This window comes from Xylanibacter muris (genome assembly GCF_013166605.1).
Classification (GTDB): domain Bacteria; phylum Bacteroidota; class Bacteroidia; order Bacteroidales; family Bacteroidaceae; genus Prevotella; species Prevotella muris.
Genome location: NZ_JABKKF010000015.1, coordinates 1 through 57,671 on the forward strand (window position 1 = coordinate 1; position 57,671 = coordinate 57,671).

41 protein-coding genes, 2 tRNA genes, 1 pseudogene and 1 riboswitch (1 of these 45 running past the window's edge) are annotated in these 57,671 nt (G+C 44.5%); of the genes and pseudogenes, 16 read left to right on the plus strand and 28 right to left on the minus strand.

The window, feature by feature from the left end; genetic code table 11:
• From HPS56_RS11930 to HPS56_RS11945, 4 genes are all read left to right on the plus strand, one after another.
• On the plus strand, positions 1-238 hold a 238-nt coding region (locus HPS56_RS11930; protein WP_172276944.1), incomplete at its 5' end, for a T9SS type A sorting domain-containing protein.
• Between the two features lie 13 nt (positions 239-251).
• Complete coding sequence (locus HPS56_RS11935) at positions 252-2,225, plus strand: leucine-rich repeat protein (protein WP_172276947.1); 1,974 nt, start codon at positions 252-254, stop codon at positions 2,223-2,225.
• A gap of 4 nt (positions 2,226-2,229) precedes the next feature.
• Positions 2,230-3,069 carry a hypothetical protein gene (locus HPS56_RS11940; protein WP_172276950.1) on the plus strand — a complete coding sequence of 280 codons (840 nt, stop codon included), beginning with the start codon at positions 2,230-2,232 and terminating at the stop codon, positions 3,067-3,069.
• On the plus strand, positions 2,981-7,009 hold the full coding sequence (locus HPS56_RS11945; RefSeq protein WP_172276953.1) for a C25 family cysteine peptidase: 4,029 nt from the start codon (positions 2,981-2,983) through the stop codon (positions 7,007-7,009). Before HPS56_RS11940 ends, HPS56_RS11945 begins: the two co-directional genes overlap by 89 nt.
• Positions 7,010-7,072: 63 nt before the next feature.
• On the opposite strand, the gene HPS56_RS11950 is transcribed toward HPS56_RS11945, so the two are convergent.
• The 4 genes from HPS56_RS11950 to HPS56_RS11965 form a co-directional block, all read right to left on the minus strand.
• The gene (locus HPS56_RS11950; protein ID WP_172276956.1) at positions 7,073-8,494 is read right to left on the minus strand and encodes a hypothetical protein; all 1,422 of its coding nucleotides are present in this window, start codon (positions 8,492-8,494) and stop codon (positions 7,073-7,075) included.
• 271 nt (positions 8,495-8,765) lie between these two features.
• Positions 8,766-9,527 (minus strand): hypothetical protein, encoded by a 762-nt coding sequence (locus tag HPS56_RS11955; protein ID WP_172276959.1) that lies wholly within the window; start codon positions 9,525-9,527, stop codon positions 8,766-8,768.
• Between the two features lie 12 nt (positions 9,528-9,539).
• Positions 9,540-10,220, minus strand: coding sequence for a hypothetical protein (locus HPS56_RS11960; protein WP_172276962.1), 681 nt, complete (start codon positions 10,218-10,220; stop codon positions 9,540-9,542).
• Between the two features lie 121 nt (positions 10,221-10,341).
• Positions 10,342-10,560 carry a hypothetical protein gene (locus tag HPS56_RS11965; protein ID WP_172276965.1) on the minus strand — a complete coding sequence of 73 codons (219 nt, stop codon included), beginning with the start codon at positions 10,558-10,560 and terminating at the stop codon, positions 10,342-10,344.
• Positions 10,561-10,944: 384 nt separating this feature from the next.
• Between HPS56_RS11965 and HPS56_RS11970 the strand changes: the two genes are divergently transcribed.
• On the plus strand, positions 10,945-11,901 hold the full coding sequence (locus HPS56_RS11970; protein WP_172276968.1) for a transporter: 957 nt from the start codon (positions 10,945-10,947) through the stop codon (positions 11,899-11,901).
• Positions 11,902-12,375: 474 nt separating this feature from the next.
• Here the strand turns inward: HPS56_RS11970 and HPS56_RS11975 are convergent, their stop codons facing one another.
• The gene (locus tag HPS56_RS11975; RefSeq protein WP_172276971.1) at positions 12,376-14,211 is read right to left on the minus strand and encodes a fibronectin type III domain-containing protein; all 1,836 of its coding nucleotides are present in this window, start codon (positions 14,209-14,211) and stop codon (positions 12,376-12,378) included.
• 586 nt (positions 14,212-14,797) lie between these two features.
• A riboswitch (TPP riboswitch) is annotated at positions 14,798-14,897 on the plus strand.
• 93 nt (positions 14,898-14,990) lie between these two features.
• On the opposite strand from HPS56_RS11975, the gene HPS56_RS11980 reads away from it, so the two are divergent.
• From HPS56_RS11980 to HPS56_RS12015, 8 genes are all read left to right on the plus strand, one after another.
• A complete protein-coding gene (locus HPS56_RS11980; RefSeq protein ID WP_172276974.1) occupies positions 14,991-15,197 on the plus strand; it encodes a hypothetical protein in 207 nt (68 codons plus the stop codon).
• An 11-nt stretch (positions 15,198-15,208) separates the two neighbouring features.
• Positions 15,209-15,985, plus strand: coding sequence for a thiazole synthase (locus HPS56_RS11985; RefSeq protein WP_172276977.1), 777 nt, complete (start codon positions 15,209-15,211; stop codon positions 15,983-15,985).
• A 31-nt stretch (positions 15,986-16,016) separates the two neighbouring features.
• A complete protein-coding gene (gene thiS / locus HPS56_RS11990) occupies positions 16,017-16,217 on the plus strand; it encodes a sulfur carrier protein ThiS (protein WP_172276980.1) in 201 nt (66 codons plus the stop codon).
• Between the two features lie 80 nt (positions 16,218-16,297).
• On the plus strand, positions 16,298-17,422 hold the full coding sequence (thiH, locus tag HPS56_RS11995) for a 2-iminoacetate synthase ThiH (protein WP_172276983.1): 1,125 nt from the start codon (positions 16,298-16,300) through the stop codon (positions 17,420-17,422).
• Between the two features lie 40 nt (positions 17,423-17,462).
• The gene (thiD, locus tag HPS56_RS12000; protein ID WP_172276986.1) at positions 17,463-18,299 is read left to right on the plus strand and encodes a bifunctional hydroxymethylpyrimidine kinase/phosphomethylpyrimidine kinase; all 837 of its coding nucleotides are present in this window, start codon (positions 17,463-17,465) and stop codon (positions 18,297-18,299) included.
• Positions 18,300-18,314: 15 nt separating this feature from the next.
• Positions 18,315-18,929, plus strand: coding sequence for a thiamine phosphate synthase (locus tag HPS56_RS12005; RefSeq protein WP_172276989.1), 615 nt, complete (start codon positions 18,315-18,317; stop codon positions 18,927-18,929).
• Between the two features lie 64 nt (positions 18,930-18,993).
• Positions 18,994-20,571 carry a phosphomethylpyrimidine synthase ThiC gene (gene thiC, locus HPS56_RS12010; protein WP_172276992.1) on the plus strand — a complete coding sequence of 526 codons (1,578 nt, stop codon included), beginning with the start codon at positions 18,994-18,996 and terminating at the stop codon, positions 20,569-20,571.
• A 31-nt stretch (positions 20,572-20,602) separates the two neighbouring features.
• Positions 20,603-21,205, plus strand: a complete 603-nt coding sequence (locus HPS56_RS12015; protein ID WP_172276995.1) for a thiamine phosphate synthase — start codon at positions 20,603-20,605, stop codon at positions 21,203-21,205.
• A 100-nt stretch (positions 21,206-21,305) separates the two neighbouring features.
• Here HPS56_RS12015 and HPS56_RS12020 read toward each other — a convergent pair whose 3' ends face one another.
• The 5 genes and pseudogenes from HPS56_RS12020 to ald all read right to left on the minus strand — a co-directional run bounded on the left by HPS56_RS12020 (position 21,306) and on the right by ald (position 25,906).
• Positions 21,306-22,058 carry a HesA/MoeB/ThiF family protein gene (locus HPS56_RS12020; RefSeq protein ID WP_172276997.1) on the minus strand — a complete coding sequence of 251 codons (753 nt, stop codon included), beginning with the start codon at positions 22,056-22,058 and terminating at the stop codon, positions 21,306-21,308.
• 10 nt (positions 22,059-22,068) lie between these two features.
• Positions 22,069-22,701 (minus strand): cytidylate kinase-like family protein, encoded by a 633-nt coding sequence (locus HPS56_RS12025; RefSeq protein ID WP_172277000.1) that lies wholly within the window; start codon positions 22,699-22,701, stop codon positions 22,069-22,071.
• Positions 22,676-24,064, minus strand: a pseudogene (locus tag HPS56_RS12030) (MATE family efflux transporter). The gene HPS56_RS12025 and the pseudogene HPS56_RS12030 overlap by 26 nt, the downstream one beginning before the upstream one ends.
• 45 nt (positions 24,065-24,109) lie before the next feature.
• Positions 24,110-24,571 carry a hypothetical protein gene (locus HPS56_RS12035; protein ID WP_172277003.1) on the minus strand — a complete coding sequence of 154 codons (462 nt, stop codon included), beginning with the start codon at positions 24,569-24,571 and terminating at the stop codon, positions 24,110-24,112.
• A 228-nt stretch (positions 24,572-24,799) separates the two neighbouring features.
• Positions 24,800-25,906, minus strand: coding sequence for an alanine dehydrogenase (gene ald, locus HPS56_RS12040; protein ID WP_172277006.1), 1,107 nt, complete (start codon positions 25,904-25,906; stop codon positions 24,800-24,802).
• A 257-nt stretch (positions 25,907-26,163) separates the two neighbouring features.
• On the opposite strand from ald, the gene bcp reads away from it, so the two are divergent.
• A complete protein-coding gene (bcp, locus tag HPS56_RS12045) occupies positions 26,164-26,616 on the plus strand; it encodes a thioredoxin-dependent thiol peroxidase (protein WP_172277092.1) in 453 nt (150 codons plus the stop codon).
• A 133-nt stretch (positions 26,617-26,749) separates the two neighbouring features.
• Here bcp and asnS read toward each other — a convergent pair whose 3' ends face one another.
• The 18 genes from asnS to tig form a co-directional block, all read right to left on the minus strand.
• Positions 26,750-28,153, minus strand: coding sequence for an asparagine--tRNA ligase (asnS, locus tag HPS56_RS12050; protein WP_172277008.1), 1,404 nt, complete (start codon positions 28,151-28,153; stop codon positions 26,750-26,752).
• 84 nt (positions 28,154-28,237) lie between these two features.
• Positions 28,238-29,710, minus strand: coding sequence for a pseudouridine synthase (locus HPS56_RS12055; RefSeq protein WP_172277011.1), 1,473 nt, complete (start codon positions 29,708-29,710; stop codon positions 28,238-28,240).
• Positions 29,711-29,795: 85 nt separating this feature from the next.
• Positions 29,796-31,142, minus strand: a complete 1,347-nt coding sequence (gene purB, locus HPS56_RS12060; protein WP_172277014.1) for an adenylosuccinate lyase — start codon at positions 31,140-31,142, stop codon at positions 29,796-29,798.
• 133 nt (positions 31,143-31,275) lie between these two features.
• A tRNA-Val gene (locus HPS56_RS12065) sits at positions 31,276-31,350 on the minus strand.
• 47 nt (positions 31,351-31,397) lie between these two features.
• Positions 31,398-31,472 (minus strand) — tRNA-Val (locus HPS56_RS12070).
• Between the two features lie 825 nt (positions 31,473-32,297).
• Positions 32,298-33,416 (minus strand): PEGA domain-containing protein, encoded by a 1,119-nt coding sequence (locus HPS56_RS12075; protein WP_172277017.1) that lies wholly within the window; start codon positions 33,414-33,416, stop codon positions 32,298-32,300.
• A 49-nt stretch (positions 33,417-33,465) separates the two neighbouring features.
• Positions 33,466-34,677: a YjbH domain-containing protein gene (locus HPS56_RS12080; RefSeq protein WP_172277020.1), complete on the minus strand. Its 1,212-nt coding sequence runs from the start codon at positions 34,675-34,677 to the stop codon at positions 33,466-33,468.
• 4 nt (positions 34,678-34,681) lie between these two features.
• Complete coding sequence (locus tag HPS56_RS12085; RefSeq protein WP_172277023.1) at positions 34,682-35,380, minus strand: YjbH domain-containing protein; 699 nt, start codon at positions 35,378-35,380, stop codon at positions 34,682-34,684.
• Between the two features lie 270 nt (positions 35,381-35,650).
• Entirely contained in the window at positions 35,651-36,811 is a 1,161-nt protein-coding gene (locus tag HPS56_RS12090; RefSeq protein ID WP_172277026.1) for an OmpA family protein, read from the minus strand.
• 171 nt (positions 36,812-36,982) lie between these two features.
• The gene (gene mutL / locus HPS56_RS12095; RefSeq protein ID WP_172277029.1) at positions 36,983-38,854 is read right to left on the minus strand and encodes a DNA mismatch repair endonuclease MutL; all 1,872 of its coding nucleotides are present in this window, start codon (positions 38,852-38,854) and stop codon (positions 36,983-36,985) included.
• A 312-nt stretch (positions 38,855-39,166) separates the two neighbouring features.
• Positions 39,167-40,927, minus strand: a complete 1,761-nt coding sequence (locus tag HPS56_RS12100; RefSeq protein WP_172277032.1) for an OstA-like protein — start codon at positions 40,925-40,927, stop codon at positions 39,167-39,169.
• On the minus strand, positions 40,924-42,327 hold the full coding sequence (locus HPS56_RS12105) for a peptidylprolyl isomerase (protein WP_172277035.1): 1,404 nt from the start codon (positions 42,325-42,327) through the stop codon (positions 40,924-40,926). Before HPS56_RS12105 ends, HPS56_RS12100 begins: the two co-directional genes overlap by 4 nt.
• Before the next feature lie 5 nt (positions 42,328-42,332).
• Entirely contained in the window at positions 42,333-43,760 is a 1,428-nt protein-coding gene (locus HPS56_RS12110) for a peptidylprolyl isomerase (RefSeq protein WP_172277095.1), read from the minus strand.
• Positions 43,761-43,852: 92 nt separating this feature from the next.
• Positions 43,853-45,340 carry an IMP dehydrogenase gene (gene guaB, locus HPS56_RS12115; RefSeq protein ID WP_172277038.1) on the minus strand — a complete coding sequence of 496 codons (1,488 nt, stop codon included), beginning with the start codon at positions 45,338-45,340 and terminating at the stop codon, positions 43,853-43,855.
• A gap of 174 nt (positions 45,341-45,514) precedes the next feature.
• Entirely contained in the window at positions 45,515-47,698 is a 2,184-nt protein-coding gene (gene recQ / locus HPS56_RS12120) for a DNA helicase RecQ (RefSeq protein WP_172277041.1), read from the minus strand.
• 32 nt (positions 47,699-47,730) lie between these two features.
• A complete protein-coding gene (gene clpX, locus HPS56_RS12125; RefSeq protein ID WP_172277044.1) occupies positions 47,731-48,957 on the minus strand; it encodes an ATP-dependent Clp protease ATP-binding subunit ClpX in 1,227 nt (408 codons plus the stop codon).
• On the minus strand, positions 48,941-49,666 hold the full coding sequence (gene clpP, locus HPS56_RS12130) for an ATP-dependent Clp endopeptidase proteolytic subunit ClpP (RefSeq protein WP_172277047.1): 726 nt from the start codon (positions 49,664-49,666) through the stop codon (positions 48,941-48,943). Before clpP ends, clpX begins: the two co-directional genes overlap by 17 nt.
• Positions 49,667-49,799: 133 nt before the next feature.
• Complete coding sequence (tig, locus tag HPS56_RS12135) at positions 49,800-51,164, minus strand: trigger factor (protein WP_172277050.1); 1,365 nt, start codon at positions 51,162-51,164, stop codon at positions 49,800-49,802.
• 640 nt (positions 51,165-51,804) lie between these two features.
• Between tig and HPS56_RS12140 the strand changes: the two genes are divergently transcribed.
• Positions 51,805-55,302 carry a GLUG motif-containing protein gene (locus HPS56_RS12140; RefSeq protein ID WP_172277053.1) on the plus strand — a complete coding sequence of 1,166 codons (3,498 nt, stop codon included), beginning with the start codon at positions 51,805-51,807 and terminating at the stop codon, positions 55,300-55,302.
• 24 nt (positions 55,303-55,326) lie between these two features.
• Positions 55,327-57,671: the 5' portion of a M6 family metalloprotease domain-containing protein gene (locus tag HPS56_RS12145; RefSeq protein WP_172277056.1), read on the plus strand. The gene runs 427 nt beyond the window's last position; the window shows 2,345 of its 2,772 coding nt (coding positions 1-2,345); its start codon is at positions 55,327-55,329; its stop codon lies beyond the right edge, outside the window.

Sequence of the window (57,671 nt, forward strand, 5' to 3'; positions counted from 1 at the left end):
ACCTAACCCGTTTGTCACGTCAACGGACATAAAGGTAAACATCCCGACATCTGCAAACACTGCCATGCTGAACATCTACGACCTTAGCGGGAAGCAGATAAAAAGCATCCAGGTAAACGAACGCGGGGAGCATTCCATCTATGTAACTTCAGAAAGTCTCGCACCGGGAATGTATATCTACAGCCTCATCATAGACGGAAAGCTTATTGACACTAAAAGAATGGTTGTAACACAGTAAATCCCGTAAAGCCATGAAACAATACATTACTATTATTACCCTCCTGATCATCTGCTGTTTCAGAAGCCAGGCACAGACCAATGTCAGTATACACGCAGGCGAAAAGCCGCTCGAGACTCTGCTCACAGAAGAGCAGAAGAAAAGCGTCACGCATCTTACAATAACGGGAACACTACTCGATGAGGACTATGCGTTCATACGAAGCACGCTGCTTAATAGGCTCAAAGAGCTGAATCTGAGGGATGCAGATATAGATACTATTCCGGAACATGCGTTTGATTATGATTGCGATTTATATGCCGATGGATATGCATACCATAAGACAATCCTCCTGCCAGCAAAAGTGAAGTATCTTAGCGACAATTCTCTATCTATGTGCAATACACGCCCCACATATATCATATCCGGTGAATACCCCAACTTGGGAAGAGACATTTATTTTCATAATGATCATAATTATTGGGATTCAAATATACGAATACTCCCATCTGCCGACAATCAATTCCTGAAAATGGAAGATAATTGTGTGTGCTCAGCAGACGGCAAGACATTATATTTTATAAACAATAAAGAAGAAACCCTTTATTCTAAACTCAACGTTGATAGAATACCTTCAGGAATCAAGACGATATATAAAAATGCTTTTGAAAACAGATATCTTTATTTCTATTATCTTGAAATACCGGAAACGGTTGACTCTATAGGAGACAGAGCTTTCAGTAATATATATTATGACCCAGAAGCGATGGATGCGTCGCCATCGAAATACGACATGGGATATATTATCTGGAAATCAAAAACACCTCCACGCTTAGGAAATAGAGTATGGAGAGACAATGACTTTTTAGATAAATTAGCCGTATATGTACCTGACGAAAGTATCAACATATACAAAAACACAGAAGAATGGAATCTGATTCCGCATTACTTCAAGTCAAGCAGTTTTGATGTAACAAATATAAAGGCCAACATAAAGGCAGGCGACAAGCCACTTGAAACGTTGCTTACTGACACGCAGAAGAAAAATGTCACCCACCTCACCATCACGGGAACGCTGCTCAATGAAGACTATGCCTTCATAAGAAGCACGCTGCTCGACAGGCTCAAAGAGCTGAACATGAAGGATGCGGACATAGACACAATTCCGAAACATGCGTTTGAATTTAAACAGAAAGATTTAGACTTCCACGACATTCAAATTGTTTTACCAAAAACATTAAAGTCCATATCTGATTATGCGTTCCATTCGGAAAACAGTAAGTGTTTCAAAGTAGTACTTACCGGGGCATTCCCGTCCTTAGGACAAAAATGGAATTCAGGTGTCGACAGTTTCAAACCATCTGAAGATAACACACACTGCTTTTACTGCGCGGACTGCGAAGGAATTTATTCTTCAGATAAGAAGATTCTATTCTACTACCGAGTGGGAAATGTTCATGAAGGAACTAAAATCATAGGCGGCCGAGCTTTTCATAATACAGTAGTACAAAGCTTTATGATACCGGAAAGTGTGGATTCTATAGGGGATTACGCTTTTCAAAATGCAATCATGGCTTATATAGTAGGAGTCAATTACTCACAGCCTATCGCTTATTGCGAAGCAAAAATACCGCCAAGACTCGGGAATGACGTGTTCTTGGATAACGAGATTTTCGTGTTCCATGTCCCCGACGAAAGCGTAGAGTTGTATAAAAACACAGAAGGATGGAATGTCCTATATATCGCGCCTATCAGTTCTGACATCCAAACAATGAGCCAGAGCAAGACCATATCTGTAACGTTTGAAGACAGGCACTGCATGTTAAAGCATGAATCCAAGACCATTTCAAACATCACCGTTTACAATACGGGAGGACAACGCATTTGGACAAAAGACGCAAATGCAAACAAGGCAAGCATCCCCAAACAGGTTTTGGTTTCCCCATACTCTCTATTAAACATACATTACACCGACGGCACGGTCGAAACAATAAAACTTAAACCGTAAAGACATGAAACGATTATTGTCAACAATACTATTACTTACCACTGTAATTTGCAGCCTCACGGCACAAATCACAGGCTCGGTGAGCATCAGCAAAGAAGACCTTGTGTTTTCCGAGCGGAATGATTATGACGTGATACGACTGAAGGATAGCTATTACACAACAACACAAACAGGAGCACCGGAACTGCCTGTCATAATAAAGACATTTGTAATTCCACAAAACACAAAGGTAACAGCACTTGACATAAACTTGTACGGAAGCACTAAGCTGAAAGGCAAATACATGCCGTTTCCTGTCCAGCCGCCAATAACGGTCGGAGGAAACGAAGAGACAGAATTTACAGCCCTGGATCCTTCCATTTATAACAACACATCTCCATATCCTGGAAAACATGGAGGGATAGTAGCAGACTACAACGAAATGGGATATCACTTGGTAAGGATTATGCTCTGCCCCGTATCATTCGACCCCGTATCACGAGAACTGACACTGAACAATATCAGTTTCTCCCTGAAATACGAAAGTTGCGAGCCATCGGGCATACAGCCTGAAGCGCAAAGCGGCCGAAGGGCTTCGATGATCAAGAAGTATATAAAGTCTATCGTTGACAATCCGCAGGACGTGGACAGAAGCGTGAAAGCAATAGCGATAAATTCGGACTTGACTTTAGACAAGTATCCCAACGGGATGACAATCGATGCAATAAGCGAACAGATTCCAGACTATATAATAATAACAAACAACAAGCTGAAAAGTGAATTCAAGCGTCTTGCGCAATGGAAGACACAAAAAGGAGTGCCTGCCAATCATAAAGGATACGGAATCCATCGGCAAGGAATATGAAGGCGCTGACCTTCCCGAGAAAATACACAACTATCTGAAAGAGTGCTATAAGCGATGGGGCTCAGGACTCTTCGTATTGTTGGGAGGCGATACGAACATTGTTCCGGTAAGACAATACCATGGTTCCACAGAAGAGAGAAAATCTTTTGACCATAATCCGTCCGATTTCTATTATGCAGACTTAGAATCAGATTGGAACACAAATAGAAATCATATTTATGCAGAACGTGGAGTTGATTATGTTAGGGGAACTATACTTTGTTTTGTTGGCCGGGCTCCAGTGGAAAATAAGACTGAGACAACTATATTCATAAATAAAGTGTTAGCATACGAAAAAATGAATTCAACATCTATCGATAAAAGCTATCTGATGAATCATTTGGCTGTATATGGATACACAGTAAAAGACTCATCGTCCCCTCCCTTGCATGGAAGCGGAAAAGAAGCTATAGATCATTATTTAGCTACATATACAAAACTAAATAAATGGTATCTTTTTGATCATTATAACTGTAAATGCAATCAACACGATGACAAAACACAATATTCAACAGGAGAAGAACTAAATCGAAATAGTTTTATTTCCGCACTGAATAATGGAGGTAATTCGGGACTGAATCATTTCCATATTGTATATCACATGGACCACAGCCATCCCGAATACATGGGAGCCTCGAAAAAAGACAAATCTGAACAAATTTTCATCTCAGATGTTGACGAGCTTGCAAACGGAAAACATCTACATATTATTATTTCTGGAGGATGTAACCCCGCAAATTTTGAGTACGATTGCATAGCTAAACATTTTATAAATAACTCCAATGGCGGTGCTGTTGCTTTTATTGGTAATGCAAATAATGGATATGCTTATGAACATGCACAATACAAATGTTTCCTTAATTCCATATACAAAGAAAATATTATAAACTTAGGAATGATACTTAACAAGCTTGCTACAGACACAAACTATCCATCTGATTCAGAAAGTTCAACACCAGACAACCTCCGTCTCCACCTTTTAGGTGACCCGGAAATGCCCGTATGGTCTGCCGTACCTCAAGAACTGGATGTTAGTGTAACACCACCCGACATCACTACCGGGAAGAACAAGATAAAGGTTAGAATTGAAAATCTCCCTGAAGGCGAGGAGGCGACAGTGTGCCTTATGAAGGATGCTGAGGCATACACATCTGTAGTGGTTTCTGACACGAAGGAGCACAGTTTCTCGTTTACACCGAAGACCGGAGGGAAAATGAAAATAACCGTTACAGCAAGGAACTTCATACCCAAAGTATTCAACATTCCAATAAAATTCAACCATGCCAACCAAATGTCGATAAGCAGAATCAAGAACTTTAAAGGCAGAATAGGCACGGGAAATACTGTAGACCTTAACATTGTGCTGAAGAATACCGGAAGACAGACGGCAAACAATGTCATTGCAAGGCTAACAACCCAATCACCATACATAAACATCCAAAACGACCGTTTGGCTTATAATACCATAGATATGGGGAGTGAAAAGGAAATAAACGAACGGTTCAAGGTTTCAGTGGCACCTGATGCGCCAGAAATCATGCGCAACGATTGGAATTCCGTGTGCTTCTATCTTGATATAATCAATGAAGAAACAGGAACGGTTGACATCGATACATTCAGAGTGGACATTGTGTCGCACAAGGCAAGAATAGATAAAATTTCAAGACGCATTATTGATAGCAAATATGCCATTCCACTAGCAGGAGATAAAATAGAGCTGGATTTATCATACGTATTGTTAGGTAAAGATATAGAAGGAAACAAAACAATATCAAACAGAATCACATGGAAGGCCGTGTCAGAAAATCCAAATATTCAGAACCTAATGATTTTAAATTCTGTATGCAGTTTCAACATATCCGAAAACTATCAACAGGGAAATAGACTTCCTGTACGAATAAGACTATTGTATGACAATATAATACATGATAGCATAAATTTCGATGCCTCAGTTTTAACTCCAATAGCAGACATATCTAAAGTCAAAGGAAAAAGTACAGACCATTCAATATCATTCTATTGGAGTACAATGTCACACGCGCCGAAATACAACATCTATCGCAGCGACTCGGAGAATGGGACATACACCAAACTGAACAAACTGCCGCTTAAAACGAGATATTATGAAGACAATGGGCTATCAGAATACTCAACATTCTATTATAAATTCTCGGCACTGACATCATCAAACATGGAAAGCGAATTGTCGCAACCAATAAAGGCTTGGACATTGTATCCAATGACAATGAAAAAGCGAACATTTACAAAAGGCTTATATGCCTACGACAGCGAAGTAAGCGTGGCCGACATAGACCTTGACGGGAAAAAAGAGATTGTGCTTAACTCGTACAACACATCCCACAACTCTATGACAGACATTATCGTATTGAAACCTGATGGAAGCGAGCCGTACGGGACAAAGGACGCCACGGAACCGTGCACGGGATTCGCGCACAACGACGTATGCCACACCGCACTGCCGACCGTGGCCGACCTCCACGGCAACGGAGAGTTTTCCGTAGTCTCGTTCTCGCTGGGTACTGACGATACAGGAAAATACAATGCCGTATGCTATTCGGCACAAGACAAGGACGGAGACGGAAGACCCGATAGGAAGTGGCTGCAACAGACAGGTGTGCCGGCATACCGCGCGGCGGTGGTTACGGACATTGACAGGCCCGCAGACACGAAAGGACGGAAAGAGATAATCCTGCTGAGCAACGACAGGTCGATAATGATATTCAACGCTGACGGAACGCTGCTCAGACAGTTCGGGGAGAACATAGCGGGACACTACGGATGCCCGGCAGTGGCCGACCTCGACGGAGACGGATATAAGGAGATTATATGCGGAGACGGAAGCGGAAACATACACGTATGGAGGCATGACGGAAGCACATATCTGCGCTCGCCGTTCTTCACACGCAACGGACACAACCTCATGTCGTCACCGGTTGTATGCGACCTCGACGGAGACGGACAGAAGGATATAGTCATCGCATCAAGAGACCACACCAGCTATATCTACGCCATACGGCAGGACGGGACTTGCATCGGGGCTTTCGACAGCAACGCTGCGTCTCCGGCCGCGATAGAGTATGCGGGATATGCCAGCGGAGAGGGGCTCGACCATGCAGTGACGGTGGGCGACATCAACGGTGACGGAAAGCTCGAGGTAACAGCGCTCGGAGCACATAAAGTGCGCGCATGGGACAACAACGGCAAAATGATCTTCGACACACCGGTGCCGGGACTCTTCAAAAGCAAGGAATGGGCCACACACCTACAGCCACCGCTGCTGGCTGACGTGGACGGAGACTCGAAGACGGACATCGTATTCAACAACGGACAGAGGATATACGCAATACATGCCGACGGTACGGAAATGAAGGGATTCCCGCTAACAACAACGGGCGACATGATAGGAAGCGTATGCGTGGCTGACATAGACGCCGACGGACGGAACGAAATAATATCGGCAGACCGGGCAGGATACATCACCACGTGGAAGACACAAGGGACGACTGTGGTATGGGGACGCACACGCTTCGACACCGGATTCACGGGAGAATACCGCCCAGGAGCGGCAGACCCGACGGTCATCACAGGGAATACGGAATGGCAGGGCGGAGACTCTCCGTGCGACATCTATGTAGGAAAGGGGCGGCTGCTCGTCAGCAAAGGAAGGATACTCGACCTTGACAACTTCAGCAGGATCATTGTCACGGAAGGAGCGACCCTCGAAATAGACGGGGGAGAGATAAAAGACGCGGACATACTCATAAAGGCCGGAGGCACGCTGAGAATAAAGAACAATGGAACGGTCAGGATAGCAAAATACGGAAGGCTTGACTCGGAACCGGGAGCGATAATGGAGATATACGGAGGAGAAGTGAAATAGAAACATGTGGCACCAACAGGCAAATTTACCCGGCCGGTGCCACATGTTTTATTCTCTGCCCTATCAAGGAATGACATGCAGTTCACGCATGTTATCTGTCAATACTGCGGCAACCCTGTGATACGGATAGTTCGTATGGCCTTTCTCCCATTCCGGATAAGGCCGTGTCCTTACATCATTAGGCCGCACATTCTTCAATGAGTCATAATTGCACGGATGCATGGCATCCGGAAACCATTCGCGCATAATCAATGTAAATTCTTTCTGGTTGCCACAAGTCAGGTCATTGTATTCCAACACCTTTTGTACGGCAATCCAATGCGCCTGTGCACGTAACACATATTTCCCGGTATTGTCCTTTTTGTTGATCGTATTGTATATAGCCTCCCGTATCTGGTCAAGCGGAGCACTGTCCTTAAAATATCCGTTATTGGGCCAATGTGCCTCCGGCCCCTTCTTCAGGCGTTCAATCTCTTCCTCAAGCACCTGTATCTTTGCCTCCATGACGAAATAGCGGCACAGCTGGTTGGTCGACATGCGGAACGCATCCCCCGCAGCTTCATCATCGGCATCCCGGATTATATTAAGGTGTTCATAAAGCTCTTTCCCAAGTTGCCCGAGATTATCCGTCTGGGATATCCCGCAGTACGTTATTCCGAATGCATTCAAATAGCCACGTGTCTTCGTGCGTAGCTCCTTCCACTGCTTTTTCAAGAAAGCGATATGCTCCTTTACCGTCCCGTTTGTCTCCGTCCTTAAAGCCTCGTCAATCCCCGATAAGAATTCTTTCCTGAGGCTTTGCCAATACCCGCTGTCACAAAACTCCTTAAGACTGTTATTGTATAAAACGACAAAGTCTTCAGCACTACGATTGTAATGTGCGGGAACACCGAGAATGGTCAGACAGCAGAGCACAGTATAGAACTGTTGCCTGAAACCTTCAACCGGAGTATTCAATATATCCGGTGTGCAGCGTATGTTCAGTTCACGGCATAGCTCCTCTGTATGGTCTATCAGGCACTTATTCTTTAAAAGAGCCTCAGTCCACTTTGCAAAATCCTTAAAATTGGCAATAAGGCGCAACTTTCCGTTATCCAGCATCTGCGCCTTGTTGCACAAGATATACTGAAACAATTCTTCTGCCTCAATAATAAAATATTCCGCCTTGTCTATCCGGACATGCGTGTCTTTTATGAGTTGCCGGAAACTGTCGCAATGCTCATCACAAATAATCTGCATGCGCGTTTCATGTATTTTCCCGACAAGCCGGAACAGCGCAAACAACTTGTAGCCGCAAAAATGCAGGGTACACATCTTTTCCTCACAATCAGTGGTTCCATGCCAGTCCAATAGCTCCAACACCATATTGACAGCTTTAAACACCCCGTTGCAGCTCTCGTCGAAGAAACCCATCTTCTGTGTGAATTTCGAAACAGGAACGTATGGAGACATGCCACCATTCCCATAAAGGTAGTTTTTTTCCATAGTAAAAAAATAAAAACAAAAACATTCAGTTAGTAACACACATCACCCTTACCAAACCTCCGGCAACACCGGTTAGGATTGTTTCTATTTACATTTGCATCTATTTGGCATACATACAAAATGCAGACTTCGAGACGGAGGGTTAATCCATGGGAAATATCGTAAGAAAATCACGAATAAGTGTCTCAGATACAAATTTAGAAAAATTAAAATAAATTTAGCGGGATTCAGGGACTAAAAGCATAAAAAACATACGTCTTATTGATATAAATCAAGGTTTCTCAAGCCGGATTGTACTATCTTTACCTTGCAAGCGAATTCTGAAGTAATCAGGGACAGTTATTTCTTTCGGTAAACTTCCGTCAGTCATATCATATCCGCAACTTTTCATATAGCCATCTGTCTTAAAGGAACGCATTACGCCAACACTTGTATTTTTGATATCCTTTCCGTATAAAGCCACGATCTCTTTTATGCCTCCGAACATCCGGCTTTCATTATACCGCCTTTCGAGCAGTTCTTTTTCTTCTTCCCATTTTTTACTCCAGCCACCATCATCTTCCATATAGCGAAGGCTATCCTCATATTCTTTGCTTATCTTTATAGTCTCATCACTATAACCTGCCGCATAAACCAATATCTCATTCATCCGGCTTAAATCATACTCATCATTCATGTCGTCCAATACATATTTCAAACCATTCATCATATCGTCAAACGACAGACTGCCTTTCCTGTTTCCGGAATCCATTTTTAATGATACAGGAAATCCTTCATGGTCTATATAGACTCTGATAAAATATCCTGTTCTCATCCCGTCTCTATAGTAGTTATATTCGTTCGCCGTCATCTTCGACCAGATATCCAGTTTTTTGTCATACTTACTTCCCTTTTCATAATCCTTGAAAGGACGGAAAACCGAGTCCATCTTTATTGATACTCCCTGCACGCTGTCGCTGACAGCACAACCGTTCATCCCTGCCATTAAAGAGCAAGAGAAGAACACTATAATCAAATACTTTAATAGCTGCATAATCATATAACTTTAATTTTCTTCATCCTTATCATGAAAACTTAATCTGATGTACTCTGGATATAGGATTTTCTTCGGTAAGTCTTTTTCATCAGACGTAAAATAAAAGACCTTTTCAAATACAAAATTATCAAACACCTTTCCATATAAAGCCAAAATATCTTTAATGCCTTTGAGCATCCGGCTTTCCCCATACAGTTCTCCCAACAAACCACCATCATATTTGTCACCACGAACCCTATCCTCATATTTTTTACTTATTTCAATTGACTCGTCCCCGTAACATGGCGGATATATCCACACATCATAAAATCTCCTTAAACCATATTTACTCTTAATATCTGACAAGACAAAATTTAACCCGCTCATAATATCTTCAAGCGACAAATTGCCTTTCCATCCTTCATTATTGTAGTCTATTTCTAAAGTATATGGGGAAAAACCAAGTTCCATTTCGACTACGATAAAATATCCCGTCCTTTCCCCACCTTTATAGTATCCATATCTAATTATTACAATATTTGCAAATTTGTCCTTAAGGGATGGCACTTTTTCAAAATCCTCAAAAGGACGGTAAACAGAATCTATCCTCATGGATATTGCCTGCACACTGTCACCTGCCGTATGGCTTTTCATCTCTGATATAAAAAAGAAAGAGAAGAATGCTATCATTAAAACTTTTAATCGTTGCATAATCATATAACTTTTTAGTAAAACACCTCGTTTTTACCTATTCAAAAATTATTTTGTCTTGGCATCAGACTTGTCGATTATTTTGCACATATTGATATCTAATGCCGTATCCAAAATCGTATCAGGTATTTCTACGGTATTCTATGGAAATCAGAGTTGTATCCAACCTTAATTCCTCATCATCCTTGACATAAATACTCTCTGATTTCCTTGATACCACATTACCATTGTCATCATATTCATACGCATAATATTCCGAAGGTAGACGGTTTAACGATGTCTGCGACCGGGATACAGACGATATAAAAAAGAACCCGACTAAAAAGAAAATTTTCTTCATTGCTATATGCAAATTAAATCAGCAGACTTATAACTTTATAAAAAGCAAGGGAAATTGCAACAATAGGTTATCAAAGACTTGCGCGTATGTCAAGGAATTAATCTATTCAAGTGCTGCATAAAACTCAGATAAATAATCTATGGCATAATGAAAGATAATGCAAACCAGACGCAATAAAGCTCGCTTCAGATTGCAAATGGCCATTTATCCGGAGCAAAGATAAAGATAAAATCTGAAAATAGAATGACAAAATCCGGAAATATTAATTGCAACCTAAAGATTTAACGGCCGGGATTTTGTCGGATAAAAAAAGTATGATACATTTGCAGCTGCGGAACAGCGGTTTCGGAAAACAGCGGTTTCGCAACAAAAACGAAAAAAGACATGAAACTTCTTAAGTTCATCAAAGACTGGATTCTTATTTTTGCCATTATTTCAGGAGTGGCCGGCTACTTTGCGTATGTGAACATCCCTTGTCTTGACTCCACCCGCAAGACGGCTCTTGCCACTGTGGAACTGATACAGCCAATGCTTATTTTCTCCATGCTTTTCCTTACATTCTGCAAGATTAACCCGAAGAAGCTGAAGCTTTGCGAATGGCACTGGTGGCTGCTGGCCTTCCAGTCAGGAATATTCCTGGTTCTGGGCGCCATTGTGATGACGATGCCCCGCAACGGCATGCGTATAATACTCGAAGGAGCGATGATATGCTTTATATGCCCTGTGGCAACGGCCGGTGCGGTGGTTACAAAAAAGTTAGGCGGTAATGCCGCGCACATCACCACCTACACAATTCTTATCAACCTCGTGGCCGCAACAATAATTCCTGCGGTCATTCCATTTGTGCATCCGCAGCCTGCGATGTCGGCATTGGGCGCATCGGCACTGATACTCGGAAAGGTGTTTCCTCTGCTGCTCTTCCCGTTGCTGCTTGCCTTACTAATAAGGAAAGCCCTGCCGCGACTTCATTTTACACTCTCACACTATCAAGGTCTTGCTTTCTATCTATGGGTGGTGGCACTGACACTTGCCACGGCCGTCACCACAAGATTCATCGTTCACAGCCACGTGCCGCTCTCAGTAGAATTAGGCCTCGTGGGCGTAGCTCTCGTAAGCTGCATCCTGCAGTTTATGACAGGATGGAAAATAGGCCGGATATATGGCGACAAGGTCACGGCCGGACAGTCGTTGGGCCAGAAGAACACGGTGCTTGCCATCTGGATCGGCTATACGTTCTTCACCCCTATAACATCTGTAGCAGGAGGATTCTACAGCATCTTCCACAATGTGATAAACTCATACCAACTATATATGCATGCCAACAGGAACAAGCATGCATAAAGACATATACAACAGATACATATATGCATCAGACATATACATTAGACATATATATGCATCAGACACATCGCAAAGCGATGTCCCTACATGTGTCAGGGTTCTGCATAAGCACCTGATACCTCTATGTTCCATCCCTTTTCCTCCCCTTCGGGGAGGGCAGGAGGGGCTTCTTTCCCAACGAGGACGTTAGGAGGGTTTTCATACCACAAGTAGGGACGTGCCTTTGGCACGTGTCAAACGGCAACATCCCTCCAATGAACAAACTCGGCATAGTATACATCGTACACATCGCAAAGCGATGTCCATACTCGTTTAACATCTTCATTGTGTGATTTTCAATAACAAAATAAAATGCCATTTCAAAATCTGGTTTTGAAATGGCATTTTATTATTTGAAAGCTTCAAACCGTAAGCTCTTCACGAAGGCCTTTTAATGTTTATAAACCCTCATAAGGCATTATATACGGTCCTCCGTCACTTAGCCGTCAGCTTAACAGCCTTACCTCCTACTTTCACAATCACAAACCTGTCGCCAACATTAATGTCGGTAGTACCGGCAGCGGCATTCACCTTTGCAATCATCTGTCCGCCCATGCCGTAAACTTCAATCTCGCTGTCGGTATCCAGCGTGACGGAAACGACTCCTCCGGCAGCGGAAACCGTGGCATTGCAATCCACAGAACTTATGCATGTCGATATGAGTTTCACATCAACCGTATTGGAGTTTGCAGACAGTATAGGCACAATATTAAAATTCTGCACGGTTCTTCCCACAGCCTGCACATTGTACGAATAATCGAAATCCGAATTAGGATTATCAAGCTCAACACCGCACGATGTATCGTCGATGTCTTCCTTCTTTAGGATAAGACTGGTCAGTTTCTCGCCTGCCTTCAGTTTCTGCATGATGCTGATCTCATCGATAAACAGCTTGTTGTCTCCTCCATACTCAACGCTTATGGACGAGTTGGTTGTTCCCTTGGTAAACTCAACGTCATAGCCGGCAAAGCCCTCTTCAAGAGTAACCTGCTTTTTTTCCACCTCTTCTTCACCGGAATACAGTATGATGTCTATCTTTGCACCGGCATAATAACGTCCGAAAGAACCTTCCGCCATTCTGACCTTATATGTGAACACGCCTCCGTTCTTCGACAAGTCAAGCTCGGGAGTGACTACACTGCCCTTGTCTCCATAAGGTGATATGCCTATATGTCCGGCCGCATAGCAGTCGTTGACAGCAAACCATCCGGGCTGCCTGGTATAGCTGTCGAGATACTCCTGAGTACGTCCGAATTCAACGCTTTCAAGCGTTCCTGCGGTAACTCCGGAAAAATCTTCAGATATTACGGCAACCTCCCTGTCATCGGCAAGCGTCTCTGTCTGATATACATTAAGGATATATGTCATGGCATCTTCCACAGGCTCCCAGTTTGCGACAAATCCGGTCTGCGACACCTTTGTGGCCTCCTTGGCCACAGGAGCACCGATAGCATCGATAACCTTCACGACCTCGATTTCGTTAGAATAGTCAGACACACCTCCGTTTTCCTTTCTCGCGCGTACAGTATAATAATATGTCTTGCCTTTCACCAGACCGGTTACAGTCATGAAAGTATTCTTGACAGTCTCGTCCTTAAGGAGATAATCCTTGTCTCCGGTCACGGTCTTTGTATATACGTCAAGCAGGTAGTCTGTGGCTCCGGTCACTTTCGACCATGATGCAGAGAACGACTCATCATCAGCCCTTGAAGGCTGGTTTGCCGTAGGTGCGGAAATAAGGTTCGGACTTGTCTCAACCTTTATCTCATCAAGCAATATACCCTCCGTCATGGGCTTCAGCTCAATATAAGAGCTCGAAGAGCCTCTATCAAGCACAAACGACAGCGTATGCCACTCGCCATCCTCAAGAAAGATCTGCTTTGACGACATATAGCCCAATGCCAAAGTGACCAAATCGCCATAGCTTGCCACACTCTTTATTCTCAGTGTGACCTTCACCGTTCCGCCGTTGGCAGACATATTGTAGTTGGCTGTGCGGATATAGCTTCCCGCCGCGCCCAGGGTACCGATCCTGAGCATGCCTCCTGCCTCAAACACATTAGCCCCTCTCCATCCCTTGAGAGTATTGCCCAACTTGCAGTTATAACTTGGTGTAGAGATGTCTGTCGTACCAGGCTCTGTCTCGGAACCTTCCGTAAAGGCATCGAAGTTCTCACTCATTATCACTTCCAACCCATCATCTGCCTGGGCATGCCCGGACAGGAAACAAACGCAAAGCAACAATGCAGTGAAAAGTAGCTTTCTTGTCATATTCATTTCTTTTTGTTAATAAATAAATTACATAAAATTTTTATACTTACGGCAAAGTTAATGTTTTTTGTCTAATCCCAATCATTTTACGCAGTAACGCGGCCGCATTTTTTGCTTTTTTTCGATTTACAGGAAAAACGACCGGCAGGAAAGTTATAATTTAGAGACACGCGTCCATATATAATATATAAATGTAAAACGTCAGAAAAAGCCATTTAACAATGCCCATAAAAAAACATATCTGTAGTATTTTTGAAATAGTTTTACGTTTTATCGGTAATGTAAAATTCTCTGTTGATGAATGGCCTATTCATGCTCAATGAACATGCTATTCATCAACAGAGAACAGGCTATTCATCAAGCATGAATGGCATGTTCATTTCCGGCATCTTTTTGTTTATTGTTAACGTATTGTATATCAATGAGTTATATAATCATCAAAATCAAGCAGGAATGAGCGCAAGAAGCACTGCGAATTTTTATTACATATTTATTGTTCCGTCAATCGGAACAGGCAAAAAAAGTCATTAAAAGTTTCCCTGATAATAATAAAAACGTTAACTTTGCAGCCATCGAGAATCAGTCGGACGACTGTAAGGGGTGCTCGGACGTTTGTCCGGGCTGAGATTATACCCATGAAACCTGATCCGGATAATGCCGGCGTAGGAATATTTTCCATCCGCATCTTTATATCCTAATGTGCAGAGAGCATAGTATGATGACCCTCAAACTCTCCTAAGGGAAAGAAAGTGTCCCTCAAACTCCCCGAAATGGAGAGAATGGAAGAGTATATTGGAATATTCCGAATCCGCGACGTGAAGCCCCTCCTGACCTCCCCAAAGGGGAGGAAAAGGGATAGAATGTGGAGGTATCAGGTGCGTATGCAGAATCAGCAACGCCCGGCTTGCTCAAATATTGTCATGTCGAGAAAAGGCACCGACAACGGCAACCAAAACAGGAAAAGAGACATCAAAAAAACTATCTAAATATATAAAGAATGGAAAAACTGATTATTTCCGGAAAGGAATTTAACTCACGCCTGTTTCTCGGAACAGGCAAGTTCAGCTCAAACGCAATCATGGCCGAAGCCATAAAGGCCTCGGAAACACAAATGGTGACAATGGCCATGAAACGCATAGACCTCAACGATGACAACGACGACATGCTCGCACACATTGCCGTCCCGGGCATACAGCTGCTGCCCAACACATCGGGCACGAGAAATGCCGAAGAGGCGGTGTTTGCCGCAAAGATGTCACGTGAGGCATTCGGCACAAACTGGCTGAAACTGGAAATTCACCCTGACCCGCGATACCTGCTGCCCGACCCTGTAGAAACACTGAAAGCCACAGAAATGCTCGTAAAGGAAGGATTCGTTGTGCTGCCGTACTGCCAGGCCGATCCCGTGCTGTGCAAAAGACTGGCTGAGGCCGGTGCGGCAACGGTCATGCCGCTTGCAGCACCAATAGGCACAAACAAAGGTCTCCGCACACGCGACTTCCTGAACATAATCATCGAGGAGGCCACCGTTCCGGTCATTGTCGACGCAGGAATAGGAGTGCCAAGCGATGCCGCAGCGGCAATGGAAATCGGAGCGGATGCCGTGCTTGTAAACACGGCGATATCCGTGGCCGGTGACCCTGTGGCCATGGCAAGCGCATTCAAAAAGGCCGTGGAGGCCGGACGGGAGGCATACGAGGCCGGACCGGCCATACAGCCCGCAACCTTTCAAGCTGAGGCCAGCTCACCGCTGACCGCATTCCTCAACAACTGATAAAAAACAACATAAGAAATGCCCTTATACTATGAATGTAAAAATAAACAACGAGACTGCAAACCTCAATGAAGGCACAACGGTGGCTACCCTTGCCGGGAGCCGCAATCTTCCGGAACGCGGCATTGCCATAGCCATAAACAACGAAATGGTGCCGCGCGGAGAATGGGCCGTACGGAAAATCTGCGACGGCGACGACATCGTGATACTTAAGGCCTTCTGCGGAGGGTAGGACAAAATTGCCGGTATACGGCATGCACCGGCAATTCATCTACAGTTATCAGACAAAAACAGCAAAAAAGAAACGAAAAAATGTTTTATGACGAAATAAAGAAAATAAGCTGGGAAGAGACCACAGAGAAGATAATGGCAAAAACAGATGCCGACGTGCGCCGCGCATTGGCAAAGCCACATCCTTCCGTGGACGACTTCATGGCCATGGTGTCACCGGCAGCAGACAGATACCTGGAGCCGATGGCACGCCTGAGCCGCATGTATACAAGAGAGCGGTTCGGCAATACAATAAATATGTTCATACCTGTATATATCACAAACTCATGCGCCAACTCATGTGTATACTGCGGCTTTCATGTACAGAACAAGATGCCACGCACCATACTGACCGAAGAAGAGATAGTGAGGGAGTATGAGGCAATAAAGAAACTCGGCCCGTTCGACAATCTGCTCGTGCTCACGGGCGAGAATCCGGCCAAGGCCGGTGTAGACTACATAGCACGTGCACTGGACCTGGCGAAGCCTTATTTCAACAATCTGCAGATAGAGGTGATGCCGCTGAGCCGCGAGGATTATGCCGGATTGCGCAGGCATGGCCTCAACGGAGTAATATGCTTTCAGGAAACCTACAACGAGGCACGCTACAAGACGTATCATCCGCGCGGCCCGAAATCAAACTACCAATGGCGGATAAACGGATACGACCGTATGGGAATGGCAGGAGTACACAAAATCGGAATGGGGGCGCTAATAGGACTGGAGGACTGGCGCACGGAGGTGACCATGCTTGCATACCACCTGCGCTATCTCGAAAAGACATACTGGCGCACGCAATACAGTGTGAACTTCCCACGGATGAGGAAGGCCGACAACGGAGGCTTCCAGCCAAACGTGGAAATGACCGACCGCGAACTGGCACAGGTCACGTTTGCAATGAGGATATTCGACCGCGACGTGGACATATCGTACTCGACACGCGAGACAAAAGAGGTGCGCAACAATATGGCCACACTCGGAGTGACGACCATGAGCGCGGAAAGCCACACCGATCCGGGAGGCTACAGCTGTCGCCCCGACTCTCTCGCACAGTTTGACGTGAGCGACGAACGCACGGCAAGGGAGGTGGAAAGAGATCTGAAGACACTCGGAATGGAACCGGTATGGAAAAACTGGGACGCCGCCTTTGACAGGGCCGGACACTGACAACAGCCGGGCACGGCCGCTAAACAAAAAGCATACAGACATGACAAAGAAATATATACCTATCCTCACTATAGCAGGAAGCGACAGCAGTGGAGGCGCAGGCATACAGGCCGACATAAAAACGATGTCGGCACTGGGATGCTATGCCGCATCGGCCATTACATCAATAACGGTACAGAACACAACGGGAGTGACGGCCGTGGAGGCCCTGCGTCCGGAAATAGTGGCCGGACAAATAAAGGCCGTCATGGACGACATACATCCGAAAAGCGTGAAAATAGGCATGGTGAACGATACCGCCACAATAACGGCAATAGCCGAAGAACTACGCAGACACAATGAACCGGACTATCTCGTGATTGACCCTGTGATGGTATCCACAAGCGGCTCACGCCTGATGCAGGAAGACGCACTCGAAACATTCCGGAGGGAGCTTATGCCACTCGCTACGCTTCTCACTCCAAACATTCCTGAAGCCGAGGTGCTTTCAGGAGTAAGAATCAGCGATGACACGTCATGCGACGCGGCGGCAAGGGTCATTGCCAAAGCCATGAAAACAGGAGGATATATGCTGATAAAAGGCGGGCACACCGGTGGAAACGAGAAGCAGGACAGGCTGTACGACAGCAGCGGACTGTTTGTTACGGCATTTACACAGCATGCCATAGACACATGCAACACCCATGGCACCGGATGCACCCTTTCATCCGCAGTCACATGCTATCTGGCAATGGGCATGCACATGGAAGAAGCCATCGGAAAGGCAAAGGAATATGTGAGCATGGCCATAGCCGCCGGAGCAGACGTCAGCATAGGAGGGGGACACGGTCCCGTGAACCATTTCTTCTGTCCTGAACCGATGCGGAAAACAAGATAAAAAAACAATCATGATATGAAACAGATACAATTCATAACCCATGCCAACGCACGATTCGGATATGTGGAGGGCGCACTGATGGCAATAGAAGGAGGATGCCGGTGGATACAGCTCCGTATGAAGAACGCCACAGACGACGAGGTGAGACAGGCCGCAGGAAAAATAATGCCCGCATGCAAGGCGAATGATGCAGTATTCCTGCTTGACGACCGCGTGGAACTCGCTATGGAACTGAAGACCGACGGCGTGCATCTGGGAAAAAACGACATGCCCGTGGACGAGGCGCGGAGAATCATGGGAGAACAGTTCATCATAGGCGGCACGGCAAACACGTTCGAGGATATAGAACGGCTATGCTCACAAGGCACCGACTATATAGGATGCGGACCGTTCAAATTTACCACGACAAAGGAAAAGCTGGCTCCGGTGCTCGGCACGGACGGCTACAGGACCATCATGGCAAAGATGAAAGAAAAAGGGATTAACATACCTGTAGTGGCGATAGGAGGAATAACCTTTGACGATATAGCAGACATAATGCAGACAGGAATAGACGGAATAGCGCTGAGCGGAGCCGTGCTGAACGCAGGAAATCCTGTGGAGGAAATGAAGAAAATCATAAGTCTGTGACATCCCACGGACAAATGAATAAAAAACAATAGAACAAAACATTAACAACCACAACATTAATAAAATGAACAAGGATATAAGAATAACATACCCCGGTTCGGAAAAGGTATACATGCAGGGAAGCATATACCCGGACCTGAAGGTAGGAATGCGCCGTGTGCGCCTTACCCCCACGGTAGAGATAAAGGACGGAAAGAAAACAATGACGGAGAACGCCCCGGTATATGTTTATGACACCAGCGGCCCGTACAGCGACCCCGACATCGAGACCGATCTGGAAAAAGGTCTCCCCCGCCTGCGCCAGTCATGGATAGACGCACGCAAGGAAGGGGATACACAGATGGCACTGGCAAAACGGGGAATAATCACCCAAGAGATGGAATACGTGGCCATAAGGGAGAACATGAACTGCGCCGAACTCGGGATAAAGTCACACGTCACACCGGAATTCGTACGCTCGGAAGTGGCGGCGGGAAGAGCCGTCATACCGGCAAACATCAATCATCCGGAAACAGAACCGATGATCATAGGCACCAACTTCCTTGTGAAGATAAACACCAACATAGGAAACTCCGCCACGACATCGGATATGGACGAAGAGGTGGAAAAGGCGGTATGGAGCTGCAAATGGGGCGGTGACACGCTGATGGACCTGTCGACAGGCAAAAACATACATGAGACGCGCGAACGGATTCTGCGCAACTGTCCGGTGCCGGTAGGAACAGTGCCGATGTACCAGGCCTTTGAAAAGGTAAAGGGAAAAGCCGAGGACCTCACATGGGAGATTTTCCGTGACACACTCATAGAACAGTGCGAACAGGGCGTAGACTATTTCACCATACACTGCGGAATACGCTTGAAAAACGTACCGCTGTCGCAGGGACGCCTTACAGGCATGGTGAGCCGCGGCGGAAGCATCATATCAAAGTGGTGTATGGTGCATAACGAAGAAAGCTTCCTCTATGCACATTTCGACGATATCTGCGACATCTGTGCAAAATACGACGTCGCGATATCGCTTGGCGACGGCCTTCGTCCGGGAAGCACATACGACGCCAACGACGCAGCGCAGTTTGCCGAGCTCGACACCATGGGAGAGCTTGTGGAGCGCGCATGGGCAAAAAACGTGCAGGCGTTTATCGAGGGGCCGGGCCATGTGCCGATGAACAAGATAAAGGCAAACATGGAAAGACAGATAGAGAAATGCCACGGGGCACCTTTCTATACGCTCGGCCCGCTGGTTACGGACATTGCACCGGGCTATGACCATATAACAAGCTCCATCGGAGCCTCAATGATAGGATGGTACGGCACTGCCATGCTCTGCTATGTCACACCCAAAGAGCATCTCGCACTGCCAGAAAAGGATGACGTGCGCACGGGAGTGGTGACATACAAGATCGCAGCACATGCCGCAGACCTCGCAAAAGGATTTCCCGGTGCGGACATACGCGACAACGCGCTGAGCAAGGCGCGCTATGAGTTCAGGTGGAAAGACCAGTTCAACCTCTCACTCGACCCGGAGCGTTCGCTGGAATACTACAGGACATCAAACAAGACCGAGGGTGAGTTCTGCACCATGTGCGGACCTAACTTCTGCGCCGCGCGAATAAGCCACTCACTGAAAGACTGCGACAGGTAATGACACCACATCGGCAGAAGAAATCCGAAATATGAAATTCATAGTGATAAGCCCTCCCGGATTTATTCCGGGAGAGGCTGTTTTGATAAAGCAGCTGTTTGATGCGGGCATGGACACCCTGCACCTCCGTAAACCGGAAGCAACAATTGACGACTGCGCCCGGCTGCTTGACGAGATACCACAGGAACTGCACCGGAATATAGTGATTCACGACAATTTCCGCCTATGTGACAGGTATGAGCTGCAAGGAGTACACCTCAACAGCAGGAATACTATTCCACCGAAATTCAGCGGACACCGGCAACACACTGTGTCGGCATCATGCCATACGCTGCAGGAAGCAGCAATGCGCAAGGATAATCTTGACTATGTGTTTATAAGCCCTATATTCAACAGCATATCAAAACAGGGATACAGCTCCGCATTTTCCCAAAAAGAACTTGACATGGCCGCAGAAAAAGGAATAACAGACGATAAGACAATAGCACTCGGAGGCATATCATACGGCATGATACGGCAGCTGCGCAAATGGCACTTCGGAGGAGCAGCCTTTCTCGGTGATGTATGGGAGAAAGCCGGACGCGATGATTTTGCCCTCTACGCGGAAAGACTAAGCGTGGAACTGCACGGATAAAACCCCACCGGCCATCAGATCACATTTTACATCGCAAAGCGATATCACTTCTCTGAGGATAGATGACAGTGACACCCTAATGACCGATTGGAGCATATCATCATTTCCTTCCGCACACAGGACAACCGGCATTTCTGCAGAAAGAAAATCTGTTGAAATCCATCGTAAGGGCATTGAAACGAAGAATGCTGTCGGTGAGCAGACGACCTGCCCCGGAAAAGTATTTCAATACCTCAGACGCCTGAATACAGCCTATGACACCGACCGCAGGACCCAAGACCCCGACTTCGGAACACAACGGAACGGAACCCTCAAGCGGAGGTTCGGGAAACAGACAGCGGAAACAGGCCGTGCCGTGAACGTGGGTGAACGTCTGACCGCCATAGCCAAGCAGACCTCCGTATGAGAAAGGTTTGCCCAACGACACACATGTATCGTTGATAAGATACTTCACGGGGAAATTGTCGGTGGCATCTACAATAAAATCATAAGGGGAAAAAAGCTCCACGGCATTCTCGGGCGTGAGAAAATCACGAAAGACATCAACATGTATGCCGGGATTCATCGCAAGCATCTTTTCCCTTGCCGACTCCACCTTTGCACGTCCTGCATCATATGTCGAATGGATTATCTGACGCTGCAGGTTTGACAAGTCGGCCACATCGCCATCGACAATACCGACAGTGCCGACGCCTGCCGCGGCAAGATACATAAGAACCGGCGAGCCCAGCCCTCCTGCCCCGACAACAAGCACTTTGCCCGAACGTATCCTCAACTGGCCGTCTTCGCCTATACCGTCGAGAAGAAGATGACGGCTGTAACGCCTGCGCTCATCTTCGGATAATGACTGCATCTGCATTTTTCTATTTCTCCATTTCTTTCATACGGCTGCGGATGAAGTCAGCGACAAACCCGACAGTGTCCTCTATTCCCAACAACGAGGAATTAACACACAGGTCGTATGAAGCGCAATGCCCCCATTTCTTGCCTGTATAATAGTTATAATACGAGGAGCGGTCACGGTCTCCTGCCTCTATAATCTTTAAAGCCGCATTGACGTCACACCCGTTGCGGCTGCAGATCCTGTCGATACGGCTACGGGAGTCGGCTGTAATAAAAACATTCACCGTATTCTGATAGTCACGCAACACATAATCGGCACACCGTCCGACAAACACGCACGAGCCACCGTCGGCCGCCTTGCGTATCGCATCACTCTGAAACTTGAAAAGGTTTTCCTGTGAGAAGTTGTTGCTGTAGAAACTGTTGTCGCTCACATGGGGGGCATGCATGTGGAACAAAGACCTGAAAAATCCTTTTTGCTCATCATGCTGCTCGAAGAACTTTTCACAGAATCCGCTTTCCCTGGCTGCAAGACACAAAAGCTCGCGGTCGTAAAAGCCGCATCCGAAAATGTCAGCAAGCCTGCGGGCGATGGCACTGCCACCGCTGCCGATCTGACGTCCCACGTTAATTATTATGTTCTGATTGTTCATTTACCGTCAACGTTTTATGTTGTTTTTTGAATTTACGCATATAAATCATCATTATTACAAGGGTGATAACCGAAGCAACGGCATCGGATACGGGCATCGACCACCATACTCCGTCGACCCCAAAGCGCAGAGGAAGAAGAATAAGCATCGGCAAAAGGAATATCATCTGACGCGAAAGGGAAAGAAACATGCTCACCCCCGCCTTCCCGATACTGAGGAAAAAGGTGGTGACTACCATCTGACAGCCGACAATGGGAAACGCCAGCATCATTATTCTCAATCCCCTCACGGCCAGTTCTATCAATTCGGTGTCACCGGTGAACAGCCTGACACACTGACGGGGAATAAACTCTGCCACGACAAAACCGACTGTGGTGACACACGTGGCGGCGACAACGGCATATTTCAGCACCTTCATCATACGGTCAAAACGCAACGCCCCGTAATTATATCCGGCAATGGGCTGCATGCCCTGATTGACACCCATAGTGACCATCACGAAAATAAACGCAATGCGGTTGGCTATTCCGTAAGCACCGACAGCAAGGTCGCCACTGTATGTATACAAACCTTTATTTATAAATATCACAACGATGCAGGCACACACATTCATGGAGAAAGGCGACATGCCTATGGCAAGGATATTACGCACAAGACTGCGGTCGAGACGGTAAATGCCGCGCCCGAGATGCAGAAGCTCTGATTTGTCACAGAATATCCTCATCTGCCATATCAAAGCCAGCACCTGAGAAAGAATGGTGGCGTAGGCGGCTCCGCTGATACCAAAATCAAGAACATATATGAATATAGGATCGAGGAACGTGTTTATAATAACGGTGAACATTGTGGCATACATAGCCTGACGGGGTTTTCATGCCGCACGGAGGACAGCATTCATGCCGAAATACATGTGGGAAAACACGTTGCCAAGCAAGATTACAACCATATAGTCACGGGCGTATGGCAGCGTCTGATCGCTCGCACCGAAGAAATATAGTATGGGATTGAGAAACAAAAGACACACCACACTGAACGCGACCCCTATCATAACATTAAGAGTGATGGTATTGCCAAGTATTCTACGGGCTGTAGAATAGTCCTTCTGTCCGAGTTTCACGGATATACAAGTGGACGCGCCCACACCCACAGCAGCACCGAAAGCCGCAGACAAATTCATGAAGGGGAAAGTCAAGGCCAGTCCAGAGATAGCCACGGCTCCCACACCCTGGCCTATAAATATACTGTCGACCATATTATACAGGGATGCGGCCGTCATGGCCACAATAGCCGGCAGACAATACTGAAGAAGCAGTGAGCCGACCGGCTTCGTTCCCAATTCCAATGTTGATTGAGTATTATCCATATCTTTCTTTTTACCGGATGCAAAATTACAAATTTATTCGGGATTTCAATAATTCTCAATGGCTTTCATTCTCTTACGGCGCTGCTTTTTCGACACATAATGACGGTCAAAGACATTGAGAAACGAAAGAAAATCCTTTCCGGACGGTTTGGGAGCAACAGCTCCCTCTGCCTTTATCTTCATTGCCAAACCCATATTCTTCAATATGTCTTTCCTGGCACGCCCGTATACAACGACCTCGCTGAGCCTGTTGTATTCGGGCAAAAGCCCTATGGTGTCGGTGAAAGACTCCAGACTGACTCTTCGTATTATATATCCGCTTCTGCGGAATGTCAGTCCCGCCTTTACCGAATCGGCAGAAAACCGTCCCTGCCAGTCTGTTCTGACAATCCTCAAACCGTCATCTATTATAACATCAACATCGCGCATCGGGATACGGGATTCAAGGTCAATGACAACTCCACGGAATGTCTGACCGTATATTTCTGTACTGATACCAGACAGCATCAACAGAAAAAGCAAATGAATATAACCGGTATTTATCAAATTTGCATCCGTGACACGGAATCGCCGCACCACGGATGCAAATATATTTATTAAAATCGGAAATGAACAGGTTACAGATAAGTTATCTTACAAAAACAAGTTTATTTATCCTATCATTTCTTTTTTTTACCAAAAATATGTTTATGAGGCATCCGTACCACATATCACAATGCCCCAAGACTACAGCCATCAGACAGCCAACGGCTCGTAAGGCAACCCGAAGACATCGGCAACAGCCTTATACACGACCTCTCCCTCTACGATATTCAACCCCTCAAAAAGAGCCTTGTCATCGGCACAAGCCTTACGCCATCCCTTGTCGGCAAGGGCAAGGGCATATTTCAATGTGGCATTGGTCAATGCAAGTGTCGAACTGTTAGGCACGGCCCCGGGGATATTTGCCACGGCATAATGTACGATATCATCAACAATATAAACAGGCTCGCTATGAGTTGTGGGGTGAGAGGTCTCGAAGCATCCGCCCTGGTCGATGGCCACATCGACAAGTACAGAACCGGGTTCCATCAGTCCAAGCATATCACGGGTGATAAGATGCGGAGCCTTGTCACCGGGAATAAGGACAGAGCCTACAACAATATCCACATCGGGAAGCTCTCTAACGATGTTATGATGCGAAGAATACAGTGTATCGACATTCGGAGGCATGGTTATCGACAGCTCGCGTAACAGGGAAAGGTTTATATCGGCTATAAGCACATTGGCACCCATACCGGCCGCCACCCTCGCTGCGGCCTGCCCTACAATGCCACCTCCAAGCACAAGCACTTTCACCGGCTTGACACCGGGAACACCACATATAAGCTTGCCTTTGCCACCCTTGGTCTTCTGGAGATAATATGCCCCGTTTATTGTTGCCATACGTCCGGCCACCTCACTCATAGGAACAAGCAACGGAAGAGAACCGTCGGAAAGCTGCACCGTCTCATAGGCCAGACAGACACCGCCACTCTCAATCATGGCTTCCGTGAGCCTGCGGTCGCATGCAAAATGGAAATAAGTGAACACAAGCTGACCTTTTCTGACCAAAGGATACTCCACGGCTATCGGCTCCTTCACTTTCACTATCATGTCGGCCACAGCGTAAGTCTCCTCTATCGTGGGAACAATAACGGCTCCAACGCGACTGTAAGCCTCATCAGGAAATCCGCTGCCAATTCCGGCCGTATGCTGTACATACACCTCATGACCGTGCTTCACCATCTCTGCAACGCCTGCCGGAGTCATCCCTACGCGGCTCTCGTTGTTCTTAATCTCTTTAGGAATACCGATTTTCATAATTCCAAGGTTTTTACAGTTAAACAATCATCATTGCACAGGCACAGAGCACGAGACTTGAAAAAGGACACCGAGGCCCGTATGCCATACAATAATATAACAGGCTACAAATATACGTTTTTTATGTCAAAGTAGTATAATCCGCAAATATATTTTTCATAATAGCAGAAAAAAAACAATAAAAGGAGATTCTTGTCGTTTTCAAATAACAGAAAACATTTTCACTGATATAAAAAACAACAATAACTACAGCTATGATTGAAATTGGAAACAAAGCACCGGAAATTCTCGGACGTGACGAGAACGGCAACGAGATCAGACTAAGCGACTATTCGGGAAAAAAACTTGTGCTGTATTTCTATCCCAAAGACATGACTCCCGGATGTACATCGGAAGCATGCAGCCTGCGCGACAATCATCAGGCTCTGCTCGACAAGGGATATGAAATACTCGGAGTCAGCATTAACGATGAAAAGTCTCATCAGAAATTCATTGAAAAACACGGACTTCCTTTTCATCTGATAGCCGATACTGACCATTCTCTTGCCGAGACTTTCGGGGTATGGGGCGAGAAAAGCATGTGCGGCAGAAAATATTTCGGAGTGTTCCGTACAACGTTCATAATAAACGGGGAAGGAATAGTGGAACATATAATCACTCCAAAACAAATAAAAGTAAAGGAACATGCAAATCAGATATTGAATATATAAGCTCATATCATCAAATATATGGCATTATATAAAATGTCCGGAAATCTCTTTAATGGATTTCCGGACATTTTATATAATGCCACACTTTCTGCTGACGTCCATGACAGAAGAAAGACGTACGGCCATTCCTTTATCAGAACTCTGCAGTTTTCGGTGTCCTCGGGAACGGAATGACATCACGGATATTCTGCATTCCGGTGACAAAGAGAATAAGACGCTCAAAGCCAAGACCGAAACCTCCATGAGGACATGAGCCGTACTTACGCGTGTCAAGATACCACCACATATCCTTCATCGGGATATTACGCTCGGATATTTCCGCCATAAGTTTGTCGTAGTCTTCCTCACGTACGCTACCGCCTATAATCTCGCCTATCTGCGGAAACAGCACGTCTGTACCCTGAACGGTCTTGCCATCGTCGTTTATCTTCATATAGAATGCCTTTATTTCCTTAGGATAGTCTGTCATAATCACAGGTTTCCTGAAATACTCTTCCACAAGGTAACGCTCATGCTCGCTTGCAAGGTCTGTGCCCCAGCTTACGGGAAACTCAAACTTATGCCCGTTTGCCACTGCCTCTTCAAGGATTTTAATACCCTCGGTATAAGGCAGACGTACGAAAGACTCGTCTACAACAGACTTAAGACGCTCTATAAGAGTCTTGTCTATCATCTTGTTGAGGAACTCAAGATCGTCCTGACAATTGTCCAATGCCCACTGTACGCAGTATTTGATGAAATCTTCCTCAAGATCCATAAGGCCGTTCAAGTCGATGAACGAAACCTCCGGCTCTATCATCCAAAACTCCGCAAGATGACGCGGAGTGTTTGAATTCTCGGCTCGGAATGTCGGACCGAAAGTATAAATTGCTCCCAAAGCCGTGGCGCCAAGCTCACCTTCAAGCTGTCCGCTTACAGTAAGAGAGGCTTGCTTACCGAAGAAATCATCATCATAGATAATCTTTCCATCCGCGTCTTTCTTGAGGTCATAGAGATTCTTTGTAGTGACCTGAAACATCTGGCCGGCCCCTTCACAGTCGCTGGCTGTGATAAGCGGAGAATGGAAATAAAAGAATCCATGGTCATGGAAATATTTATGGATGGCTATAGCCATGTTATGACGTATGCGCATTACGGCACCGAATGTATTTGTACGCAAACGCAGATGGGCATGCTGACGCATGTATTCAAAGCTCTGGCCTTTTTTCTGCATAGGATAGTCACTGCCGCATGTTCCATAGATTTTCAGTTCATGACACTGTATCTCTACCGTCTGGCCTGCTCCCTGACTTTCCACAAGCTCGCCCGTGGCACTTATACATGAACCTGTTGTGATTTGCCTGAGCATATCACCGTCAAACTTTGCCGGATCAACCACAATCTGGATATTCTTTATTGTCGAGCCGTCATTAAGGGCAATGAAGTCTACTGCCTTGCTGCTACGGTGAGTGCGAACCCATCCTCTTACGTTAACCTCTGCTCCGAAATCAGTACGTCTGAGAGCATCAACAACTTTTGTTCTCTTAATCTCTTGCATATTATACTTGTTTTTATAAGGCCGAAAAGTTAAGCCATTAAAGGCTTAACTCTCCGATTCCTGTTTAGTATATGTTTTTTATTCTTACTCGTATGCACCCATGCGAAGGCGGTCAACCTCCTCTTCCGTGAGATAACGCCAGTCACCGCGACGGAGGTTTTTCTTTGTAAGACCGGCAAACTGCACGCGGTCGAGTTTTGTTACCCTATAGCCAAGACTTTCGAATATACGCCTTACAATACGATTCTTTCCACTGTGAATCTCAATGCCTACCTGTTTTTTATCGGTCGCATCGGCATATTCGACAGCATCAGCCTTAATCTCTCCGTCTTCCAACATTATACCGTCACGTATCTGCTGTAAATCGTGAGCCGTAATATTGCGGTCGAGATATACATGGTAAATCTTCTTCTTTAGGAATTTCGGATGTGTCAGCTTACTTGCAAGATTGCCGTCATTGGTAAGCAAAAGCACACCTGTGGTATTGCGGTCGAGACGCCCTACAGGATATATACGCTCCGAACATGCGTTCTTTACAATATCCATAACGGTCTTGCGTTGCTGGGGATCATCGCTCGTGGTCACATAATCCTTCGGTTTGTTAAGCAACACGTATACTTTCTTCTCGATATTGACAATCTGGTCATGGAATTTTACCACATCGTTACGCAGGACTTTCGTTCCAAGTTCTGTAACAACGGTTCCGTTTACACTAACGACCCCTGCCTGGATGAATTCATCCGCCTCACGACGGCTGCATACACCGGCATTTGCGAGGAACTTATTAAGACGTATAGGCTCATTGGGATCATAATTCTCCTCCTTATACTCTATACGCTTCTTGAAACTGTACTTTGCATTAGGATCATAATCCGCAGAATGCTGACGATAACCACCGCGGTTGTTGTTATAGCCCTGTTGACCGTAGCCGCCACGATTGTTGTTATAACCGCCGCGCTGCTGATAACCACCGCGGTTGTTATAGCCCTGTTGACCGTAACCGCCACGATTGTTGTTATAACCGCCACGCTGCTGATAACCGCCGCGATTGTTGTTATAGCCTTGCTGACCGTAACCGCTCTGCTGATAACCTGTATTATCCTCACCTTCACCATTGTTATTATAACGGGGACGGAAGCCACCGCCACGGTTGTTGTTGTAACCACCCTGCTGTTGATAGCCGCCACGGTTGTTGTTGTAACCACCCTGCTGTTGATAGCCGCCACGGTTGTTGTTATAACCGCCACGCTGCTGATAGCCGCCATCCGCATTATTGTTATTATAGCGCGGACGATACTGACGCTGTGGAGCACCGGACTGAAGGCCAGCTCCGAATCCTTCCGGACGGAAACCACCGTCATCATTGCCGCCTTTATTATAACCGGGACGCTGATTGTTGTAAGGACGCGACTGGTGAATACGCGGACGTGGAGAACGCCCCGGAGTACGATAGCTCTGATAATTTCCTGTCTGACCTGACGTTTGATAACCTTCACGGCTGCCGGCATTCTGCTCATTTAACATTTCCTCCGGCTTCTTTTCATTTTCAAAATCCATAATCGTTTTAATTTAAATACAGCCTCACGGCCACTTGTTTTGTTTTATGTATTGTTTATTATTGATTGCTGATTTTCAGAATTAATTATATTCCAGTATAGTTATGCGGAGTAATTGCCATCAACTCGGCCTTTACCTCATCGCTTACTTCAAGCCCCTTTATAAAATCATGTATTGTGGCTTCCGTCATCTGGGTATTCGTACGCGTAAGCGACTTCAATGCCTCATACGGATGAGGATATGCCTCACGACGCAGAACAGTCTGGATCGCCTCTGCCACAACCGCCCATGTATTGTCAAGATCAGCCGCAACTTTTCCTTCATTAAGAATCAGCTTGCGAAGTCCTTTCAAAGTGCTTTGGAAAGCAATAAGACTATGTCCCATCGGAACACCGACATTACGCAAAACTGTGGAATCGGTAAGGTCGCGCTGCAAACGGCTTACAGGCAACTTCATTGCAAGGAACTGAAGCATGGCATTTGATATGCCCAAATTACCTTCGCTATTCTCATAATCTATAGGATTGACTTTATGCGGCATCGCACTTGATCCCACTTCACCGACCTTTATTTTCTGCTTGAAATAATCCATGGATATATACATCCAGAAGTCACGGTCAAGATCTATCACAATAGTGTTTATACGACGCATTGCATCAAAAATAGCTCCAAGATAATCATAATTACTTATCTGTGTAGTATACTGCTCACGCTGTAAACCAAGCTTCCCGCTGATAAAAGCATTACCGAATGCACACCAGTCAAATTCCGGATATGCCACATGATGAGCGTTGTAATTACCTGTAGCGCCACCGAACTTGGCGGTAACCGGCACAGACTTCAAGGAAGCCAACTGCAGCTCAAGACGATAGACGTATACCATTATTTCTTTTCCAAGACGGGTTGGAGAAGCGGGCTGACCATGAGTCTTTGCGAGCATTGCAACATCTTTCCATTCCTCCGAATATGCACGGAGCTGTTCTATCAGCTCCTCAACAGAAGGATAAAAGACATCTTCCAAAGCATCTTTTACAGATAAAGGCACACTGGTATTGTTGATATCCTGAGAGGTCAAACCAAAATGAACGAATTCCTTAAAGTTATCCAAACCGCCTATCCTGTCAAACTCCTCCTTAATATAATACTCAACGGCTTTTACATCATGATTAGTCACTTTTTCTATATCTTTCACACGACGTGCATTCTCTGGAGTAAGATTGCGGTATATGTCGCGAAGCTGTTCAAAAAGATTGTTGTCAAAGTCTTTCAACTGTGGAAGAGGCAACTCGCATAACGCAATAAAATACTCTATTTCAACTTTTATGCGATAACGGATAAGTGCATACTCTGAAAAATAAAGCGCAAGAGGTTCGGTCTTTCCCCTATAGCGACCATCAATAGGCGAGATGGCTGTCAATACGTCAAATTCCATATATCCTTACTTAAATCATTTTTAGGCCACAAAGTTAATCATTAAATTCGACTTATAGGCAAAAGTTTCATTAAAAGTTTATAGTACATCAAAAAGTCCTGCCATATCTGTCGATATAGCAGGACTCCAAAAGTGGGCGTTGACGGATTCGAACCGCCGACCCTCTGCTTGTAAGGCAGATGCTCTAAACCAGCTGAGCTAAACGCCCGTTGCATTTATATAACGGCATTACGTACCGTTGCTTTAATAAGGAAGTGGGCGTTGACGGATTCGAACCGCCGACCCTCTGCTTGTAAGGCAGATGCTCTAAACCAGCTGAGCTAAACGCCCTTGTTCCTTTTAAGCGAGTGCAAAGGTAGGACATTTTTCTGAAACCACCAAACTTTTTCGCAATTATTTTCACACAAAACAAAACTTTTTTGTTTTTCACATCAATATTCAACAAAATTATGCCTCATCAGAAATATATGGGGATTAAGCCGGGGGATAAAATATGACATAAAAACACAATACACATCGCAAAGCGATGCCCTACATGGGGCAGGGGTCGGCATACACACCTGATACCTACACATTCCATCCCTTTTCCTCCACTTCGGGGAGGGAAAGAGGGGCTTTCATCCTCCATGTATGGACGTGCCTTTGGTACGTGTCAGGCGGAAACATCCCTCCAACAGATAAGCTCTGTTTGTAGTATACATTGGACACATCGCAAAGCGATGTCCCTACATGGGGCAGGATTCGGCAAAAACGCCTGATACCTACACAATCCCTTTTCCTCCCCTTCGGGGAGATCAGGAGGGGCTTTCATCCGACATGTAGGGACGTGCCTTTGGTACGTGTCAGGCGGAAACATCCCTCCAACGGATAAGCTCTGTTTGTAGTATACATTGGACACATCGCAAAGCGATGTCCCTACATGGGGCAGGGGTCGGCATACACACCTGATACCTACACATTCTATCCCTTTCCATCCCTTCGGGGAGGTCAGGTAGGGCTTCTTCCCTCCCTTTGGGGAGCTGGAGGGGTCGTTTACATTATCCACATTGCAGACTATAAAAAAACTACCAACAAAAACAAACTGTCATATAAAATAAATCCGGAGCCGTTTTTACACAACTCCGGACTTACCGTATAAAAATCTTATATTATAAATTACTGTGCAGAACCACCTGAGTGACCAGATGTATCAGCCTTAATAGTCACATTTACAGTAGCGTTTCCATAAACTTTTGCTGTGAAAGTTTTATCACCGCATTTGAACGTATACTTCTTGTAAGCCTGCTTAATGGTGTATGTAGCAGAACCATAACCTGTCGATGAGAAAGAAGTAGTCTTATTCACAGTCTTGACTCTTGAACCGAAATGATTGTTCAGATAGTTCAGAAGCAGACTATTTGTCTCAACAGTCTCATAACCAACCTTCTGTGTATAATTAATACGGTTCTGGCCTTCATTTGCCAAAATACTGTTTGAAGCAACAACTTCTTCACCTTCCTCAACATCATGATTCGCAATTTTTGCAAGGAAACTCCATACAGAGAAGTGGCCTACTTCTGCAGAAACAGTCTTACCATTAATATCTGCACGAACAGGATTAGGATCATTACTATTATAGCATTCTATCTCAAGTCCTGTCAAATCATGCTTTGTTGTAACAGTAAGCCTTACAGGAGTATCAAACTTAACACCTGAAGGTTCACAATCCAATGCTATTACAGAATAGTCAACATTATCACCCTCTTCTTCTGCAACATCATCTGATGTTGGAATAAACGCTGTAACAGAGAAAGGATTACTGCTACTGCCTTCTGTTATTGTTGTACCTGCAGAAACAGTAATCTCAGCATCAACATCTGAAGTTTCCTTATTAGGAGCATCATTGCCAACTGTCACATCAGCATTCTGACCCAATACCTCTGCCTGATCCTTTGTTTCTTTTGATTCCTTTACAAGAGTAATTTCTACAGACATATTGTCATTGGAACCGAAATCGATATCTTTCTCAACCGTACGATAACCGTCTGCAGACACTCTAAGTGTTCCTGTTGGCTGCACGTCGCTTAAAACAACAGTCTTACCATTGCTGCCTTTGTTACCAAACTCAACCTTTGCATAAACATCATTCGTACTGACATACAATGTCTTTGTATCACCAAGTGTCGGTTGCTCAATAACTTTCGGACCTGATATGGTAGCCTCGTCACCACAAGAAGTAAAAAGTCCGGCTACAGCAAAAGCCATTACACCGAAAAGAAAATTTAATTTCCTCATTTTTCTATAAATTTTTAATTAATAATTATTATTCTATCTCACTTTTAAATTAATTAACACTGCCATCAAGACATTTCTTTATATAAGTCTCGATATAAGCAGCTTTCCAATAATGAGCGGAATAGTTCTCATCAGGACGAGTTTCATATTGGCGTCCCATTTTATTCCATTCATACTCATAATATGATACCATGTTATATTGCCAGTCAAAATACTGAGGCAGTCTGACTCTCACAAACCCGTCACGCCTTTGGCTCTTTCCGCCAAATGGTATGGCGAAACAAAAACCGGCATTATGCTCACCCTCTGTAAGTATTCCGAACAGACCTATGGAATAATCACTGTAATGTCTGGCAACATCAACCCTCACTCCATAGTCCCCATAAAGGAAACGTCCTCCGCTCACTGACAGCCGCATACCTGTATACGATTCATAATAATCCAACTTCATCATGGCATTCACCCGATTCCAATTCGTTGCAGTAAAACCGTTATTATCAACATAAGCGGCACCGGTATATCCCATTTGGGCCGTCACATCAATATATCCGTTCAACCTATACCCAATCTCCGCATGCGCCCCTACTCTGTCACCAAGAAAGAATCCCAATGCTGCCGTGGCATGCCAACGGGCACTGTTCACAAAATCCTGCCGTATATTAGCTGCACCGATATGAATATAGCGGTTGGTGTTTCCCCGCTCCAAGTTGTGTATGACAGGAAGTACAGGCTGTAAATATATCCTGTTTCCCCACCACAAAGTGGTTTCAAACGAAGGAGCAAAACTCACTGAATATTCACACAGTTTATCCAACCTGTTATTTTGAAAGGTAACTATAGGATATAGAGAGACATCCACTTTCCCGTATGATTTCCCTACGAGCGCGGATTCTGTTAATTTCCTTGTTATCTCTTTCGAATCATACCCGACCCGTATATTCCAAACAGAATCGGATAAGCACGCAGATATTGCCACTTTAGGCACCATATTCTCAAAGACCGCAATTCTTATAATCCTCCGCGGATAAAAGCCGTTTATTATTTTTATAGCCTCTGCCGCACCCCTGTATGTTCCACGATAAGTCACATCCGTAAACGAGGCGTACACGCAACTGTCTGTAACAGCCACACTCACATTCTCAAGACCGGATTTGTTCAACTCATGTGCCACCTCCTGAGAAGATATCCCTGCATCTGCCTGAGCAGCAAGAGAAAGCATCCGTATCAGCAGTAAAAACGACACAACATACAATCTTCTCATTATATCAATACTTTATCGTATACATGTAACTCAATCCGGCATTTACTCCTTCAAACTCTCTTGTAAAACACATCACATTCAAGCAACGGAATAATTTGGCCGATATTCCAATATTAGTACCACGCGTATCATATTCTATAACGACACTCATATCCTTAAAGAAGTCCGGCGAATAAGCCATTCCTCCAAAAATACCATCGTATGCAACACCATCATCAAAAGGAGCGGCATATCCACATGTAAGTCCTAACCGTCCGAATCTGCAAACGTCAAAATGTTTGGTCGCAACTCCATAAACAGAAGTATAACGGCTACCACCGTGATCTGAATATATGTCGTTTACACCAATTACAACGCCAGGCCACCACCTGTTGTTTTTTTCTTTTACCGGCCTAAGCCTCAAACTGGTAGATCTGTCTTGCTGATAAAAGCCTTTCTTACCTTCATTACGGCCTCCTTTCGAGACCTTAAGAAGGGTTTCCCTGAAAGTCAATTCAACAAACGGAAATGGAGTAAAGTCTATATAATAAATACCAGTATTATAATCATATACGTCAGAATGCAACTTACGTTGTACAAAACTGACACCACCTTTAAATGTACCAGGCTTATACATATCAGCCGTGGGAATATTCATAAGCCCGGATGTCCCAAGCACCTCCTGAGCATTACAAACAGATGTTACCCGAAAGAACAACCCCATAACAAATAGTGTAAAAAACCTTATATACACCTTAAGAGTATCCATTTCCACCATTAATCGTCAAAATCGTCTGCAAAATTAGTTATTTTTGTAAAAACAACACCTATAGTTTATGGTTTTTAACCTTTGTTTAACAACATATTACAATAACATTATATTATTGATTATACGATATATACAATAAAAAGAAACAGACGATTATTAAAAAAGGCTTGTACATAAAAATACAAGCCTTTTTATATTTATAATATCTATATGTCTTTATCCTGATTATTTAATCTGGATTGTAGCACGACGGTTGTAAGATACAGGTGAAAGAACATTAACGCCACCGGCTGCAACAACTTCAATGTTGTCACGGTTTACGCCCATCTTAACCAACTCGTCAGCAACCACATCAGCACGCTTCTGGCTAAGTCTCTGATTGAAAGACGCACTACCTGTCTTGCTGTCGGCATAACCTGTAACAACAATCTTTGAATCGTTCTCTTTTGCAAGCTCAATGAGATCCTTAACATTCTGAAGATCTTTTCTTGAGGCAATCTTAGACTTACCAATATTGAAGAATACGGAAACAGGAGCGGCAACAATTTCCTTCACTGTCTTAACTTCTGTAGTCGGCTTCTGATTTGCCAACATGTTCTTCAACTTGGCATTCTCATCCTGAGCGTCTGCAAGCTGAGCGTTAAGAGCATCAATCTGTCCCTGTGAAAGAGCTTTGATTGCATCTACATCAGGCGTCTTGTTCCATGTAGACTTACCAAGTTTATAGGTAAGACCGATTTCAGCCCTGAAAACACGGTCATTATCAGCAAAACTTGCAGACTTGCCCTCAAGTCTCTCCGGGAAAGAACCGTCGAAATCATCAGCAGTCATGTGATAGTTGAGATCGAGGTTGATCGCGAAGCGATTTGAGATTCTGAAAGTATTCAAAATACCACCGCTCAAACCAAATGCATATACATCTGCAGTGCAATTGCGAACAGCACCGGCACCTACATAAGGAATAAAGTTCCATACACGGTTTTCATTGTAACCGCAGAGCATATTGCTCAAGTTGAACAGAATCTGCTCCTCAAGATCCCAGTAGTCTACTTTATTATCTTTGCAGCTTTCTGTATTCACACTCTTGCCCCAAACACCATTGAACTTTGTGCGAAGACCGAGACCGGGTGTAAACCATTTACCGATTGCGACAGAGAAACCCATGTCACGACGGAAATCTTTGAAAGGACTCTGTGCAAAATCCTTGCCTCTTTCCTGATTTGAATAAAAAGCTGTCCATGTGCCATTTGCCTGGATAAACCAATTACTCCAAAAAGAATTTGTGGCTACACTGTACTTCTCTGCAGGTACAGAAGATTCATTGTCCTGTGCAATACCTGCCACAGAAACACTGGCAAACGCCAGCATCATTAATAATTTTTTCATACCTATACTAATTATTAAATTAAATTGCTACTTACAATTGCAGCGCAAAATTACCCATTTATTTTTACATGTGCAACAAAATGTTTAAAAAAAACATTTTTTGCCCTCAAAAATGACACATTATTTGATGTTATAGCTTATTATATTATAATTATTGCCTATATACCATTATCAATTAAACAATTGCTCAATATCCTTTTGTGCCAGAATACTTAAAATGAGAGCTCCGTCAGGAGTGTAATTGACATTAGAACACAGAAATAATTCATTTACAATACATTCCATTTCCTGATTACCCAACACCTCCCCTTCAGATACGGCCAAAGACCTTGCCATAGACAGGGCAAGTGTCTGATTTACTTTTTTTAAAGCCCCACTGCCTATTTCAGCAACTTCTCCAATCATCTCATGCAATAAAGTCACATAATCTATACATTCCATGCCGGCAGGTATCCCGTTTACGGCATAGCTGTTTCCACCAAGGTCGGTCAAGTCGAAACCAGCATGAACAAGTTCATCAGAAACAGTATTCTTTGTCAGGACTTCAGAGGGTGACAAATGTATTATTTCCGGAAAAAGAACTTTCTGAGATTCCGCACAGCAGTTCTCCATCTGTCGCAATATCTTTTCATACTGTATACGTATACCGGCTCTGTGCTGATCGATGACCATCAATCCTGACTTTACCGCTGTCATAATATACTTCCCCTTATATTGATAATGTGCAGGAGATTTGTCTTCTATTATACTTTTATTACCTCTATTGTCTTCGTTCTTAACCGGATCATCTTGTTCCTGGTATTGAAGTGGCATTTCAAATATATCACCCTGAGCCTCCCGATACTGTATATCCGAAAAAGCATCATCCTCAGAGTTCTTTCTGCCATACATTTGCTCCCAACCGGAAAGCGCCTTCTTGTTTCTTTCATCATGGGAAGCAAAAGGATTATATTCCGGATTATATGAAACAGAAGGCGGTATTACATCGGAAGACGGCATGAACAACGGAATGTCCGGTTTACCTTCCGTATCAAAATCAATTGCCGGAACCTCACAGAACTTCCCCAAAGAATCTCTGACGGAAGCCATAAGTATTTGCCATACAGACTGTTCATTCTCAAATTTTATTTCAGTCTTGGTAGGATGGATGTTCACATCTATATCAGTAGGAGGCACTTCAAAATATATGAAATAAGGGACCTGCATTCCTACCGGCACCATCCTGTCAAAAGCCTGCATCACAGCCTTATGGAAATATGAATGCCTCATATATCTGCCATTCACAAAAAAGTATTGATGCGCCCCTTTCTTACGTGCAGCCTCAGGTTTTCCCACAAAACCCGTTATCTTACATATAGCCGTATCCACTGCAACAGGAAGCAGATCATTGTTAAACCTTTTGCCAAAAACATCGGCAATACGCTGACGCAAGCTTCCAGAACGGAGATTCAACAGTTCCGAGCCATTGCTATGCAACGTAAAACAAATATTGGGATATACAAGAACAATTCTCTCATAGGCCGCCATAATATTATTCAGTTCGGTTGCATTTGTCTTAAGGAACTTTCTTCTTGCGGGAACATTATAAAAAAGATTCTCGACAGTCATATTACTTCCCACAGGACATGCCACAGGCTCCTGCCCCACCACCTTCGAACCGGATATGGATATGTCGGTCCCTATCTCGCTGTCATCGGTACGTGTCTTGAGTTCCACCTGAGCCACAGCAGCAATGGATGCAAGAGCCTCACCTCTAAATCCCATTGTATGAAGAGCAAACAAATCATCCGCCTTCCTTATCTTCGATGTGGCATGACGCTCAAAGGCAAGACGTGCGTCTGTCACAGACATCCCTTTTCCATTATCTATAACCTGTATGGAAGTGCGTCCGGCATCAACCACGAGGACATTCACCGTCGTAGCCCCCGCGTCTATAGAATTTTCCACCAGCTCCTTAATGACAGAAGCCGGTCTCTGTATAACCTCACCGGCAGCAATCTGATTGGCCACCGAATCCGGCAGCAATTGTATTATATCGCTCATTTCTGTTTTATAATATAAGCAACAAAAAAAGTATCATAACCGCAAAAACAATAATAATATGAATAGTGGAACACCTCACCCCCGACTTTCTCTGTTTCCGGCCAAATACAATAGAATATTTTTCTATTCCCGAATACAGATTCTCAGGTTCTGTTCTCTCATCGGATGATTTAATATCCGATTTATACTTTCTTTCCATAGCCCGTAGTCTTTCCTTACGTTCATCCACATATATAAATCTATGGTTAAAACGCCTTGGGCGCTTATTATAGAACAGTCCCATGAGATTATTATCCTTATAAAAGCATTCCCTTATTTTCCACCGGAAGCATCAACATTCTTTTCATTTGCTTCAACAGGACTTGTAACATCCTGTTCCTTTTTATCTTCGGCATTCTCTTCTTTTCCCCCTGGTTTATCCAGCATTTGCAACGGTGCCTCACGCCTTTTCACCTCCTTCAATTCCGTACCGGCCTTCTTGCCCCGCCAGTTGAATATATCTTCTTTATCAACAGGTCTCACATAGTCAAACCACGCAAAAGAAGGAAGGAATCTCTTGTCTGGCGGTATCTGAGTTATGGGATACATTGTTGCCTCAACCTTAGGAGTCCATATTTTTTTCAGTTTTCTGTTCTCAAGATACATTTTCATCTGGCTTGTCTCGAGATAATTCAATCCCGTAGAAGTAGAGTCGCTATCATCTATAGGATGATATATCACCAATACATTATCATTAGCATCAGATTCATAAATCTCCCCTTTATCGAAAAAAGCGAACATCTCTCTTGAAGAAACCTGATTGAAATGTATACTGTCGAACATCTGTTCAACCGACAAGGCCTGATTTATTACATGGGCACGGTTAATGGTGGAATCTTTCATATAAACCTTTATTATCTCCCCCAAAAGTTGCTGGTTATTATTCCAGACTATAGGGTCACGATACATTGTCATACACGAATCCTTACTGTCATATACAAGCGAGTCGCACACCGCCTGCACATCAAAACGGTAGGCTCTCACTTTATTATATGCGTGTATCTTACGATACACACTGTCGGTATTTATATTGAACGTGAAAATTTTAAATGTATCGGCATGCATATAAAGAGAGTCATGCTGCGAGAAATCTACAGCCATTGCCCTCTTGGTCGCCATGGCATAGCCCGTACTGTCATCATACATGCAATAATCTCCAATAAGCATATTCTTATTAATCTTATCCGTATAGACGACATTTCCGAAAGCCTCGCTCGTACCGGCCTTACCGTCATAATAGACACTGTCTCCAACGATTTCCTTGCCGGTATCTGTCATGACAGAACGGTCATAAAGCTCGGCCTGCTCAAGATTTGTGTTGTAATATCCGTTCTCGGTATATATATTACTTGTACCTTGAATTATATTCGAAGGTCCTACGGCATGCGCCAATGACGACCTCGTATCATAATACAATGTATCTCCCGTAAGTATCATCTTTTCATTACGCAGTTTTACATCATAATTGAAAACGGCCGTTTTGGTCTCCGTATTGTACTCCCCCCAGTCAGAAGTAAGCGTATTACCTTTGTCAACAAGTTTTCCGCCCTCGAAAAAATAGCCTGTGTTATAAAGTCTGTCAAAATTCAGGCTGTCGGTATAAAGTACAGACTTACGATGATGAAGCCGTACATTGTACCGGGCCATGGCCATCTGCTCATTTCCATCATAATAAGCATAATCACTGAAAAGCGAAAGCGTGTCACCCTGATACATCTTCACATTGCCAAAAGCCTCAAACGAATTACTTGCCTCAAAAAAATACGCGCTGTCACAATAAAGCTCTGCACCCTGATGCCTGAAAGCCACATTCCCGTTTAATATCTGAGCTTCAGGATTCTTATATTGATTATAGTGCAATACATCAGCATGTATCAGATATACGCGGTTATCTTCTTGCTTAGGCTTACGGGATGTCTTTTTACGCTGCGGTGTACGCGCATACACTATACAAAGGGCAAACAGGCATAGAATCACACCGCATGCGACTCTATGCCCTCCAAACAATATTACTGGGATATTCCTTATACTCATTTAATCCATCCTTGATATTCAAAATTGCAGTTTTTATACTTGTCATTTATCCTGACGTACGTATTTTTAATTTTACCAACCACCCATTCGTGCAATTTCTCATCCTTACGTTTCTGGAGCACAAGATTCTTCAATATATGATAGTCTTCTGTGACAGTTGCCTTATGGCCTTCTATCCGATTCTTCAATTTCACTATTGCACAGACAGTCTTTCCTCTTTGGTCCACCATCTCAAAAGGTTCCGATATCTCTCCGACCTTCATTCCGTCCACAGCTTTTGCGACCTCAGGCGGCAGGTCCTGCATATAGAACTTTGACGTACGTCCCTCCTCCGTCGCATTAAACATAAGTCCTTTGTTGTTTCTCGTGTCCTTATCTTCAGATATGAGTGAAGCACCGTCATCAAAAGAAAATTTATTATCCACGATATCCGTCCGTATTGAGTCAAGCCGTGCAAGACTTGCCGCAATTGCAGAGTCTGACACCACAGGTTTTTTCAATATATGCCGTACATTAACCTTATCTCCACGCTTTTCTATAAGCTGTATGATATGATAGCCAAACTCTGATTCGACAATCTTCGACACTTTCTTCGGATCAGTGAGATTAAACGCCACATTTGCAAAAGCAGGATCAAGAATCACTCGTCTTGTAAAGCCTAATTCTCCTCCACGGCGGGCAGAACCCGGATCTTCTGAGTAAAGACGTGCAAGAGTCGAGAATGAAGACTCACCTTTGTTTACACGATCTGTGAAATCACGCAACTCATCTTTAACACGGTTTATTTCCTCGATGGAGACTCTCGGAATCTGGGTGAGAATTTGGACTTCAACCGATGTCGGAACAAAAGGAATGCTATCCGAAGGCATATCCTTGAAATATCTGCGGACCTCTGCCGGTGTAACAACGACATCCTTTACAAGCTCTTCACGCATTTTCTGTGTCTTATACATGTCACGCACCATGTCATGAAGCTCATTACGCATCTGGCTCAAACTTTCATTTCTATACTCTTCCAGTTTCTCACGTGAACCGGCATTCTGAATCCAAAACTCTATCTGTTGCTCTACCCTGGCGCTTATTTCAGACTCAGTCACTTCTATACTATCTATCGCAGCCTGATGCAAAAACAGCTTCTGCACAGCCAACTGTTCCGGAATCACGCAATCAGGGTCACCATTCCAATTGGCACCTTCCTGAATTGCCTGTGCACGGGCTGCCTCGACATCAGATTTTAGTATAGCCTCATCACCAACCACCCATATTACTTCGTCAACAACACTGACATGGTTGTCTGCCATACTATTGTCATCAGCCACATTAACCTGCGCTCTCGATTCTGTTACGGCAAAAAGCAACATGCCTGCCGCAAAAGATAGTATAATACCTGTTTTATTCATTCGTATCAATTATGGTTGTTCACTGTCTTTACAACATTCTCATCAACTTCCACCTTATATTTACGTCGCAACTCTTCAACCCAAAGTTTCTCAAGATAATCCTGATAGTCGGCAATCACAAGTCCTTTTACATCTGTATAGTCTTCCGGACCTTTCTTAAGAATCTTTCCGTATGTAGCATCTATCGGATAATCCTTCAAGGACGTCACTGTCGTATCTTTACCAAACACCTCACGGTCTATAAGAGCATTGTCGCCTTTCTTGAAAAGCCCTTTCTCTACCCGGATACGTATGACGGAATCATTATTGAAAGTCTTACGCAGGGCATCTCCCCATTCGTCAAACTTAAGTTTTCTGACACAGGCTTGAACAGCCTTAACGTCCTTGGCATCTTTCACATGGTATGCCATACCTTTAAATCTCGGTGTTTGCCATACATACTTCTTCTTGTTTTTCTTAAAGAAAGAAGCAAGCGCTTCCGTATCATTGGCAGCTTTCTCCCACACAGTGCGGTTACTTATCTCATACAACAACAGTCCGTCATGATACTCACGTATAAGATTCTTCAGGTCCTGGTCTTTTGCCTGCATCGAATCAGCGCGCAATTCAAGCAAATCTTCCTTCGTATATCTACCTCCAGACTGCTTAACCATCTCTTCAAGTTTCCTGTCGGCAATGGCATCCCTCACATTACGTGCCTCAATAAAGCTCACTATATTATTCCGCAATGAGTCAAAAGGTTCCAACTGCTTACGGTCCTTCATCAATATGATATGATATCCTACAGGAGACAGGAACGGTTCGCTCATTTCTCCGGTTTTCAACGCATAAGCCTTGTCTTCAAATTCCTTAAATGTCTGTCCAGGACCTATCCATGGAAGTTTTCCACCATTACGCGCAGAACCGTGATCCTGAGATAACCTTGAGGCCAGATCCGAAAAATCGGCTCCATTCTTCAATGCAGTGTAAATGGAATCTATCCTGATTTTCGCCCTGTTCTGTTCCTTTTCATCAGCATTCTGATTCAGATGCAGGAAAATATGTGCAGGAAGAATAAGTCCTCGCTCACCTATATTTTTCTTAGTGTTCTCGTATACCTTTCTTGCCTCGGCCTCAATATCGGAATCCAGCACCAGCGACGGTCTGATTTGCTGATCACGGTATTGTGCAAACTCTTTCTTAAATGAAGTAAGAGTATCCAGCCTGGCATCAACGGCCGCAGCTACCTTCAGCTTATAATTGACAAACAAACCGACATATTCATCCACTGTTTTTTTGTCTATCACGCCATCGGCATTGTTCTTATTATACGAATATTCAAATTCCGACCGTGATATAGGTTGCCCGTTGATTGTCATTATTGTCGGGTCGTTCTGCGCCATTGCCACCGATGAGCTTAATGCCATGACAGCAACAAGAAACATATTCTTCATTATTATCTTCATTTTCAAGTTGAAAAGGAGTCGACACGTCATGACAAAATACCATGTCGTAACACGCCAACCCCTAAACAATACATATCTAATTAATTATTGGGTCTTGAATAATTCGGAGCCTCACTTGTTATGGAAATGTCATGAGGATGACTTTCAAGCACACCGGCATTCGTTATTCTTGTAAACTTGGCATCGTGCAGATGTTCAATATCGGCCGCACCGCAATATCCCATGCCGGAACGCAAACCACCGACAAGCTGATATATCACCTCCTGCACCGTACCCTTATAAGGAACCCTTCCTGCAATGCCTTCGGGCACAAGTTTCTTAACATCATTCGTATCACTTTGGAAATAGCGGTCTTTTGACCCGTTCTTCTGCTCCATTGCCTCAAGCGAGCCCATTCCTCTATAGCTCTTGAACTTACGTCCGTTGAATATTATAGTCTCGCCCGGACTTTCTTCCGTTCCGGCAACAAGCGAGCCTATCATCACAGAACTTCCTCCGGCAGCCAAAGCCTTTACTATATCCCCTGAATAGCGCAATCCGCCATCTGCGATAAGCGGGACTCCCGTTCCTTTAAGAGCACTATAAACGTCATATACAGCAGAAAGCTGAGGCACTCCGACACCTGCGACCACACGTGTCGTACATATTGAACCGGGGCCGATTCCGACCTTCACAGCATCTGCGCCATTCTCTACAAGCATCCTTGCCGCAGCACCTGTTGCCACGTTTCCTACAACAATGTCAACACCCGGGAAGCTATGCTTTGCCTCAACAAGCTTCTCTATCACAGACTTTGAGTGTCCATGGGCAGTGTCGATGATAATGGCATCGGCACCGGCATCCACCAATGCCTGCATACGGTCAAGGGTGTCCGCCGTGACCCCTACTCCGGCTGCCACACGCAAACGTCCCTTGTCATCCTTGCAAGCCATCGGCTTGTCCTTCGCCTTTGTAATATCCTTATAAGTAATAAGTCCTACAAGACGGTTGTTTTTATCAACAACAGGAAGCTTTTCAATCTTATTCTCCTGCAAGATATGAGCCGCAGCCGCCAAATCCGTCTGCTGATGCGTAGTGACCAGGTTTTCCTTTGACATCACATCATCGATCAATTTGTCAAGATGACGTTCAAAACGAAGATCCCGGTTTGTAACAATACCGACAAGATGTTTATCATCATCAACAACGGGAATACCACCGATATGATACTCTGCCATCATATCAAGGGCATCCTTTACAGTAGAACCACGACGAATAGTCACCGGATCATAAATCATACCGTTCTCCGCACGCTTGACAATAGCCACATGACGGGCCTGATCCTCTATGGTCATATTCTTATGAATCACTCCTATACCGCCTTCACGTGCAATGGCAATAGCCATCCGCGACTCCGTTACAGTATCCATGGCCGCTGTGACAAAAGGCACATTCAACTCTATATGCCGTGAAAATCTTGTTTTCAACTCTACTGTCTTTGGCAGTACCTCTGAATAAGCAGGGATTAAAAGGACGTCGTCAAAAGTAAGGCCGTCCATCACGATTTTATCTGCAATAAATGATGACATATTGATAGTTTATAAAATTATTGCGTGCAAATTTAGCACAAAAAATCCATATTATTACAATATTTACCCATTTTCTTTTTCAAGTTAATACGTTTTAACGGCAAGAAAATACAGACACGAAATCAAAAAACGCTGACATTCCTGCCAGCGCTCTATATTTCTCCAGATAAATCATCAATTAGCCATTTCCGAAATGAACTTTATTCTCACCAGACGTATCTCATCCTCGGAATACTCGTCTCCAAGTTCCTGAATGGCTGTTTCCAGCTCGTCCGTATCCGATGACATAAAGTAATCATAAATATCGTCTATATGCTCCTCATCCATGACTTCATCAAGGAAGTAGTCTATATTCAATTTTGTACCGGAATAGACTATCGCATCGACCTCGTCAAGAAATTCGTCAAAATCTATTCCTTTGCCATTCGCTATGTCATCAAGAGGAACCTGCCTGTCTATGCTCTGTATTATACTGACTTTCAACATTGATTTCTTCGCCACCGTGCGCACCCTCATGTCCGCATGGCGTTCAATGTCATTCTCCTTACAATAACGCGTTATCAAATTAATGAAATCCTTGGCGTACGCCTGCCTTACCTTACCTTCCCCAACACCCTGGATACTCTTCAACTCTTCTATTGAAACGGGATAGTCCGTCGCCATCTGTTCCAATGAAACATCCTGGAATATCACATAAGGCGGGCGTGACATTTTCCGTGCGACTTTCTTCCTCAGATCAACCAACATTGAATAAAGGACCGGATCAAGGGCATCAGTACCGCTCACATCGTCGAAAGCCATACTTCCATCATCATTAAACTCAGCATCCAGAACGATCATGAACGGAACGGGATTCTTCAAGTACTTTTTTCCTTCCGGTGTTATTTTCAATAATCCATAGTTTTCCACTTCTTTTCTAATATATCCGGCAATAACAGCCTGACGTATCAGCGGACGCCATATCTTTTCGTCCGAGTCCTCTCCCGCACCAAACATTTCCAAATTATGATGCTTATGAGCGATTATCTCATCCGTCTCACGTCCTTCAATGAAATCAATCACATAATCCACACGGAAGTTTTCCTTTATTCCGACTATTGATTTCAATACAATGACAAGCTCCTTGCCTGCCTCTATCTTCCGTTTGGGATGTATGCAGTTGTCACAATTGTCACAATTCTCCTTATCATAGTTCTCTCCAAAATAATGCAACAGCATTTTTCTCCTGCAGACGGAAGATTCTGCATAAGCCGCAGTTTCCTGAAGAAGCTGACGTCCGATATCCTGTTCCGCGACAGGCTTGCCTTCCATAAACTTGTCCAGCTTCTGTAAATCCTTATTAGAATAAAATGTTATGCAGAGTCCTTCCCCGCCGTCTCTTCCGGCACGTCCGGTCTCCTGATAATATCCTTCAAGGCTCTTCGGTATGTCATAATGAATCACAAACCTCACATCCGGTTTGTCGATACCCATTCCAAAAGCTATTGTCGCAACAATGACATCAATCTTCTCCACAAGAAAATCATCCTGTGTCTGTGAACGTGTGGCCGAATCCAGACCTGCGTGATATGGTGCGGCCTTTATATCGTTTGCTTTAAGTATTGCGGCAAGCTCCTCCACTTTTTTTCTTGACAGACAATATATGATACCGCTTTTCCCCTGATGAAGCTTAATGAATTTGATTATATCCTTATCCACATCCTTTGTCTTCGGACGTACTTCATAATACAGGTTGGGACGATTGAACGAACTCTTAAACTCATTCGCATCAATGATTGCGAGATTTTTCTTTATATCTGTACGCACCTTATCTGTAGCCGTGGCGGTAAGGGCTATAATCGGTGCTGCCCCAATCTCATTTATAATAGGACGGATACGGCGGTATTCCGGACGGAAATCATGTCCCCATTCCGAAATACAATGTGCCTCGTCTATGGCATAAAAAGAAATCTTCACAGACTTGAGAAACCCAACATTATCCTCTTTAGTAAGCGACTCGGGAGCCACATAAAGAAGCTTTGTGCGTCCCTCCCTGATATCAGCCTTCACCTGATCGATCGCAGACTTATTCAAAGAAGAATTAAGGTAATGGGCTATCCCGCGGACATCACTCAGATTCGTTATGACATCCACCTGATTCTTCATCAAAGCTATAAGCGGAGATATAACGATTGCCGTACCTTCCATAATCAGAGAAGGCAACTGGTAGCAAAGAGATTTCCCTCCGCCTGTCGGCATGAGCACAAACGTATCATTCCCGTCAAGCACATTACGTATGATTGCCTCCTGGTCGCCTTTGAATTTATCAAAACCGAAGAGGCTTTTCAGCGTCTGTGTAAGATTCACATTATATGCCATACATCTTATTATCTGTTATTAACGAAATCGCCCTATGCATTCATCTTGTCAAGAAAGGACTTGTCGAGCTGTCGTTTCACATAGTCACCGGTAACATTAAACTTCCTTGACCTTGTGGAGGGTTCCTCAAACATAGCATCGTTCATAACACTCTCAACGATAGAACGCAATCCACGCGCGCCAAGTTTATATTCCACGGCTTTATCCACAATCATATCAAGTGCCTCATCTGTAAACGTAAGCTTTATACCATCCATTTCAAAAAGTTTCACATACTGCTTGATAATGGAATTCTTCGGTTCAGACAGAATGTTTCTCAATGCGGTACGGTCAAGCGGACTCAGATAAGTAAGCACAGGCAGACGGCCTATTATCTCAGGAATAAGCCCGAACGATTTCAGGTCCTGGGGAAGGATATACTTCATCATGTTTCCCTTGTCTATACCGCGTACGTTACGCACAGAGTTAAAACCCACCACGTGGGTGTTCAGTCGCTGGGCTATCTTTCTCTCTATACCATCAAAAGCCCCGCCGCATATAAACAGTATATTGTGGGTGTCGACATGTATATAATCCTGGTCAGGATGCTTGCGTCCGCCCTTGGGAGGAACGTTTACCATAGTTCCTTCAAGCAGTTTCAGCAGTCCCTGCTGCACACCCTCACCGCTCACATCGCGCGTTATTGAGGGGTTGTCGCTCTTGCGCGCAATCTTGTCTATCTCATCAATAAACACTATTCCCCGCTGGGCGGCCTCAAGATCATAATCAGCCACCTGCAACAGCCGCGACAATATGCTTTCAACATCCTCACCGACATACCCGGCTTCGGTAAATACCGTGGCATCGACTATAGTGAAAGGCACATCAAGAAGCCTGGCTATCGTACGTGCCAGAAGGGTTTTTCCCGTACCGGTACTTCCGACCATGACGATATTGCTTTTCTCAATCTCGACACCGTCGGGGTCTTCCGGCTGTTGCAGACGCTTGTAATGATTATACACCGCCACGGAAAGATAGCGTTTGGCCTCATCCTGACCTATTATATATTCATCAAGATATGCCTTTATCTCCTTTGGCTTGGGCACTTTCTTTATCTTGAATTTCCCGCTGCTTTTCACCTCAGGCATCAAAGCGCCGGCCTCGTCCAATATTCTGTAAGCCTGCTGTACGCATGAATCGCAGATATATCCGCTAATACCTGTCATGAGTACATTTGCTTCCGCTTCTGTCTTTCCACAGAAACTACAAACTTTCTTCATCCGTCTTTTCTGTTTTAATGCTATCCGTCACACTTTTCTCCATGCACGGTTTCTTGATGTAGATGCTGTCTATCATGCCATATTCCTTCGCCTCCGCTGCTGTCATCCAATAGTCACGGTCGCTGTCGGCCCACACTTTGTCGAAATCGGTATGCGAATGTTCCGATATTATGGTATACAGCTCTTTCTTCAGTTTCTGTATCTCACGGGCTGTTATTTCAATATCCGATGCCTGCCCCTGCGCTCCTCCAAGCGGCTGATGTATCATCACGCGGCTATGCGACAACGCATAGCGCTTGCCTTCGGTGCCCGCCACAAGGAGCACTGCGGCCATGGATGCAGCCATGCCTGTGCATATCGTGGAGACATCACTTGAAATAAACTGCATGGTGTCATAAATACCCAGACCGGCATATACGCTTCCGCCCGGAGAGTTAATGTATATGGAGATGTCCTTTTCGGGATCTGTCGAATCAAGATATAGCAGCTGCGCCTGAAGGACATTGGCCGCATAGTCATCAATCTGTGTTCCAAGGAAAATTATACGTTCCATCATCAGTCTTGAGAAAACATCCATCTGTGTCACATTTAGCTGGCGTTCCTCAAGTATATACGGATTGAGATACTGGGCCTGTGATTTTATCACATCATCAAAAACCAAACCATTAATTCCCAAATGCCCTGTGGCATATTTTCTAAAATCTTTCATAAATATATTGTCATATTTTGATTTAAAACAGGATAAAAAAAGAGGTTATCAACCTTTTTATACTGTTCATAGGAACAAAGTTAATAAAAAAGTTGATAACCTCCTTATAATTTGAGGTTTTTTCCGAAAAAAATTATTTCTCCTGCATCATTTTATTGAAGTCATCCAAAGAAATATTCTTCTCATTAAGCTTGACGACATTCTTCGTGGCCGCAATAAGCTTTATATCTATGGCACGGTCAACAAAACCTTCAATATTCTTATTATCCTTGAGAATGCTGTCAGCATAGTTTTCAAGATATTCATCAGGAACATTTGACATGCCATACTGGGCGAACTGCATGCGTGCAACCTGTACAGCCACGTCTTTTATATCCTTATCTTCAACCTTTATACCGTTGGCGGCAACAAGCTGCTCCTTAATAAGGTGCCATTTCAACTCTTTCACACTTGCCTCATAATTGGACTCGACAAATTCCTGTCCCTTATCCTTATTGTTATTCATCATAAGACGCTTGAGAAGCGTGTCGGGGAACTGGAGCTCACCTACCCTGTTTTCAAGATACTTACGCAAATCCGTAAGGAACTTATAATCGCTGTCATTGGCCAGCTGCGACTTGATTCCTTCCGCGATTTTCTTACGGAAAGTCTCTTTATCCTTAACCTCATCCTTACCGAACACCTGGTCGAAAAGTTCCTGATTAACCTCTCCTTTTACAAAACGCGACACCTCGGTAACAAGATATGTAAAGTCTGATGTCATGTCCTTTGCCGCCTCCTTGTCTATTTTCAAAAGAGAAGTCAGTTCCGCATCGTTCTCCGGATAGGCCTTACGCGGGTTGAATGTAATCACGCTTCCGAGCTTGGCACCGTCAAAAAGAGCCTTCTGCTCATCAACCTTGATATATTCCGGCATCATTACGGCTGACTCTACAACCACACCGTCTTCCTTTGCATTGCCGTCGGCGTCCAACTCACGCAAATCGCCTTTCAACATATCATTCTGTGCAGGATCGTACTCTTCCACCTTATCGTAATGGCCGGCACGCGACTGGAACATTTCAACCTGCTGATCAATCAGTTTATCATCAACATCAATGTTATAGTAGTCAACGGTATCCTTATCGGTGAGAGTCGCATCCAGTTCCGGAGCCACGGCAATATCAAAAATAAATTCAAAAGGCCCGTCTGTCTTGAAATCCTGCGGCACCTGTTTTTCATTAGGCATCGGCTCGCCAAGCATCTGGATTTTATTTTCGCGGATGTATTCATACATCTTCTCGCCAAGCAATCTGTTTACCACATCCACCTTCACAGAAGTACCGACCTGACGTTTAATCAAACCCATCGGCACCTGGCCGGGACGGAAGCCCGGAACATTTGCTTTCTTACGATAATCCTTTAAAGCCTTGTCTACATCTGCCTGATAATCTCCCTGCTCTACGGTAACAGTCATCAGTCCGTTCACCTTATCGGGATTTTCAAATATTATATTCATCTTTAAAATTATTATTTATATGCACTTTTATAATTTTGGAGTGCAAAATTAAAGATAAATGATGTAAAAGCCTAATGATTACAGAATTTTAACGTTTGAGCCATTAACAGCGGATTCCGCACCATCAAATACAGACAGGACACAAAGAGGTTTCACGGTATATCCTCCTTTGGCTCAAACCATCATGGACGTGGATGGTGAACAGTAAATGTTAAAAGTGTATTTGGCCTAAATACAGAGTGTACGTAGGCTACATACACAGTGTATTTTGGCTAAATACAGAGTGTATGTAGCCCAAATACACTTTTAACATTTGCTGTCCGCGCTTTGTCGGCCGGCATTTAACGCTCTTTTAATGGCAAACTGTCCGGACCTGACACTAATATAAATTCCGCGCTTTCCGGAATCCTGCTTTGAAAAGCATCCGGTTAATTATTATTAAAGAGACTTTAAAACCATATAACATCTTGATTTTATTTACTATTTTTGCAAAAATATAGTTATGGCAGGATTATATGTGCCCTTTAATACTCCGTATTTTCACATACACAGTGTAACAAAATGACAACCAAATATTTTCACAACACAAAAAACACGCTTTAATTACGAATATTTATTAATATCATAAAAAACAAAAGACATGAGTAGAAAAACTACATTAGCATTATCAATTATCATGGCCGGTGCATTTCTATGCACAAACGCCAATGCTATTGAAAGGAAAACCGGAGTAAAAAGAACGGCTCCGTCAAAAAACATTTTTGGAAACGCATCCTCACAGAATGATGGTTTTAAAATGCCATATACAATACAGGATGCGCCATGGGTAAAGGCAAGAAAAGAACCTGCCGTTATAACAACGGAACCGTCCGTCACTTTCGGATGGCTTTCCGCACCGGGAAAATCAAACTGGTACTACACACAGGATCTTGATATTACCGTAGACATGAGCAACGGATATCCCCAGATCAAATACAAAGGCGCAGAAATCAAAGTCTATGACGACAACCATAAGCTTGTAGGCGATATTTATGCAAAAGTGCCGGAAGGCATCGATGTGAACATGATAGAACCTCATGGCATCATAACAAACAAGCTTTTCGACAACGACAGCAAAACATACGAAATAATGGTTTACCTGCATCAGACAGGAAACAAAGACAACAACTATCAAGGCACAGACCACACACATATCTACAGACTGGACGGGACAAAAATAGGCGAATACATAGGAAGCGGTGATATTTTCGATACTTCAAAAGGCTACGATATATACCAGCGTTTCATTCTCATAGACTTAAACAGCACTGTAAAAAGCGAAGACGGTACCGTAAAGCAAATGCCGAAGGCTGAAATCTACAGGCCGGGCACATGGGGAGAGACAGGAGCCCAACTGGAACATACTTTCACAATGGACTTTGACCTGCTAAACTACAGCGACGGACCTTTCATCAATACATTCAACATCGACGGCACTCCTTATTATGCCCTGGCACATTACAAGCAAAGATATGATGAGGAAGGCACAAGCATGGATGAAGACATTGTGCCTACAAAAAACAACGCTTTCATAATCGAGACTTTCGACAAAAAGTTCAACCGTGTGGATTCCGTTTCCATTCCTATGGTGACTCCGTCAAACGCATACTACCGCTTTGCAGCTTTCGGACGCTATTCCTCTAAAGACTTCACAAAAGGCTACTATTCCGGAGACGACAAGTTCAACTACATTGTCACATTCTACGATTATATCTCATCATCGGATTCCTACAACTTCTCATTCAACGTCTATGACAGCGACGGTAAGTTAATAAACACTATATGCGACAATGTAGTGGAAGACACATGGTCACAGATGACAAGCATAAAAGGACAAAGCGAACAAATGATGTTCCTTCAGACAACACCGAAAGGCGAACAGCAGGTTGCAATGGTGGACATTCCCTCATGCGAGAAAAAAACAATAATACCTGCAAGAATAAACAATGAGAACATCGCATTACCCATCAACCGCTATCCTAAAGGCGACAGCTATCAATATGTAATAAAGATGGCACATGCCGATACTGACGACAACAAGAATACGATAGCAAGACTGATGTGGATTAACCCGGATCTATCATTTGACAGATTTACAAATTTCAATCTCGGCCCCACCTCGCAGATGTTCTCTCCGTACATAACCAATGAAACAATGAATCCGTACATCTTCAACACAGACGATGAACTGGAATACATCTTCCTTTCCAAGGAAGGACGTGACGGAGCAAGCGAATATGAACTGCAAAACGTATATTATGTAGGAAAAGAAGACGGCACAATCATTAAGAGGTTTGAGGCCGAACAAGGAAAATCCCTCACTATGGCTGGTATTTTCGCGCATACCCCGATAAACTCAAGCCTGTACATCATGTCAACCAACAATGAGGACGGAACATATCAGACACAGTTCTACAGTCTTCCATTCACGTCATTTGAAAAGGGAGGAGACGGTACACCGGAAAACCCGTATCTCATTTCATCTGCCGGAGACATGATGCAAATAAACAAAAAGACTAACGCACATTATAAGTTAGCCAATGATATCGAGATGCTCTATTCCGGCAGCCGCTGGTCACCAATCGAGAACTTCTCCGGAACAATCAACGGTGACGGACACTCTATCAACGGATTGAATATAGAAAGCGACCTGTATCAATCAGGATTATTCTCGTACGCAAATGTAGGTTCTGAAATAAAGAACATGACAATAGTCAACCCGACAATCAATATTACAAATGCGAACAACTATGTAGGTGTCATTGCAGGAACTGCCACTGAAACAAAAATCACCAATGTACATGTAGTGAATGCAGACATAAAAGAGCCTACAGGCATGGCAACACCTGCTGTGGGAGGCTTGACAGGAAACGCGACCTATTTCTCTGAATTCAGAGACTGTTCGTTCAACGGTAACATCATGGCAGCCGGAACATCATGCGTCGGAGGAATTTCAGGAGAGACAAAAACAAGCACCAACATTATATCATGTGCCACAAGCGGCAGCTATACAGCCGACAATACACTTGGGGGTGTAGCCGGAAGCACAAGCCGTGGATGTGAAGTACGCAACTGCCACACATCGGTAACCCTTACGGCAAACAACACCGTAGGAGGAATCGTCGGTGACAACGAGGCAAGAGGCATTATCGAAAACTGCATAGCCGAGGGCAAGATAACCGCAAATCAACCTACAAAATGGGGCGGTCTGCATGCCGGTGGCATAGCCGGGTCTCTTGAAGGAAACTACGACTGGAAGAATAACAAAGACACCGTAATACGTCACTGTATAGTCAATGCCGACATTTACATACCTGCAGAAGAAGCTAAAGACGCCACCGTGCACCGTGTTGCCGGCAGGACAATAGCCGACAAGGAAGGCAGCGAGGACATAGAACACGGATTAGACGGCAACTACGCCCTGAATACCGTGACTGTAGGCGGCAAGGCCATTGAGTCTGATGACGAGACCGGTCTGGAAGGTGCGACAAAGACTGCAAGCGAACTAAACAAAAGCTTCCTGACGTCTGTCAACTACAATTACGGAGAGACATCCGCAGCCCCATGGAAAGAATATGGCGACCTGCCAATACTTTACTTTGAAAATACAGCAAAAGCCATTATGCTCAGCAACAGCAACATCACCGTACAGCCGGGAGCCACATACGACATAACCGCTACCGTTTACGGTACATCCGCCGATGACATTGAAGTCTTTACATCAGATTCTGAAATCGCAGAAGTTGAGATTACAGAAATAGAAGACAACAAAGCCACATTGCGCATAAGCTGCAAGAAAGACGCACCGGCAACAGTCACAGTAAAAGCCGGCAACATAACCGCAGTATGCAAGGTGAACGAGACAACAGGAATATCAAACACCGTTGCGGAAAATAACGACATGAAGATACGCGTTACAGAAGGCACAATCATTGCAGAAGGCGCAGACAAGATTGCGGTTTACTCTATCAACGGCACACGGCATCTGCTCGTATCAGGTGACACAGTAAGCACAGATTCTATCAGAAATGGTGTTTATGTGATTGTAGCAACAAACGCTAACGGCAATAAGACGTCATGCAAAGTTGTCATCAAATAAAAAGGAATAAATACACCATAGTTAATGAAACTTAGGAATTTTCTATTAAACATGCTAACGGCCGTCTGCATACCGCAGGCAGCCGTTGCTGTTCCTGCCTTTCCGTATCCGATAAAGGTGCGGCAGGCTGACGGGACTTTCATCACGATAAGACTTAAAGGTGACGAACGGGGACATCTCGCGTTTACAACCGACGGCTATCCTCTATACCAGAACCCTACAACAGGCAATTATGAATATGCGGCACTGGAAAATGGCAGGATAACCGGCAGTGGCATCATTGCCGCGGACGCTCAGAAACGCAATACCGCTGCAAAATCATTCCTACGCTCACAGAATGCGGACAAGATTATGAATGCGGCCATGGAAAACCGCAAATCCACGATCGCAAGGAAAGGGGCATACCCGGGAAAAGGCAAGACAAGCACTAATAACAAAAACAGTGCAAGCAGGATAAGGATATCCGACATTCCGACAACAGGCGACAAGCCGTCATTGGTGATACTTCTTGAATTCAATGACGTAAGTTTCACAAGGACGGGCAACAATCCCAAACAATTCTTCTGTGACATGTTGAACAAAGAAGGATACACCAACGGGAATGGAGCAAACGGAAGTGCGGCTGATTTCTACAAATACTCGTCAAACGGATTATACAGACCGTCATTCGATGTATACGGGCCGGTAAAACTATCCGGAAACCAAGCCTACTACGGAAGTCCTGACGACAATGAAAGCGACAATATCAAACACCTTATGGAGGGATTCTCCGAGGCCTGTAAGAAGCTTGACGGAGAAATAGACTTTTCGAAATACGATACGGACAATGACGGATATGTAGACAACATATATTTCTTCTATGCCGGAAAAGGCGAGGCGGACGGTGGAGGAACAAACACCATCTGGCCGCACTCGGCACTAATGGAGGAACTGACCGACATTCCACTGATACTTGACGGGGTGCATATCAGCCGCTATGCCACAAGTCAGGAGATTGACGGCTCACGACCTCAATACCCCGTGGGGATAGGAACATTTGTGCACGAATTCGGACATGTGCTTGGATTGCCCGACCTTTACGATATATTTTACGGTGCATTTACATTCACTCCTGGAACATGGGACACAATGGACAGCGGATCTTACAACAATAACGGGAACACACCTCCCGCATTCTCAGCATACGAACGCTTTGCTCTCGGATGGCAGGAACCCATAGAACTGAGCTCAAACATTTCCGAACCGTTCACTGAGCTTCCCGAACTGAATAAAAGCAAGAAAGCTTACAGAATATCTGTGAACGGAAAAGAAAATGAATATTTCATTTTGGAAAACAGACAGCAGAAAGAATGGGATGAATACATTCCCTGGCATGGAATGCTAATGTGGCACATAGACGAAGACCAGCAGGTATGGAATGAGAACACGGTAAACATACAGGCAAGCCATCAGAGGGTGGATATAGTAGAGGCGGACAACAAGCGCACGGAAAACAGCATATCCGGTGACCCGTTTCCGGGAACCTCAAACATAACGGAATGGACAATGACGGCATGGAACGAGACAGAACCGCTCGGTATTGACGGCATAAGCGAGGAAAACGACACGATAAGGTTTATGGTAAGTGGTCTGAACTACAGGATTACGCCCCCGCAACTAAAGATATCGGAAGTGAAGGACAGCAGTATCACAATAAGATGGCACAAAGATATAATCGCACATAAGTATATAATGAATGCGTATATCGTAAAGAACGGTGAAAGAACACCGCTCAATGAATACAGCAATGTTGTATTATACAATGATGAAGAATACACTTTGGACCGCCTTCTGCCTGACACCGAATATATCATAACCTTATCTGCAGAAAGAGGCTCATACTCTTCCGAAGATGCAAGTTTATCGGCACGTACGGAAAAGCTTGCGTTCGAAAAGCGCATTGTGGAAAACCTTATAGTAAAAAACACCGGCAACAACAGTTTCACCGCCGGCTGGGACATCGTGGACCACGCGGACAGTTATGAAGTGACACTCAGCCTGCTAAGCATTGACGAGAATAATACTACGGAAATGGGATATGACTTCACAGACAAAGACGGAGGAATGCCGGATTCATGGAAATACAAGGGAGGAACATACGCGTCTGTAGCCAATTATTACGGACAGGCCGCACCGTCACTGCGTTTCAACCAAAACGGAAGCTACATTACATTTGCCTACCCTGATACAAAAATTTCCGCACTGAGATTCTGGACACATCATACCACCTCATTTAAAGGAGCGATTCATATTGAAAGATATGCAAACGGAGAATGGAGCAATGTCAAGTCCTTATCATCGGATGAACTTCCAAACAACGCACAAATATT

Excerpts from the sequence above, each read along its gene's own strand:
- HPS56_RS11950 (WP_172276956.1), bottom strand. The coding sequence starts at position 8,494 with ATGGAAAAAAACTACCTTTATGGGAATGGTGGCATGTCTCCATACGTT.
- clpP (WP_172277047.1), bottom strand. The coding sequence starts at position 49,666 with ATGAAAGATTTTAGAAAATATGCCACAGGGCATTTGGGAATTAATGGT.
- HPS56_RS12025 (WP_172277000.1), bottom strand. The coding sequence starts at position 22,701 with ATGAACAATCAGAACATAATAATTAACGTGGGACGTCAGATCGGCAGC.
- HPS56_RS11960 (WP_172276962.1), bottom strand. The coding sequence starts at position 10,220 with ATGCAACGATTAAAAGTTTTAATGATAGCATTCTTCTCTTTCTTTTTT.
- mutL (WP_172277029.1), bottom strand. The coding sequence starts at position 38,854 with ATGAGCGATATAATACAATTGCTGCCGGATTCGGTGGCCAATCAGATT.
- HPS56_RS12090 (WP_172277026.1), bottom strand. The coding sequence starts at position 36,811 with ATGAAAAAATTATTAATGATGCTGGCGTTTGCCAGTGTTTCTGTGGCA.
- HPS56_RS11970 (WP_172276968.1), top strand. The coding sequence starts at position 10,945 with ATGAAACTTCTTAAGTTCATCAAAGACTGGATTCTTATTTTTGCCATT.
- HPS56_RS11985 (WP_172276977.1), top strand. The coding sequence starts at position 15,209 with ATGGAAAAACTGATTATTTCCGGAAAGGAATTTAACTCACGCCTGTTT.
- HPS56_RS11980 (WP_172276974.1), top strand. The coding sequence starts at position 14,991 with ATGGAAGAGTATATTGGAATATTCCGAATCCGCGACGTGAAGCCCCTC.
- HPS56_RS11955 (WP_172276959.1), bottom strand. The coding sequence starts at position 9,527 with ATGCAGCTATTAAAGTATTTGATTATAGTGTTCTTCTCTTGCTCTTTA.
- HPS56_RS12105 (WP_172277035.1), bottom strand. The coding sequence starts at position 42,327 with ATGAATAAAACAGGTATTATACTATCTTTTGCGGCAGGCATGTTGCTT.
- HPS56_RS12005 (WP_172276989.1), top strand. The coding sequence starts at position 18,315 with ATGAAACAGATACAATTCATAACCCATGCCAACGCACGATTCGGATAT.
- thiC (WP_172276992.1), top strand. The coding sequence starts at position 18,994 with ATGAACAAGGATATAAGAATAACATACCCCGGTTCGGAAAAGGTATAC.
- purB (WP_172277014.1), bottom strand. The coding sequence starts at position 31,142 with ATGGAATTTGACGTATTGACAGCCATCTCGCCTATTGATGGTCGCTAT.
- asnS (WP_172277008.1), bottom strand. The coding sequence starts at position 28,153 with ATGCAAGAGATTAAGAGAACAAAAGTTGTTGATGCTCTCAGACGTACT.
- ald (WP_172277006.1), bottom strand. The coding sequence starts at position 25,906 with ATGAAAATCGGTATTCCTAAAGAGATTAAGAACAACGAGAGCCGCGTA.
- HPS56_RS12035 (WP_172277003.1), bottom strand. The coding sequence starts at position 24,571 with ATGCTGTCTGGTATCAGTACAGAAATATACGGTCAGACATTCCGTGGA.
- HPS56_RS11935 (WP_172276947.1), top strand. The coding sequence starts at position 252 with ATGAAACAATACATTACTATTATTACCCTCCTGATCATCTGCTGTTTC.
- HPS56_RS12015 (WP_172276995.1), top strand. The coding sequence starts at position 20,603 with ATGAAATTCATAGTGATAAGCCCTCCCGGATTTATTCCGGGAGAGGCT.
- HPS56_RS12080 (WP_172277020.1), bottom strand. The coding sequence starts at position 34,677 with ATGAGAAGATTGTATGTTGTGTCGTTTTTACTGCTGATACGGATGCTT.
- HPS56_RS12140 (WP_172277053.1), top strand. The coding sequence starts at position 51,805 with ATGAGTAGAAAAACTACATTAGCATTATCAATTATCATGGCCGGTGCA.
- thiS (WP_172276980.1), top strand. The coding sequence starts at position 16,017 with ATGAATGTAAAAATAAACAACGAGACTGCAAACCTCAATGAAGGCACA.
- clpX (WP_172277044.1), bottom strand. The coding sequence starts at position 48,957 with ATGAAGAAAGTTTGTAGTTTCTGTGGAAAGACAGAAGCGGAAGCAAAT.
- HPS56_RS12100 (WP_172277032.1), bottom strand. The coding sequence starts at position 40,927 with ATGAGTATAAGGAATATCCCAGTAATATTGTTTGGAGGGCATAGAGTC.
- HPS56_RS11965 (WP_172276965.1), bottom strand. The coding sequence starts at position 10,560 with ATGAAGAAAATTTTCTTTTTAGTCGGGTTCTTTTTTATATCGTCTGTA.
- HPS56_RS12020 (WP_172276997.1), bottom strand. The coding sequence starts at position 22,058 with ATGCAGTCATTATCCGAAGATGAGCGCAGGCGTTACAGCCGTCATCTT.
- thiH (WP_172276983.1), top strand. The coding sequence starts at position 16,298 with ATGTTTTATGACGAAATAAAGAAAATAAGCTGGGAAGAGACCACAGAG.
- guaB (WP_172277038.1), bottom strand. The coding sequence starts at position 45,340 with ATGTCATCATTTATTGCAGATAAAATCGTGATGGACGGCCTTACTTTT.
- thiD (WP_172276986.1), top strand. The coding sequence starts at position 17,463 with ATGACAAAGAAATATATACCTATCCTCACTATAGCAGGAAGCGACAGC.
- HPS56_RS12075 (WP_172277017.1), bottom strand. The coding sequence starts at position 33,416 with ATGAGGAAATTAAATTTTCTTTTCGGTGTAATGGCTTTTGCTGTAGCC.
- tig (WP_172277050.1), bottom strand. The coding sequence starts at position 51,164 with ATGAATATAATATTTGAAAATCCCGATAAGGTGAACGGACTGATGACT.
- HPS56_RS12085 (WP_172277023.1), bottom strand. The coding sequence starts at position 35,380 with ATGGGGTTGTTCTTTCGGGTAACATCTGTTTGTAATGCTCAGGAGGTG.
- HPS56_RS12110 (WP_172277095.1), bottom strand. The coding sequence starts at position 43,760 with ATGAAGAATATGTTTCTTGTTGCTGTCATGGCATTAAGCTCATCGGTG.
- HPS56_RS11975 (WP_172276971.1), bottom strand. The coding sequence starts at position 14,211 with ATGACAAGAAAGCTACTTTTCACTGCATTGTTGCTTTGCGTTTGTTTC.
- recQ (WP_172277041.1), bottom strand. The coding sequence starts at position 47,698 with ATGGCATATAATGTGAATCTTACACAGACGCTGAAAAGCCTCTTCGGT.
- HPS56_RS12055 (WP_172277011.1), bottom strand. The coding sequence starts at position 29,710 with ATGGATTTTGAAAATGAAAAGAAGCCGGAGGAAATGTTAAATGAGCAG.
- HPS56_RS11940 (WP_172276950.1), top strand. The coding sequence starts at position 2,230 with ATGAAACGATTATTGTCAACAATACTATTACTTACCACTGTAATTTGC.